Origin of the sequence: Noviherbaspirillum aerium (assembly GCF_008929045.1) — a bacterium.
GTDB lineage: Bacteria > Pseudomonadota > Gammaproteobacteria > Burkholderiales > Burkholderiaceae_D > Noviherbaspirillum > Noviherbaspirillum aerium.
The window spans coordinates 1-57031 of record NZ_VFAH01000015.1 but is presented as its reverse complement, the minus strand read 5'-3'; the positions used below and the strand labels follow the sequence as shown (position 1 = coordinate 57031).

Sequence of the window (57031 nt, the reverse complement as noted above, 5' to 3'; positions counted from 1 at the left end):
GGAGACGGACGCGGTCGGAGCCGACGCGGGCGCCCTGCCTTTGCCGTTAGGAAGCAGGGGATGAGATATCCCGGCTATGGGCGATATTCGGCGGGATTTAGCAGGACGCAGCATAACCACTTTTTATTGCGTAACCTGCAACTACGCCGGATTTTCAACCACTGCTTGCCGGCGGTTTGGATAATGCAGTAAAGTTGCTTGCGATAAACTGAAATGCAACTCCCTGCTCATATGGAACCTGCTCCAATACCCGCCAACGAGCAACAGCGTCTCGAAGCGCTGCACGCATTACTGCTTCTTGACACGCCGCCCGAAGAGCGCTTTGACCGTATTGTCGAATTTGCCGCGGCCGAGTTTGATGTTCCGGTGGTACTCTTGTCTCTCATTGATGAAAACCGGCAGTGGTTCAAATCCAAGATTGGAGTCGGCCTTTGCGAAACGCCGCGGGAGATTTCATTTTGCGGGCATGCGATTCACTGTGACAAAGTGCTTGTGGTGCCGGATGCGCGGGTTGACGAACGTTTTGTGGATAACCCGCTGGTTCTGGACGACCCCTTTATCCGCTTCTATGCCGGGGCGCCGTTGATCTTGCCGGAGGGGCAGGCGATCGGCACTCTCTGCCTGATCGATACCAAGGTACGACATCTCGACTCGACGGATCTGTCGATTCTTTCCGCACTGCGCGATCTCGTCGTTACCGAAATCCTCTCGCCGGGAAAGATGCCAGAGGTCATGCCATGAATGCACCGGCCATTGCAGGACGCAGAGAGCATTCCGTACCTGCTCGATCAGCGTCGGCCTCCGCACTTCCGCACTCCATGCTGCTGGTGGAAAAGGACCCTCTGCTTCGGCGCACCGTCGCGCTCACCGCGCGTACCTTGGGAATTGCGCACATCCACGAAGCCGCCAGCCAGGCGGCGGCCTGCCGCATGCTTGGCGAACGCACGTACCATGGCGCGGTCATCGCGCTGGACTTCGGCGAGCGCCGATATGCGCAATACGATTTCAGTCTCCTCGATGACATACGTGAGAGCAGCGAGCCATCATGCCGAGACATGCCGCTTGCGGTTTTGGTCGAACATTGCGATGCCGTTCTCTTGCAGGAGCTGCGGCATCGAAAAGTGACCAGGGTCATCCTCAAGCCGTTTCGCGCCCGTATATTGCTCGATACCTTTTCCGAATTCATTTCTCAGCGCCAGGCAGTTGCAATGCGCCACGCCTGATCATTTGCGGGAACGCCTCCGGTACCGGTTCCTGAAGGAAGCGCTGACAGGCTGGACGCGTGTTACGTGCCCGGCGTCTGCGTCGGACCGACAACTCCGACCGCAGTCGATGCGGGTATCTTGATCGAGCCGTCGGGGCGTTCATAGGTGCCGATCAGGCAACCGCTGGCGATCGCATGTTCCTCGATCGCCCTGAGTGCCGCTTCGCGCCCTGGTGTTCCGGGGAGAACGGCTTCGGAATCGAGCGCAAACACCTGAAATGCATAGCGATGTACGCCGTGTCCCGGAGGCGGATCCGGCGGCAGCCATCCGGTGCGCAGATAGGAATTGCGTCCGATGTCACCGTCAAGTCCGTCGTCGCCCAATGCGCCTTCCCCAATATTGCCGTCTTTCGGAGGGAGCGAAGCCACGATGGCATGCACCAGCGGATGTGGCGTAGGTGCATCCGCATCTTCCACCATGAGGAGGAGCGAGCCCGTTCCGTCGGGCACGCCGGTCCATTCCAGAGGTGGCGAGGTGCCGACGCCGTCGGCCGTGTACTGTTCGGGTATGGCCTCGTGATCGCCAAAAGCAAGGCTGCTGACAGAAATGGCTGCCGTTCCGTTTCGCAGATCGATCAGGTTAAAGGCTATGCTGTCCAGACCTGCTCGTCGATCCTGCAGCGCCTGTCCTATCACGCTCGGCAATTTTTCAAGCATTCTTTTCCTCCTGAAGATTGAACGGCTTCGGTATTGATAACCGCCTGGTATGGTCAGTCATCGCGGAGTTGTCCCCGGTGTGCAGGACCCAGGCACGAAGTTTGTCGAGTGCAAGCAATCGATTCAATGTCTCTGATTTGTCAGGCAGTGCTTAGTCATGTTTGACCTGCAATCCAGACATTCGCAATGAGTCGATCTGGTACTGATGTTTCGATGGAGTCGTACGGTATCAACCTGTTCCCGAACCTAAGTTGAAAAAACGTTGCACCAAAGCGTTGCCCGATTTTCGTGCAAGGGATCAAGTGCATGGTGCGGTCGATCTGTCATGTGTCGTGCGGCAAACACAAATGAATGGATTAACCCCGCTTGAGCATGCAGGCAAAGCCATGAGTGAGGATAGGATGACGGGCGGCGGAAAGCTGCCGGAAGGTGAACGAGGCTGCCGGTGAAACGCCGGATTCTTTCGAACCCGGCGGATGTGCGGAGAACAGCGTAATGACTCAAGCTCGCGGCAACGGTCTTGAGTTCTTGATATAGACCATTCGTGCTTTGGCGCGCCGATCGCCGAGAATCTGCCGAAGTTCATTGATGCTAGCCCCGGTACATTCAGACATCCACAGCAGCAGCGAGGCCGCGATCGGAATACGGCGGCTGCGAATCTTGCTGATTACCGAATAGGCGACCTGGAGTTTGCGTGACAGAGCTTTGTCGCTGTTGACCCCCAGACGCGCAAGCAAGGTATCCAGCAAACGGTTGGGGTCATAGTCGAGAGAGTTTGGTGAAAGAGTCTGTGTATTCATTGCAGTGAACAAAGAAATTTTTTCGAACTGGCGATCGGTAGAAACATGACATCTGCGCCTACAAAGATTCAACTCGAGCATCGGTGGCTGCATACACCAATACTGATTACGTGTATTGATATCCATGCTCCATGGGCTCCATCCTCGGATGAAAGCTGGGGAAATATTATTTCGCCTCGCCTACCAGGTTAAGCAGTGCGCGCGATGAAACATGAATGCCTACTGCGCACTTCAAGTGCTTTATAAAATAGCAAGCATTTTTCGGGCCAGCAGTTGGGGTTTCTATAACAATTACATCCATTGGAAATAGTTTTCTCGCCCGATGCAGAAATAAGCTACGCGAGACGAAGCCGAGAATTTATTGGTACAAGCATTCATTATTGTTGCCAAGGCTCACGATACCGCGTAGGCATGTGCGTTTTAGACCCGAGTTGCTTGCCGCGTAACCACAAAGCCAGCCTTGCAGTGCAGAACGACACCAACGCTATCGCTGAAACCGTCAATACCAGCATACCGCCAATCATGATCAAAAGGGCAAGGGCAATAAAAGCCGCGACACCCGCACCCACAAGCTTGAGCAGCCACCATTTGCCAAGCAAAGCTTGAAGAAAAAGTGCCGGGGAGGGGCGTGTCCCCTGTGAGGCATTTCCTTGGGAGCCGTGATGATAGCCGTTGCTCTCCTGACGGGATTGAGGGGAGTCAATAAGCTCCCATTCAGGCTTTTCGGACATGGCGTACTCCATTGAAGGAATTGGAAAGTCCTTATGCTACGCGCACTCCAATCATTGCAGAAGCGATGTAAAGGGACGTTTTTCTTCGGTAAATTCGAAGCATTGAATAAATGCAAGTTGACAAGCGTGTTGCAAAAGTAAAGAAATCCGCTCGGCTTGGGACGCTTGTTCTGCATGCTGATGCAAGCTCCATTTGTAGAGCAGGCATTCAGCCGAGTTGATTCATGCGCTCAATTGGCGACCAGGGGCTGGCGTCCAGCGGCTTGGGATGACAGTGAACGTTTTATCTGCTTCCATTCGTAAGGCAGGGGTGCATATTGCCGATGAGGCAATGCAGCGATCAGACTACGCAAGCGTTCCTGCCGCTCGGCGGACGCGGGGTGCGTGGCAAGGATAGCTGGCGCCATGCTGTTCTCCTTGCGTGCGAGTTCGCCAAAAAAATCCGCCATGTGATGCGGTGCGATGCCGGCATCGAACAGGCGACGCAGTCCTTCGCGGTCCGCATCCGTTTCCGCGTCGCGGGAAAACTTAAGTTCGGTCAGCTTGCCGGCGACACTGCCCAGCGCCGTACCTGACCAGTCACCGATGGCTAGCGAAAGCAGGATGCTGAAACCCGCCGTCTTCATCAGATTCTTCAGGCTGTGCCGCTGCTCGACATGCGCAACCTCATGTGCAATCACTCCCGCGAGCTCTTCGGCATTTGCCGTCTGTGCGATCAGGCCGGAGTAAACCACGATTACACCGCCGGGTGCGGCAAAGGCATTGATTTCCTTGCGGTCGGCAATGAACCAGCGGTATCGATACTGCGATCCTGTAGTCAGCCTGGCGCCGATGGACTGGACTGCTTCATGCACCGGGCCGCTTTCGATGAGCTTCATCTGGGCACGCGTCTGCGCAAGGACAAGGTCGCCGATGCGCGCTTCATGGCGCGCGGGAATTTTTTCCGCCGCCCAATCGGCCAGGCGCCCGAGATTGAAAAGAAAGGCAATCAGCAGCAATAACGGCAGGGAAATAACAGCGCCGTAGAACAGGAACGCCGCACCGAAGCGGCGTCCCATCTTGCGCTGGCTGCCCGCGGCTTCGGCAAATGCCGCACGCAGCGGCGCGGGTGCTCCTGAAACCAATTTGGCGCGATCGTCTTGCGCCTCTACGAAGAAAGTATAGTTTCCATCCACTGTCTTCCACGACAATCTGGTCTGATGCAGGTTGAAGCCTGCGGCTTCGATTTGCAGGCTTGCGCTGTCAGTACGATATATCGTGTGTCCCGCCTGCACAGCCAGGGTGGATCCCTCCCACCATGCCCGCGCGCTGGCACCGGCACCGGCAATCCCGGTGCCGAACAGCCGGCCATGGAACGACGCTGCCGCGTTCAATCGTCATCGCCTCCCAGCAACCCGCCCAGCCCGCCGACCGCGCCTGCGCCGAGGAGGGAGCTGCTGCCCGACGAAGCTGCCGCAGGGGTTGCCATCATGAGGCGGTTGGCAAGGCGCGACAGCGGCAAGGACTGCAGCCATATCTTGCCCGGGCCGCGCAGGGTGGCGAAGAACAAGCCTTCGCCGCCGAAGATGGCGGACTTGATCTTGCCGACGAACTTGATGTCGAAGTCCACCTGCGGCTGGAACGCCACCACGCAGCCGGTATCGACACGCAGTACTTCGCCCGGCGCCAGGGTTTTCTCGACCAGCGTGCCGCCGGCGTGGACGAAGGCCCAGCCATCGCCTTCCAGCTTCTGCATGATGAATCCCTCGCCACCGAACAGGCCTGCGCCGAGGCGGCGCTGCAGAGCTATACCCAAGGACACGCCCTTGGCCGCGCAGAGGAAGGAATCCTTCTGGCAGACCAGGGAGCCGCCGATCTCGGCGAGGTGGATGGGAATGATCTTGCCCGGATAGGGCGCGGCGAATGCCACGCGCGCCTTGCTGCCGCCTTCATTGTGAAACACCGTGGTGAACAGCGATTCGCCGGTCAACAGGCGCTTGCCGGCGCCAAGCAGCTTGCCGAACAATCCGCCTTGCTGCGAGCCGTCGCCGAATACCGTGTCCATTTCCACGCCATCCTGCATGAACATCATCATGCCGGCTTCGCCGACCGCCGCCTCGCCCGGATCGAGTTCGACTTCGACATACTGCATGTCCGAACCGAAGATTTCATAATCAATTTCATCCATTGCCATTGCCTTCTCGCTTTCACAGATAGATTGGATTGGTGTCGGGCGAATGCGGCAGCGCCCCGCGGCATTATAGTCGGCGCCGATTCGCGAGGTCACCTGTTCAGGTATAGGCCAGCAGGCGACCGCAGGCAATGACGGCGATCCAGAGTGCCATCGACAGCGCGGCATGGAAGCGAGCCAGCGAAGGTGCGCTTGCCTGGGTATTCCATCCATCAACGGTTTGATAGACGCCGGTATGAAAGATGGCCGCATTGATGCCCGCCGCCAGGATCAGTAGCAGCTTCAGCTGAAAGACCCGATTGCTGATGAAATCTCCCGGATGCGCGGAAAACATCATCAGCCCTGCCGGCACCACGAGAAACAGGCCTAAGACCGACCAGCGCAGGAGATGCCTTGCCATTGCCGTGACCGGCAGGTTTTTCGACAACCCCAGCAGGCGCAGGTCGAACATGAACACCGCTCCGACAAGGAAGACAAAACCGACGATGTGGAAAATTTCCACGATGGGATACATCCACAGGCTGGACCGCATCCCGCTTCCGAGCGCGGTGGCTTCCAGCCAGCCGAAACTGCCTCCCATGGGCTGCATCAGCGCAGCTCCGTGGTCTTGTCGCCAACGGTAATGCGCTCGGCCCTCAGCTCCTCGGGCTTGTTGCGGTTGGGGTAGCCATAGACGGTCGCCTTGCCGCCAACATTGAGCATCTCTTTTTGCAAACCCCGGTTTTCCATGCGTGTCGGCGGAGCCAGGACCACGTTCCATGTCTTGTCGGCGGTCTTGAGCTGCACATAGCCATGCGGATGGGAATAGCCCGACTCCTGAATCGTCCCCGAGAGCTGCAGGGGCTTGTCGGCATCGTATTCACTCCAGCCATGGTGGGCAAGGGCACCAGTGGCGACAAACATTACGGCAACGGCGAGATATCTCATGGTTATGTCCTCATGGTTGATGGCGGCGAACGCTGCGGGTTGCAGTCATGCAAAATGCGGTGACGCGAATCTCGAATATACCGCGTCGGGCAGGAGCCGATAGCACGGTTGAACGATGTCGAGGCCGTTCCCGTTTGACATGAATCAAGCGCACTTCGAACGCAGCACCTACTTTGAAAACACCAGGCGGCGGCGGGTTTCCACTGGTTGGGCGACATGATCCAGCGGCAAGACATGGGTTTGCTTGATGCGTTTCAGGGCAATATTCGACTTGACGTTGACCACGCTTGGCAGGCGCAGCAGGCGCTTCATCATGAATTCGGAAAACGATGCCAGATCCGGCGTCACCACCCGCAGCACATAGTCGGCTTCACCGCTGACCGACAGGCATTCCAGCACTTCCGGCATGTCGGCGACCGCGCGCTCGAAGGCATCGCCCTGCGCTTCGCCATGCCGCCCGAGCGTGACCGAGGTAAAGGCGGTCACGCCGAGGCCAACCACGTCAAGATCGAGAATGGCGGCGTAATGGCTGATGACTTTGGAGTCTTCCAGGCGCTGAATGCGGCGGCTGACCTGGGAAGTGGACAGGTGAATTTTTTCGCCAAGCATGCTGTTGGTGAGCTTGCCGTCGCGTTGCAACTCGGCAAGCAGCTCCAAATCATGCCGGTCTACCGATACCAGCGACATATTTTCCCTCTTAATGGTGGATTTGTGAACAAAGTGTGCATGTTAGAGCCAATATACAGCAAAGTATGCGCACATATTGCATCTGTGGCGCACTAAAATCCTTGAATGACGAATTGACCATGAAGTGGTCAAAGATCACAGAACAGATGGATGCGACGACTTCGTTCAGTCCAACCTCCGCAAGCGGCGAAAGCATGCATTCTTTCCTAGCGATTCTTACTTAACCGGGAACACAACATGTCCGATATCTTTGAAAATCCGATGGGCCTCATGGGCTTTGAATTTGTCGAGTTCGCATCGCCGACACCCGGTGTGATCGAGCCGATCTTCGAAGCGCTGGGCTTTACCAAGGTGGCCACCCACCGTTCCAAGGATGTCCATCTGTACCGTCAGGGCGGCATCAATTTCATCGTCAACAACGAGCCCAAAAGCATCGCCTCCTACTTTGCCGCCGAGCATGGCCCGTCCGCCTGCGGCATGGCTTTCCGCGTGCGCGATGCACACAAGGCCTACAACCTGGCGCTCGAACTCGGCGCGCAGCCGGTCGAGATTCCGACCGGCCCGATGGAACTGCGCCTGCCGGCGATCAAGGGCATCGGCGGCGCGCCGCTGTACCTGATCGACCGTTTCGAAGACGGCAAGTCGATCTATGACATCGACTTCGAATTCATTGAAGGCGTGGACCGCAACCCGAAGGGCGCGGGCCTGAAGATCATCGACCACCTGACCCATAACGTCTACCGCGGACGCATGAGCTTCTGGGCCGGCTTCTACGAGAAGCTGTTCAATTTCCGTGAAATCCGCTATTTCGACATCAGCGGCGAATACACCGGCCTGACATCAAAGGCCATGACCGCTCCCGACGGCATGATCCGCATTCCGCTTAACGAGGAATCGAAGAAGGGCGGCGGCCAGATCGAGGAATTCCTGATGCAGTTCAACGGCGAGGGCATTCAGCACATTGCCCTGCTGACCGACGATCTGCGCGAAACGATCGACCAGCTGAAAATGGCCGGCGTGCCCTTCGTGCCAGCGCCGCCCGAAACTTATTACGAAATGCTGGACGAACGCCTGCCCGGCCACGACGAGGAGATCACCTCCCTGAAAACACGCGGCATCCTGGTCGACGGCAACACCAAGAGCGGCGACAAGCGTCTGCTGCTGCAGATCTTTTCGCAAGCCGTCTTCGGTCCGGTGTTCTTCGAGTTCATCCAGCGCAAGGGTGACGACGGTTTCGGCGAAGGCAACTTCAAGGCGCTGTTCGAATCGATGGAACGCGACCAGATCCGCCGCGGCGTGCTGCAGACAGCCTGATCCGGACGGATTTCGGCCCTGATCCGGTGTCCGCCATGCCGACCCAATGCAACAGAGGTCGACATGGCGGACATATTGTTCTGGTGCGTCGATGCATTGCCAGGGAATGCGCCGGCTTCTGAAAACCGGCGGAGTCCGTGGTATACAGGCATATTCCATCCGGCCATCCTGCGCCGTCTTCATCCAATTTTCCTAGCGAGGCAATAGTGTTCCAGCACGTTGATGTCTATCCCGGCGATCCGATCCTGACCCTGAATGAAAGCTTCGCGGGCGATCCGCGGCCGAACAAGGTCAATCTCAGCATTGGCGTCTACCTGGACGATGCGCGCCGCCTGCCAGTCATGGGGGCGGTGCTGGAAGCGGAAACCGCGATCCTCAAGCAAATCGGCACGCGTCCCTATCTGCCGATGGAAGGCGCGCCGAGTTACCGCAAGGCTGCCCAGGCACTGTTATTCGGCGAGGAAAGCCAGGCCGTGGCGGAGAATCGCATCGCCACCGTGCAGACCATCGGCGGCTCCGGCGCGCTCAAGGTTGGTGCCGATTTCCTGAAGGCGTATTTCGGCAACGCCCAGGTCTGGATCTGCGATCCGAGCTGGGACAATCACCGCAGCATTTTCTCCGGTGCCGGCTTCAACGTGCTTTCGTATCCGTACTACAGCCCGGCGACCCAGGGCGTCGACTTCGAAGCAATGAAAAACGCGTTGCGCGAAGTGCCCGAAGGAGACATCGTGCTGCTGCATGCCTGCTGCCACAATCCTACCGGCGCCGACCTGACCGAACAGCAATGGCGGGAATTGGCGCCGATCTTCCGTGAGCGCCGCCTGCTTGCCTTCTTCGATATCGCCTACCAGGGCTTCGGCGAAGGCATCGACGAAGACGCGTTCGCAATCCGGCACTTCACTTCCGAAGGGCTGGTCTCGCTGGTGGCGAGTTCCTTCTCGAAGAATTTCTCGCTGTATGGCGAACGCTGCGGTTCGCTCAACGTGGTATGTCCCGACAGCGTCCAGGCGGAAAACGTGCTCGGCCAGCTCAAGGCGGCGGTGCGCCGCAACTATTCCAGCCCGCCGACGCATGGCGCCCGCATTGTCGCCATGGTGCTGCAAGACATGCGCGGCCTGTGGGAGGATGAACTCGGCGCCATGCGCAGCCGCATCTTGGCGATGCGATCCGGCCTGTACAGCGAACTGCATGCATTGCGTCCTGAACACAGCTTCGATTATCTGCTCAAGCAGAAGGGCATGTTCAGCTATACCGGGCTGTCGCAGGAACAGGTGCGGCGCCTGCGCGAAGAATTCGGCGTGTATCTCATCGGCTCGGGACGGATGTGCATGGCGGCATTGACGCAGGACACGATTTCACCGGTGGCCGAAGCGATCGCCAAGGTCCTGGAATAAAAGATAAGGAAGCAGGAGAAAGACATGGAGAAATTTGATGGCGCCGCGCGTGCGGGCGCGCTCGCAGGCTTGCCGGCATGGAAATATGATGCGGGGCGCGATGCGATCAGCCGCGAATATGTGTTTGCCGACTTTACCGAGGCATTCGCCTTCATGACCCAGATCGCGATCGTCGCCGAAAAGAACAATCACCATCCCGAGTGGTTCAACGTGTACAACAAAGTGGCGATCACGCTGACCACGCATGATGCGAATGGATTGACGCAGCGGGATATCGACCTCGCCGCTTATGCGGATGCGGCCTTTGCGCGTTTTAACGCCCGCTGACCGCGCGTTGACCGGAAGAGAACAGCAAGAGGAGCTTTGCATGACTTCAGTGACTTCAAATAAGCGGACCGTGTTGATTACCGGCGCGGGCGGCAACCTTGGCCGCGCGGTGGCCGAGGCGTTTGCATCGCAAGGCGCGAACCTGGTTCTGGTCGACCTCGACCGGGCGCGGCTCGAGCAGGCCCACGGCGCGGATCATCCGCAGCGGCTCCTGGCGCCAGCCAATCTGCTCGACAGGGAGCAGGTGGCCAGCGCGGTTGCGGCCGCGGTCGAACGTTTCGAAAGCATCGACGTGCTGTGCAATGTCGCCGGCGGTTTCCGCATGGGATCACCCGTGCATGACACGTCGGATCAGGATTGGAACTTCCTGCTCGACATCAATGCGCGCAGCATGCTCAATACCGTGCGCGCGGTGGTCCCGCTCATGCTCAAGGCGGGCGGCGGCAAGGTGGTCAATGTGGCCGCCAACTCGGCGCAAAAGGGCGTGGCGCAAATGGGCGCGTATTGCGCCAGCAAGGATGTGGTGATCCGCCTGACCGAATCCATGGCGGCGGAACTCCGCGACAGCAATATCAATGTCAATTGCGTGATGCCGAGCATCATCGATACGCCCGAAAACCGGGCGGCGATGCCGGACGCGGATGCCTCGCGCTGGGTGGCGCCGGATGCGCTGGCCGAGGTGATTGCCTTCCTGGCGTCCGACGCCGCGCGGGCGGTACATGGGGCGGCGCTGCCGGTGGTAGGCCGGAGCTGAGACGGCGTCTGCTTGCCGTGCCATCGCCGGGGCCAGGTAACGATCTCTGTTGATGAATCCGGTTGTCCCGGCCCTTCAAGACGGCTCTGTTATCGCGTTCAAGGCTGCGGCGCGATAATGACGTAGCCGTCGTCCGGATAGACCGGAACCAGCACGGTGCCATCCGGCCGGACAACAGCCGGGGGCAGGCCTTGCGGCGGTGGCTGACCGCCATCACGGGCCTGTTCGATGATCCGCTGCATTTCATCGAACTGCATGTCGGGCACGTCCTCCGGGACCGGTTCGTGTAACGGTGGCTGCGCAACTGGCGGCGGAGCGGCAGGCCTCGGCTTCGTTGCACGTACCGGCGATTCCGCCTTGGGCTTGTCCCAGCCTAACCAGTCCGACACCTTCGCCCAGAGCGTGGCGAAGAATGGCTCCGGCGCAGTCGGGAAGCGGGCGCCATTGTCGATCAGGCGCGCCTGCAAGGCCTGGCGGAAAGTGTCGCCCACCATCGGCAGGGCCGTCTGCGCACCCTGGCCCCAGTAGCTGCTGCGCATGGCGAGCCGCGCATCGTTGAAGCCAACCCACGCGCCGGCGACCAGGCGCGGATGCATCAGGATGAACCAGCCGTCGGTATTGTTCTGCGTGGTGCCGGTCTTGCCGGCGACATCGGCATGGACACCGTACTGGCTGCGGATGGCGCGCCCCGTGCCCTGGGTGATGACGCCGCGCAGCATGTCGGTCAGGTCTTCAGCGGTATTGGCCGACATGGCGCGTTCCGGTTCACTGGTGAAGGTTTCGAGCACCTTGCCCTGCCTGTCGAGAATGCGGCTTACCAGTATCGGCTTGCGCAGTTCGCCGCCGCTGGCGATGGTTCCGTAGGCCGTGGCCATTTCGAGCAGGGAAACCGGGCTGGTGCCGAGCGAGAGTGCGGGAACTTCATCGAGCTTGCTCTGGCTGACGCCCAGCCTGCGCGCAAACGCCGCAACTTTCGCCGGACCGATTCCCTGCATGACCTGCGCCGTGATGGTGTTTTTTGAATAGGCCAGGCCCTCGCGCAACGTCATTTCCCTGCCGCTGATGCCGGATGCATTGGTCGGCCGCCAGACGCTGCCGTTCTTCAATTCGATTTCCACTTCGCGGTCGACGAAACGCCGGGCGGGAGACATGCCTTTCTCCAGCGCCGCGCCATAGACGAAGGGCTTGAAGGTGGACCCCGGCTGCCGCCTTGCCTGGGCCACATGGTCAAACTGATCGACGGCATAGTCGCGGCTGCCGACCCAGGCCTTCACATGCCCGGTGGATGGATCCAGGGCGACAAAGCCGGTTTCAAGACGGGTTTTCTCGGCGCGCAGCGCATTCATGAAAGCCGCATCCTTCTTCAGTTGCATCAGAGCCTGGTCCGGCGCCGTGCCGGACGCGGTCAGGCTGCGATAGGCGTTGGATTCGCGGATGAAGGCATCCACCAGCGCGCCCTGGGTACGCCACCAGTGAGCCCAGGGCTGCACCTGGCGCCGCATCGCGCGGTAGGCGGGAGCATGCGTCGACATCAGCGCCGGCGAGGAGAAGCCCCATTCGACATCGGCCACCGCCTGCAGGGCCTCCATGCGCCGCTCGATGGCTTGGCCGGCGAACTGCTGCAGCCGCGAGTCTATCGTGGAGACCACCACGAGTCCGTCGGAATACAGGTTGTAGTCATTGCGGTCGGCCCAGTCGACCAGCCACTTGCGGACATGGGCCGCCAGGTGCGGCGCCCGGCCGACCGGCTCCGGCTGGCGCTCGAAATCGAGCCGCATCGGCCGGTTCTTCAGGCTGTCGAATTCGGCGCCGGAAAGCGCGCCGCGCTTGAGCATCTGCGCCAGCACGACATTGCGCCGCTTGACCGCGCGTTCACGGTTGAGTACCGGATTGTAGTAGCTCGTTCCCTTGAGCATGCCGATCAGCGTGGCGCTTTCCAGCACGTTCAGCTTCGCTGCCGGCTTGTCGAAATAAGTGCGCGCGCCCATCTCGATGCCGAACGCGTTGTACAGGAACGGCATCGTATTGAGATAGGTAAGCAGGATCTCGTCTTTCGAGTAGGCATACTCGATCTTGAGCGCGGTGATCAGTTCCTTGAGCTTGCGGTTGATGGTGCGCCTGCGGCCGATCTCTTCCGGATACAGATTGCGCGCCAGCTGCTGCGTCAGTGTCGAACCGCCTTCCGGATCGCCCTGCAGGGTGCGCAGGATGCCGGCCGCCGTGCGCTTGAGATCGACGCCGAAATGCTGGTAGAAGCGATGGTCTTCCGTGGCGATGAGCGCCTTGATCACGTGCGGGGAGATCTCGTCCAGTTCCACCCATTGCCTGTTCAGGCGTTTGAAGACGGCCAGTTCCTTGCCGTCCTCCGACATCAGCACGCTCGGCGACTCCGCCTTGGCCTTGCGCAGGTCGGCGATGCTGGGCGTGAACGGGATCAGCAGGATTGCATACGCAAACAATGACGCCAGGCCGAGTACCGCGCTTGCCGCCGCGGCCTTCATTAGAGCGGCAAATCTTGCGCTCCATCCCTGCCCGGAATCGATGACAATCTTGAAATAGCCGATGTAACGATGGTACAGCCGCATCAGGCGGGCGCGAAGCAGGCTTTCCTGCGGCTTGATTTCTGCTTCCAAAATGACTTCCTGTCTTGTCTCTGGGCTTGCGGTGTTTCCTTGAAGCCAGCGTCTTGCCTTGCTCCGGAATGTGCTTGGCCGAAGCGTGATTATACGAAGTCATTCCTTATCGCAACAGGATTATGGACATGAGGGAACGATTTCGGCCCGACCTGCCTTGTCGAGGCTGAGGCTGAGGCTGAGGCGGATTGCCGTACCTCGTTCGCATCCCGGTATTTGCATCTGTATCCGCACAGGAGCTTATCTTGCCGAAACGGAAAGTTCGCTGGTTGCTGCGGACAGAACCAGGGACGCCATGCCCTCCGCGATTTCCCGCTCGCCCATGATGGTGTGTGTTGCGCCATGCTTTTCGAGATGCAGCATTTCGGCGCTGGAATGCGCGCGCGCGACCACTTCAATTTGCGGACTGAGCTTGCGCGCATGTTCGATGATCTGCCCGGCCTCAAGCACCTGTGGAATGGCAATCAGCAGCCAGCGCGCGTCCGCGCCGTTCGCCGCTTCCAGCATGCCCGGCGCCGCGGCGTTGCCGTACAGCGCCGGAATGCCGTCTGCCCGCAGTGCCTTCACCACCTCGGGCTGGTCCTCAATGACGATGAAAGGGCGTCCCTGTTCCGTCAATACGCTTGCGATCAGATGCCCGACCCGGCCGAAACCCACCAGGATCACGTGGTCGCGCAGGGGTGGCCACGGATTTTCTTCCACGCCGGCCGGGGAGGGAAGGCTGCCCGGGACGTAGCCCTCGCGCCGCTTCAGCTGCGGAGTCATGCGGTCCAGTATGCCAAAGAGCAATGGATTGAGCAGGATGGAAAGAATCGCTCCCGCCAAAATGAGGTCGCGGCCGGTCTTGGACAGCAATCCGAGCGACATGCCCAGCGTGGCAAGGATGAAGGAAAACTCGCCGATCTGCGCCAGGCTCACCGAAATGGTCAGCGCGGTTCGCAAGGGATGGCCGAAGATGCGCACGATCGCCGCGGCGGCAAGCGATTTGCCGATCACGATCACGAACACGGTGGCGAGCACCAGCAGCGGTTCGCGAATCAGGATGGAAGGATCGAACAGCATGCCGACTGAAACAAAGAACAGTACGGCGAAGGCGTCTCGCAGCGGCAGGGATTCTTCGGCGGCGCGGTGACTGAGTTCCGATTCGCTCAGGATCATGCCGGCGAAGAATGCGCCCAGCGCAAATGACACGCCGAAGCCATAGGCCGAGCCAAGTGCGAAACCGAGCGCAATGGCCAGCACGCCAAGACGGAACAGCTCGCGATTGCCCGTGCTGGCGATGCGCTCCAGCACCCACGGTATGAGGCGTCGGCCGACGATCAGCATGACGGCGACGAAGGCGACCACCTTGCCGAGCGTGAGTGCAAGCGTGGTCAGCAATTGCGTGGTTGTCAGCGCCTCACCCTTGCCGCCGAGCAGGCCGCTGAATGCGGGAATCAGCACTAGGGCCAGCACCATCGCAATATCTTCAACGATCAGCCAGCCTACCGCGATCTGTCCGCGCCGGGTTTCGAGCAGCCGCCGTTCCTGCAATGCCGTCAACAGCACCACGGTGCTGGCAACCGACAGGGCCAGCCCGAAGATGAGGCCCTCGCCGAGAGGCCAGCCTATGCCCCAGGCCAGGCCGATCCCCATCAGGGTGGCGAGCACGATCTGGGCTACGGCGCCAGGAATGGCAATGCCCTTCACCGCCAGCAGGTCGTCCAGAGAAAAATGCAAGCCCACGCCGAACATCAGCAGAATCACGCCGATTTCCGCCAATTCCCCCGCGAGGTCCATGTCGCCAACGAAACCCGGCGTGAACGGACCGATGGCGATACCCGCCACCAGATAGCCGACCAGCGGAGGAAGGCGCAGGCGATTGGCAAGTGCGCCAAAAATGAAGGCGAGCACGATGCCGGCGACAATGGTGGAAATAAGCGGGGTGTGATGTGGCATGGGGCAGCCGTTTCCTTTCAATGCAGGGGAAGAGGTTCGGGAGATGACGGACTGTCTGCGCTGCGCTTGCGGGCAGGTAGTGCAGGCGGCCGGAGGCTTGCCGGCGGACCGGCGACGTGCGTACGCAGTCCGAAATCGGTTTGGATCAAGTCCAGCCGCAATCTCAGTCGCAACCGGGGCTTATTCTAATGGCAAAAGCCGGTCGGCTCCTGTCCGGCATGGGATGCTCGCGCTCCCATGCCTTGCTGTCCATGCAAGAGATGAGAGGCCCGACCTACAAATGATGCAAAAATTCACGTTCGCGCCAAAATGCGGCGGAAACCGGGGAGGGAAGCGCAAACCGTGTCCGGCAAGTGCGTCGCCGGCACGGAAGAGCCGCTGTGGAGTTTCAAGCTCCCGTCGCTGCCGGGGAAGCGGAGGGCGGGTTGCCGGTTTCCACCTGTTCGGATGGCGCTCCGGGCGCCGGATAGGCGATGTCGAATGCTTCGTCGAATGTCTTGTAGGTCATGCCGTTGGCGGTAAACCCGCCCTGCGACTCGGGGCGAGCTTCAAGCTGCGCCTTCATGCGCAGATGACGCTCCGCCGCAGGTTGCAGCACGCGGACCATGTTTTCCAATTCCGCAATACGCTGGATGCAGGATTGAATTTCCGAAGCCGCTCCCGCAGCTTCGGCCTGGCTGCGGCGCGCCTGCTCGGCAAGTCCGGCATTGCTTGTTCGTAATTCCGCGATTGTCTGCGCCGCTTTTGCGACCAGCGCAACCAGATCATCGAGCGCAGCGCCGTGCTTGACGGCCTGCTGTTGTGTGTCTTCCATTCGTCAGTCCAGATAATTGCTACATGGAACGTTTAGGTGCAGGGGTGGCATTTCAGTTCCTCTGACTTCTCCGTTCCGATACGGTTTGCGATTATTGCAGGTTCCGGCGCGACCGGGCGTTTGATTCGCGATGGGCCGGATTTTCACCAAAGCCGCGTATTTTGACAGGAAGGGAAGCAATTTTCTAATCCTTGTTGTGCGCAGCCGCGCAGCAGGCGATTGGCGAGGAGAAAACGGACATCGGCCGGACACCGGCACGCGTGCAAGACAGGTGCCCTTTCGGAACAGGCACATCCGCCACGGCATACCGGGTGGCGGCGACGAAAGCCTGGTTTTTTCTTCAGGAATGCCGGTTTGATACTTGCCTCGATGATTAATGAACCGGCGCGAATATTTTTAAATATGTCATTTGCATCCGCCGTGCCGGAGATGAATGACCCGGCCGTCTTGGATAATTTCATAATGCCGGGCGTAATACCTGCTCGATTCGCAAGGTTGATGTCTCGATTGCGTCCGTGTCGACGGCATGCTGTTGGTCGCTACACCAGCAAATTAAAAGTTCTACATCTAACAATTCGCATTAAACATCCGCACTTAATTAAAAATTAAGATTAACCATGTCGCGTTTTAAGAACAAACGTCCTCGCATTGATATAAGTCCAATCAGGCACCTTGCGGAAATAACAATCTAATACCGTGCCGGAAGTGTCCCGCACAAGATGCGCCGCATTTCTGCCTGCGGCAATCACCTTACCGATGAATTGACAAGGAGCGGAGCATGAGTGGAAACGTAGGTCTTGTACTGGCCGCCCTGCGGTCTTCAATATGCAGATGCATGGAAAGCGTCCTTGGCGGGTGCGTGTGGGCAACCGCGAACGCGGCATGGGTTCAAGCCTGTCCGGGACATGGTCGAGCGCCACGGCGCGACAGACTTCCCCGGGCCCTTTCGGTGTTGATGCTGACGGCTGTTTTATTTTCGCCGGCACAGGCTCAGGAATGCCGATGGGACGGCACTTCGCCCTTTTGCAGCGGCGAATGCGGTGCCAATGAAACGGAAGTCACCAGGCTGGGCGGGATTCCCGATTTCTGGGTGCCTCCGTTCGTCAACCAGAATCCGCCGTTCGGCGCGAACTGCCTGACAGGCACCAAGGCATTGTGCTGCAAGACGCGCGGACGTAGCTGCCGCTGGGACGGCACCGCGCCGTTCTGCGATGGGGAATGCCGTTCCGACGAAGTGCAGTCGACGCCTCCGCCGGGTTCGTCCAGCGGCAGCGGCTGCTGGACCGGTTCCAAGGTCTATTGCTGCAACAAGACCGCCAGTACCGGGCAGGGTCTTACCGAGCGCAACTGCTCCTATGGCCCCGGGACATGCATACAAGGTTTTGTATGGAGAGAAGCAGCACCCGGAGACCGCGTTTGCGTGACGCCCGAGACCCGTGAACAGACCCGCGGCGACAACGCCCAGGCCGCCCGGCGCCGCAATCCGGACGGTGGTCCGTACGGTCCGGATACCTGCCTGCCCGGATACGTCTGGCGGGACGCCTTCCCGGGCGATCATGTCTGCGTGACGCCGCAGATGCGGCAACAGGCCGCCCAGGATAACCGCTGGGCGGCGATACGCAACGCCTGTCCCTAACGCCAGTCCCCGAGCGATTGTCGGCGGGCATCCCGGTGAACCACGGACCGGGGCCGCCCTCTAATCCTGCAGATGTCTTTATCCACCTGTTTAATACGGCGAACCCAACCATGAAATCCCTGGCTACTCTCACTGCAAGCGTCCTCGTACTGGCCGCGACCGCTTCCCTTTCCGTAACCGCAAGCGCCGCCGACAATTCGGCCGCCTCATCCGATGCGAAGAACAAGGCTACGCAATCGACGCAGAAAAAATCTTCGCAGCAATCTCATGATTCGCATTCCAAGACCAGCATGGACAAGGCTCGCCCCGCGACGTCGGGAGACGGAAGCAGCGGCGGCGAGACCGGCGGGCCGGCCGCTACCGGCGGGCATACCGGCTCGACGACCAATAAATCCAACAGCCCCGGAAAGTAAGGGCCGGGGCAAGCATCAAGCCCTGCTACTTCGCGCCAAGATACGAAGCCAGTTGCGCCGCGCATAGTTCCACGGCGACATTGGCTTCGTCGATCACCCGTTCCATTGTGATGAAACCATGAATCTGCCGCTCGAAGCAGATGTGGGCCGCGCGATTGCCGGCTTCGCTCAGGCGCTGGGAATACATCAGGCCCTCGTCGCGCAGCGGATCATAGCCTGCGGTCAATACGAATGCGGGCGGCAGACGGGCGAGGTCCGTATGCAGCAGGGGAGAGGCACGCCAGTCGAGGTCGTGCGCGGAGTCATCGATGTAATGATCGTGGAAATAGTTGATCGTGTCCCGCGTCAGCAGAAAGCCCTGGCCATTGCTGGTGTGCGAAGGGGCGGTGCGCCGCATGTCTGTGGCGGGATAGATGAGGAGCTGGAAGGCGATCGGCAGGTCGCCGGCATCACGGGCCGCGATGGCCACCACGGCGGCCAGATTGCCCCCCGCGCTGTCGCCGCCGACTGCAAGCCGCGAAGCATCAAGGCCGAGCATGGGCGCCTGCTGGCGTACCCAGTAAGTCGCCGCGATGCTGTCCTCGACGGCGGCGGGAAAACGATGCTCGGGTCCGAGCCGGTAATCCACCGAAACGACCGCGCAGCGGGATGCGTTGGCAAGATGCCGGCAAAGCGAATCATGGGTGTCCCGATCGCCGATAACCCAGCCGCCGCCATGAAAATACACCAGCACCGGCAAGGGCCCCGGAGCTGCCGCGAGAGGAATATACAGGCGTAGCGGTATCGCTCCGTTCGGGCCGGTCGCCTGCAGGTCCCGCACTTCGCCAACCTGCGCGGGATCTGGCTGGGTAAAGAAGCGCCGCTCGAGGTAGAACCTGCGGGCATCCGCGACGCTGAGCGTATGCGTCGGCGGTACGCCGCGTTGTTCAATCAGTTCCAGCAATGCCTTGGCCTGCGGATGCAGCATGTCGTCTCCTTGTCTTGTCGTGTCTTGTCGGTTGAGGAAAAGCAAGGACGCCTCTGCGGGCGTCTTGGAAGGGCAAGTATAAAAGCTTTGCGCGCAGCCGGCTTTTATCGCTCCTCAGGCATGCATGGAGCGGGCTTGCATAAGCCGCGGCGCCACCTGGTGCGGATACAGCTTGTCGAGTACCTCAAGGCTCATCCTTTCGAGCGCGACGGCCAGTGCGTCGCCCGCCTGCGCCGGCGTATCCTGGGAGCGGGCTGCGCGCCAGGCATCGGTCAGTGAACGCTCGCTGCCAGCTACGGCGGCTTCGACTTCGCTGGTCCAGAAGGATGGGGCTTCATCCTCGGTGAAATTGCCCCGCCCGCGGCCGAAATGCGCAACGGCGAGGTAGCGCAGCAGCGCGCCGATCACCAGGGTGCGCATGAAATCGTCGGAGAACTGTACCTTGGGCTCGTTGCGGTCGGTCGTCGTATTGAAGGTCCAGGCGGCGCCGGTAAAGGTCAGCGCGCCGACCAGTGCGCCAACCAGCGCGCCAGCGCCGAATGTCATGCCGCCGGCCATCAGATCCGCCGAGACACCGGTGGTGGCCCCGGAGATGAGTGCGCCGAGCAGCCCCGCCTGGCGGGTGTCCACCGGCGCGCGCACCACCACGTTCTTGCTGACGCGCTCATTGATGGTGGTTGCCGCGCCGGCATCGAGCCGGTGCAGCCTGAGCAATTCGATGGTAGCGGCATGGGTGCCGTCATTAAGGCGCTTCATCAGCGCATTCATGGCCTTGTTCACCCGCAGATTCTCGCGCTGCTTGCCCATCCCGATCATCTTGAGGAGGGAACCGAAACTGGAATTCCCTGCCATGTCGACCGCCTCGCTGTCGCGCGCGGCCGCAAGAAGCTGCTCGGCGAGAACCTTCATCGCGGCGCGCAGGCGTTGTTCGTTGGACGTTTCCCATGCCTGCAGAATGAGCTGATACGTCGGCCCGCGCTCCGCAGGAAGCAGTTCACCGACCGCTTCGTAAAACACCCGCTCATGCACCCAGCAGCGAGCGAAAGCGTCGAGCGCCAGCACCTTCCGCACGACCGGATATTCGGCAAGATAGTCCTTCCAGCGTTTCTGCTCGGTCTCCTCCTCGGCAAACGGACGCGGTCGCCCCATCTGGTTCAGCAGGACGATCACCGGCTTGCCCAGCCACTGCAGGATTTTCATTTCCGGTGCGAGATAGCCGGTGTCGCGCGGGTCTTCCGATGAGTTCACGAGGTAGAGCACGATGTCGGCTTCGTCGCGGGCGGTGCGCATGGCTTGCTGGCTGAGCCAGAACGGACGGTCCCGGTAGCGGTCGATGATCTCGCGCAGGAACCAGCCGATAGGATTGTCGGCCATGCTCAACCGCTTGAGGAGCCGCACCGAGTCGCCGAAACCCGGCGTGTCCCACAGCCTGAGCTCCTGTCCGTCCGGCGCCGCAAGCAGCGTGTGCGCCTCCGACAGCGCGGTGACATGCGGCGCATCTCGCACCTCCCCGATATCGAGGCCGACCAGGGTCCTGGCGAGCGTCGTCTTGCCGGCGTTGGTATGGGAAATGAGGGCAAGCTGGATGCGGTCGGATGCGTCGTTCATTGGGCGCGGCCAGAGGTGGCGTGGGTGGCATGGGTTGCAAGGGTGGCGAGGCCGCGCTCCATTTCGGCCGAGCGCGACTCGGGATCGAGAAGATTGATGACTATGGCCTGCACCTTGTGCATTTCGCAGAACTGCAGCCAGAGCGCGGTGCGTTCCCGGATTCTTTGCTCGCCGCCGGCCTGGCCGCCGATCCGTTCCAGGTAGGATGACTCGTCGATGAGCGCGAAGAAGGGCGTGGAAGCGCCCGGTCCCCCGCGCGCCAGCTGTTCGAGGAAGGCGCCGTGGTTTTCCTTTTCCGGCGTCGCATTCATGTTGAACAGGGCGGCGGTCAGCGCGATATCCTTGTCGCCGGCGGTGTCCTGCGGCAGTTCGCCATAGGTGGTGGAGGGCCTGAGCATCACCCGGCTCTGCTCGCCGATCAGCATCCGGGCAATGGAGGAGAGATTGCGGTCGCGCGCTTCATCGACGGTGAAGCTGTAAGGAAAGATCCGCAATATCGACGCCTGGCTGCGGCCGAGGTGAGCGGTAAGCCTGCGGAAATAGGGCTGGCCGATATCAAGGGGAAAACGGCGCGCCAGCCTGCGCGCCTTCCAGCCGGCTGCCAGCGCGAGCAGGAGGCGGGGCAATACGACGAACAGCAGCAGCGTCGCCGCATACAGATGCACCCAGCGCGCGCCGTCCGCCGGGGAAGCCGATTGCGGCGTCTCCAGCGCCCTTACATCCGGCAAACTGAAGCCTTCGATTCCCAACAGCATCGTCGCCGGGGCGAACAGGTAGCTCAGGATCGCATGCACCTGCGATGCGTCGAGAAAGGTGCTTTCCCAACCGGCCCGGTATTCGGTCAGCAGTCCGCGCACATACAGCGACAGGATTGCCCCCGCGGCGAGGCAGGCAGCGGCCAGATGCATGATGCGCTTGAAGCGGGCAGTGCTCAGCGGCATGCTCAGCCTGCTCCATTCCTCCCCGAAGCGGGACAATGCCGTTGCCAGCGGCTGCGGAAGCTTGCGCGGCGCGGCGAGCCTTCCGGTGGCAAAACCCGGCAGCCAGCCGCGGGAGGCTTGCCGCCGGCGTGTCAACGGCCAGAGCAGCAGGCCGAGATAGACGAGCAGGTTCCATCCCAGGATGATCAGCAGCGGCGGCGAGAGGAGGTCGACGCGGTGAGGGTCGGCGATCCGGTCCGCGAGAAAGCCCGCGAGAAGGGCGATCACCGGCAGGCCGATGCCGAGCAGCCGCCATGCGCCGGGGAGCCTGGTAAAGCGCGCAAAGGCCGCATGTCGATCGGCGACTTTCTTCAAAACCTGTTCGGCCCGCTTTGCCAGGAACAGTTCGGCCTGTGCGTCCGGGGTGCGGCTGGCATTCTTGTCCGCCAGTTCCCATTGGGTAAGCTCATTGGCGCTGCGGCTGGCATATGTCCGGTCTTCGTCGGAAAGAACGCGGCGCTCCTGGTCCGCGTTTTCTATCGCAGACATCAGCACCACATCCCTGGCCATCCGTTCGTTCATGTCGCTCCTTCTTGTATCGCTCTCATGTGCTGAAAGGCGCTGAAATGCGCTGAAATTCATTTCCGGCTTATTGTTGCAGACCGAAAAAATTCGCAGTGGTTGCGTCGAAAGCATGCAAGCTTGAGGCAGGCCGATGCGAACGCCGGCCCCGCCCGCAGGCTACAATGCCGGCGCCCGAACGCCAAGCGCATGTTACTTCCTGCCGGATACTTCTGCCATCCCTACAGCAAGGTTCGATTTACAGATGCGTGAATATGCCAGCAGCCTGCGCGGCCAGGTGCGCGTCATGGCCAACATTTCGGCCGTCATCCAGGTCCTGCCCTTCGAGATCCGCTGTTTGTTGTCCGACCATGAGCAGGTCCAAGTTCAGGACCAGGTCGAGGTCCAGTTCCACCTGCAGGAAGACATCAGCACCGGCATCATCAAGGCGGTCGCCTAGAACGCCGCCGACATCGGCATCTATGGGGTCGTGCCGCATGGGCAGGATCATATGCCTTGGGGCTGCATCGGGACGGCATGCGGATGCGCTGCTGCCAACATCCGCGCCAAGGACATGGTGCACATGCAGAAAGCCGAACAGTGGCAACTGCGTCAATGCGCGACTTACAATCACCAGCAGGTCGATGGCATGAAACCAAAGCAAGTCCTGATGTCCGGCGCATGCCTGACAGCGCTGCAAGGCCCGGCGGCCGCCAGAGGCGAATATGCGCCCGGCGCCGGACGGCCATACGCTGCCCTCGCGGTAAGCAGGCGGTGGGCATAACGGCGCGGCAAAACGGTGTCGCTGGCGGTCCGGCGTGTTTGACAGGGTATGAACGTCGATGACGACGGGTCGGCATTGCCGCCTGCAGGTGCGTCGGCTTTTGCGAGAGCGGGCTTCCTGCGCAGCCCGCCCCCGCCTTCGTGGCGATCGGGTTCCCATCCGATATCGTCGGCGTACAGCGCCATCAGACCTGGAATGTCGCCGCTGCGAAATCTTTCATAAGCCTGCTTGACCAGTTCGGCATTGCCTCTCTCGCGCATGATGGCCTCCTGTTCGGATCGCGTTGGCATCCGGGTGTGGCATAGGTCGGCAAATCAAACATGCAGCGGGAGAGCGGCAGGCTGCCGAACCGATCCACATCATTCGGCGTCCCGATCAGCCTTCAGCACGACATTCAAATACTTTCAGTGCAATGAAAATAAGCGGGAACCAGACTGCCCGTGACGCTACACATAGAGGCACATCGTTGTGCAGCATTCAACTAGCTAATTATTTAAAGGAGCATGTTATGGGTATCCAATCAGTTGCGCCATCAGGGGCTGACGCCTACCGCAAGGTAGATGACGACGACAAAAAGGGAGGCTGCGGCAAGCCGGCGTCTTCGCCGGACAGCAAAGACGGCAATCCGGATCCTTTCGACGAGGAGATAAAAAAGCTTCCCGACGGTTGGTTGAAAGATGAACTTAATTTCCTTAAAAATAGTGCTGGCGGAGTCTAAACGACTCTCGATTCATGCCTGCCTGTCCGGCATGCCATCATTGGTGGCGGTGAATGATGGCGTTCCTGCTGCTTGCCGCCGCCCGCGCCCTGATTGCTGCCGGCCTGGGTATGGCTCTCGGCAGCATGGCTGGTCTGGTTTCGGGATTCCAGGTCGTCACACTCTCGTCTGACTAGGCCGCCATTCGATCCGATCGAGGATTTCGCGCAGGGCGCCAACCTGACCGTGGCACCGCAACACATCGCGGTGCGTCCTGAGCGGCCTGTGAAGTCGTTCACCGTTCTGGTGGCGACCTTCACCACGGCACCGCCGCTGCTGGCCCATATCAAGGCCGCCAAGATGCGCGCGCTTGCGGTCACCGGCGGTGCGGCCTTGCCGAGCCTGCCCGCTGTGCCGACCATTTCGAAGATCAAGGGTTTCGAGAAGCTGGATGCATCGTCCTGGTTCGTGGTCTATGCGCGGCCGGCACTTCCAAGCCGATGATCGACAAGTTGACGACCGCAATCGCAAAGATCATGAAGACCGACGAGTTCAGGCGCAAGGCGGAAGAGCGGGGCGCTTATGCGGTCTATATGAATTCGCGGCAGCGCGGCAAGTTCACCGGCAACGAACTGCAAAGCCGGGCACGTTCGCCAAGGCGGCAAACATCTCGGCTGAATATTCCACTCGTCAAGCTGCGTTGTCGGTCGGCGCAATGTCGTCTGCGAGAATATTGGCAAAAATGAATCCGCCGCTGCAGACCATCACGCAGACCTTGAGAGTAAAGACGGTTCTCTCCATCCTGTTCATGTCGGCCCATGTCCTGTTGGAGGAAGCGGGGATAGGTGCTGAAGTCGTGTCTGGCATGCTGGTCTCCTGATGTGATCTGATGTGGAGGCTTCAGCATGCGCTCCGATTCTGACCGGGTGCTGAGAACAGCCTGACGGCATCCTGACAAGCGTAAGGCCGGGCAGTCTGTTTTTGCTTGATGTCCGGTCGAGATAAAGGAACGGCGGCCCGCATGTGACCGCCGTTCCCTTTTCAAGCATGCAACGCAGTTCAATCCACCTTGGCTCCGGAATCCTTGACCACCTTCGCCCATTTCTTTGTTTCAGCCTGGATATGCGCCAGGAACTGTTCCGGCGTATTGCCCACCGGTTCCGCTCCCTGCGCAATCAGCTTTTCCTTGACCGCTGGCGAAGCGAGCGACTTGCTGATTTCCTGCTGCAGCTGAGTCACGATTTCCTTCGGCGTGCCTGCCGGTGCGAGGATGCCGAACCATGAGCTTGCGTCATAGCCGGTGAGCGCGCCGCCGGTCGAGGCGATGGTCGGCACCTGGGGCAGCGCCGCCGAGGGCTTGCTGCTGGTGACGCCAAGTGCGACAAGCTTGCCCGATTTGATATGGCCCATGGCGGAAGGCAGGTTGTCGAACATCAGATCGGCCTGGCCGCCGATCAGATCGGCGATGGCGGGCGAGGAGCCTCGGTAAGGAATGTGCACCATGAAGGTCTTGGTCATGGTCTTGAACAGTTCGCCCGCCAGGTGGATGGACGTGCCGTTGCCGGCGGACGCCATGTTCAGCTTGCCGGGATGCGCCTTGGCATAGTCGACGAAACTTTTTACATCGGTAATTTTGTTCTTTTCCGCAAATGCGGTATTCAAGACCAGCACATTCGGCACTGCCGCCACCAGCGTAACGGGCGCGAAATCCTTGATGGGGTCATAGGGCAGCTTCGGATACAGGGACTGGTTGATGCCATGGGTACCGACGGTGCCCATGAGCAGCGTGTATCCGTCGGGCGCGGCGCGGGAAACGATTTGCGTGCCGATGTTGCCTCCGGCGCCGGGGCGGTTGTCGATGATGACCTGCTGGCCGAGCGACTTGGTCAGCTCGGCTCCCACGGCCCGCGCCAGGATGTCGGTCGCGCCCCCGGGCGCGAAAGGAACCACGATGGTGATCGGCTTGGTCGGATAGTTCTGCGCATGCGCAGCGGACATGCCGGCGAAAGACAGCGCGCCGGCTGCGCCAATGCCTGTGAGGGCGGTGCCCAGGAGACGGCAGAGGCGACGGCGCTTGGTATTCATGTTCATGCTTGCTTCAACTTTCAGTATCTGAATTGAGAACGGTAGTGTAGACCGAAACCATGACAAGTCATTCCTGCAGCATCAAGGCCCGGCGTTTTCTGCCCCTATTTCTTTACCAGCGGACAAGTCGATGCGGACAGCGGCTGGAATGCCTTGTCCGCGGGAATGACCGAGACTTGCTTGTAGTAATCCCAGGGATATTTGGATTCGGATTTTTTCTTGACCTCGAACAGATACATGTCATGCATCATGCGCCCATCCTCGCGGATGCGGCCATTCTTGGCAAAGAAGTCGTTGATCGGCATCTGCTTCATGCGCGCCATGACGGCGCCGGTCTCGTCGCTGCCGGCCGCCTGCACCGCCTTCAGGTAATGCATGACCGAGGAGTACAGCCCGGCCTGGCTCATGTTCGGCATCTTCTTCATCTTCTCGAAGAATCGGCGCGACCACTTCCTGGTTTCCTCGTCGCGGTCCCAGTAGAACGCCGTCGTCAGCAGCATGCCCTGCGCGGCGTCGAGGCCGAGGGTATGCACGTCATTGATGTAGACCAGCAGTCCGGCCAGCCGCTGCTTGCCGCCGGCGGTCAGCTGGAATTCATGTGCTCCCTTGACCGCATTGATGGTGTCGCCGCCGGCATTGGCCAGGCCGACCACCTTCGCGCCCGAGGATTGCGCGCGCAGCAGGAAGGATGAAAAATCGGAGGCGTTGAGCGGATGCCGCACCGCGCCCAGCACCTTGCCGCCGCTGGCATTGATGACGTCGGTCGCATCCTTTTCCAGCGTGGAGCCGAAGGTGTAATCCGCGGTCAGGAAGAACCAGCTGTCGCCGCCGTTGCCGACCACCGCACGCGCCGTCGAATTGGCCAGCGCATAGGTATCGTAGGCATAGTGGACGGTGACCGGCGTGCAGGCGTCGTTGGTCAGCCGCACCGACCCCGGGCCGCTGAAGACGGCGATGCGGTTCTTTTCCTTGGCGATCGGCGCCACCGCCAGTGCCGGACCCGAAGCCGCAACGTCGAGGATGGCATCGACCTTGTCGCGGTCGAACCATTCCCGCGCCTTGTTGGCGGCGATGTCGGCCTTGTTCTGATGATCGGCGTAGACCAGTTGCACCGGCTTGCCGAGCACCTTCCCGCCGAAGTCATCGATGGCCATCTGGGCAGCAGTCACGCTGCCGGTGCCGGTGATGTCAGCGTACAGGCTGGTCATGTCGAGCAGCAGGCCGATGCGCACCGCGTCGTCGGAGATGGCGGCTTGCTGCGTGGATTGCTGGGCTTGAGCCGATGCCGACCAGGCGGAAGTGGCCAGTGCAACGAGTGAAGCGATCAGTGTTGTCTTCATGCTTGTCTCCTTGTCGATTCTTGATTTCTGACTATGGCGCCGCGGGGAGGAGCCTTATTTCTTCCCGTCGCGGGAACATGGGGCCTCATACCGTGGCGATCGGTGTCACCGGCGAGCCCACCGCGCCGGGCAGGCGCAGGGGCGGCGCGGTCAGCATGAAACGGCTGCGCCGGTGAGCATGCAGCCAGTCTGCCAGATCGCGCAGGTACCACAGTTCGCCAAGAGGAATGCCAAGCTTGAACAGGCAGTGATGATGCAGCGGCAGGATGGATTTGCGGCCTTGCATGTCGGTTGCGGGGTAGGCTTCCACCGCATAGTTGTCGGCGCACAGCGCTGCGATGCCTGACTCGGTGATCCATTCCAGCAGACGGGTGTCGCGCCCATTCAGCACGCTGCAGGTATGGTGCAGGACCTTGGGATCGGGATTGCCGGCCATGCGCATTACTGCTTCGGCGAATCCGGTACGCAGAACGAGTACGTCACCGGCCTCGACCTGGACGCCGTCGGCCTGCATGACGGCTTGCAGTTCGTCGTAACCGACCAGCTTGCGCTCGTCGCCGAAGTGCCGCGCGAGGTCCACCAGCACGCCGCGCCCCTGCATGCCGTGCGCTGCCATGTTCTCGATGCCGAGGGCTTCCGCGTGCGACAGGTGCGGGCCGTCGCAGCCGCAGGCGCTTTCCTCGCCCTGCGGACCGTAGGACAACGGCCCCATGATGTCTTCGCCGGCCCGAAAACCGTTGTAGTAGACGATTTCTTCCGTGCCGTCGCCGTCGGCATCGAAACAGGCGCCGACATGCGCCAACGAATCCCATTGCGTCGAATACTGCAGCGTAATGCGCACCTGGTCGTCGGAAATGACATCGACACTGTCCTGATCGACACGCACCATCGGGAAATTCAGCACCGGCTTGCCGTCGTCGCGGTACGTGGGCTCAAGGCGGGGCGGGTGGCGCCGCGGATTGAGAGAGTTTCCGCCTGGCAGGTCCAGCGGCAGGGAAAGGCAGAAGCTGCGCCCCTCGCGCACTTCTGCCGCGCCTTTGAGCACTTGTTCGCGTCCGATGAGATTGACGCGGCCAAGCTGATCATCGGGTCCGAAATCACCCCAGTTCGAGCCGGGTGGACGGTTCTTCCAGCGCATGTTGTTGTCTCCTTGTTCGTCTTGCTTCTTGTTGTTGACCGGCGGGGCCGGTGATTTCTTTTGGCGGGACGTTTGCCGCTAAAAGCTATCGGAACAAGGAAGGGGAGTCAACATTTTTGGAACAATGTTTTGCTATGCAAAACAGGTGGCTGTCCCAACTTGTGCTAGACGTCCGGGACGCCGGCTTCGTGCACCGGTGACGGCGATGCCGCCAGTGCTTCGATGCCCTTGGACAGGCTCGAAACACTCGGATTTTCAACGAACATGCAGCGCGTGCCGGTGCGCTTGCAATGTTCCTTTACCCGCCAGTAGGCATTGTGGCTGATGCAGCCGGTCTGGCATATCACGAGGTCGGCTGCGGCGAGGCTGTAGTCAAGCTGCTTGAGATTGTCCTGCCTGCCGCCGTCGTGATGGGCGAACTGGCCGCCGACATGTTCGATGAGGCGTCGATAGGCGGCAATGTTGCCGTCCCGCCCGCCGACGCACAGCACCGTCTTCCGGTCGAGAGAGGTGCACGCCTTGTTGACCGCCTGCAGGTCGGACACGCCGTTGTCGGTGGACACGGCTTGCTTCACCGCTTGCCGTTCGTTGGGCGACGGCGCAGGCGCGGCAATGCTCGGAGCGGCAGCCCGGAACAAGGCATTCTGGCGCTCCAGTATGGCGATTCTCTCCTGCAGGCGCGCATTCTGATCGCGAAGCTGCAGCCGAAGCGGCAATCCGGGAGCGGATTGCCTTATTTCATCAAGTTCAGCCTGCAGGCTGGCGATCGCCGTATCCTTGGCGATGCATTCGGCCCGGGTGCGCATCAGCGCCGTTTCAAGCCATTCCAGCTTTTCTGCCTTTTCTGCCTGGGCGCGCTTGGCCTTGTCCTGCACCCGCTGCAATTCTTCGCCCAGCCCGGCGTTTTCCTTCTTCAGCATGGCGAGACGGGTGCGCGTGTCGCGCATTTCCGCGCCCGCCTGGTGCTGCAGCATATGAATATCCCGGCACATCTGTTCCTCCAGCACCGGATTGCACTGCCCGTGGGTCAACCCGGCCCAGAAAGCACCGGCGACATCGCCGGACTGCAGCGCCTGCGACCAATGTTGCTCAAGCTCCACCGCCGACTTCAGATTGCGGAACTGCCGGATCATCACGGCATGACGCTGGTCGAGTTCCCGCTGCAGAGCGTTGGACACGGGGTTGCGGCTGCTGCAGGCGGAAACCGCTCCGGTATGGGCTTCATAATCATTGAGCATGCTGCGGCTATCCGTGAATTTGGCAAGCAGCTTGCGCAGCGCGCCCAGCGACAGGCACACGCCGATCACCGGGCAGTGGCAGTGGGAACACAGATCCCACAGGCGGCGGCGGGCAGAGCCGACCGCCTTGTCATGGCTTGACGCTGCAATGTTGGAATAGGGAGGGGTTAGAGGCGTAGGTGTCGAAGCATTGCACATAGACGGGCTCCATGCTGAACAATGGGCGCGACGGCGGTTGCGGCTGATCGCAAGGTAAATGAAAGTTAATTATAAATGAGAATTATTCTCATTTGTTCGCCGATGAGGCCAACCCGGCATTATTTTTTTATGGTGGCTCTATACGAGTAAAATACTTTTGCCGTGTGGCACTCAACCAGCCAAGCAAGCTCGGGAATGTCGATTGGCTGGCACCGTCAAAGCCATTCCAGTCACTGTTCGAGCCTTCCACAGTTTTCATTTTCCTTTATGAAACATAACCATTCCATCCTGCCGCAGGCTACCGGCAGCCTGCTTTGCCTGCTTGGCCTGCTGGTGCTGGGAGGATGGATGTCCGGAAACGTGAACATGACCAGGATCGTGCCGCAGAGCCCTTCCATGGCGATCAACACGGCCATCATGTTCCTGCTTTCCGGCAGCTGTCTGCTCTTGGCAAGGCGCACCGGGCTCCTGCTTTTGCTATACCGCGCATGCGCGCTTGGAATCGTCCTGCTGGCGGCCACCATCTTTAGTCAGTATGTATTCGGAACCCATCTCGGCATTGATTTGCCGGCCGTGCATGCCGCCCTCGGCGACGGACATGATGCCCCCGGCCGCACCGCGCCCAATGCCTGCATCGCCTTCATTCTGTCCGGGATTGCCTTCCTGCGTTACACCCTTGGTCACGCGACAGCCAGGAACTGGCGGCTTGAACGGGCATGCGCCGCATTGACGGCGCTGATCGGCCTGGCGGCGCTGCTGGGGTATCTGCTTAACCTCGATGCCATGTACCACTGGGCGTCCTATAACCGCATGGCCACCATGACAGCGGTTGGCATCGCTGTTCTCGGCATGGGACTATGGAGCCTTTGCCAAGACCGCAGCACGCTGCCGGCAGAAACACCGGAAGCACGGGCCAGGCGGATCACCACCCTGGCTGCAAGCTTGCTGACAGTCTTCGCCGCAGCCGCCGGCCTGGCCGGGTTTGCGATCCTTCGCCACGGTTTCGAGGAATCCTCCAGCGACAATCTCCTGGCCAGCGCCAAGACCACCGGGTTCAGCATCACATCCTCTCTGGACCATGTGACGCTGCTGTCCGGCGCCATCGCCAACCGGCCTTCCTTGCGGCAGGTGCTGCTTGCGCGGGAGCGATCTGCGCTGGCGATTCCCGATGCCGAAGCGCATGGAGCGCTTGCCAAAAGCTATGCAGATTTTGGCTTCAGTTCCCTGCGGGTCTTCGATGCGCGTGGCGAGCAGCTGTTTGCATCAGGGCCGAGCATGGGAAACAACTCGCCGATCGAAATACCGCTCGGTCCTGCGGGCAGCCTGCTCTGGGATGAGAGCCTGCTGCTCAGGCTCCGGCACGATGTGGTGCATGACGGCCGTCATATCGGTCAAGTCGTGACGGAACGCCATCTTCACGGTATTACCGCGCTGATCTTCGAGGCGCAGAACAGTGGCCAGACTACCGATGTCGTATTGTGCGGGCGCTCCGCAGACGCGCTGTCCTGCTTTCCCAGCCGGTTCGAGCGTGAGCCGGCGCATTACCGCGACGGCGCGGAAAACGAACGTGCCTTTCCCGCGATGCGCGCGCTGGACGGGCAAACCGGCGTGATCAGGGCAAAGCGTGGGCGCGGCGCCACCGTGCAGGCCGGCTATGCTCCGCTAAGCAAGCATGGGCTCGCGCTGGTCGTCAGAAAGGAAGTCGGCGAACTCTATGCGCCGCTGCGCGAGCGCCTCAACTGGCTGCTGGGGCTGCTCGCAATCTTCATCGCCGTCGGCACCTTCCTGATGCGCCGCTGGGTACAGCCGCTTGTTGAGCATATCTTGTCGGAGCAGCGCAGGATGAAAGCCATCCTCGACAACTCGAATGATGCGTTCATCGCCATCGGTTCCGACGGGCGCGTGTCGGACTGGAATCTACAGGCTGAAAAGCTGCTCGGCTGGAGCGCGGCGGAGGCCATCGGCAATGATCTGACCACGATGATCGTCCCGCCGGAGAAGCGCATGCTGCATGACAGCGGCATCCTGCACTTTGCGTCGTCAGGTACGGGACCAGTGGTCAATCGGCGTATCGAAATGCGCGTGCTCGACAGGCGGGGGCGGATGATACCGGTCGAAGTTTCGATCGCTCCATTCCAGAACCGTGGAGCTTTCGGCGCAAGTGCTTTCCTGCGCGACCAGAGCGAACAGAAAGAAGCGGAACGCAAGGCCACCGAACGCACTCAGGAATTGGAAGCGGCAAAGGCTGCTCTGGCGCAGTCCCAGAAACTGGAGGCGGTCGGCAAGCTGACCGGCGGTGTCGCCCATGATTTCAACAACGTGCTGCAAGTCATCAAGGGCAGCTTGCAGTTGCTTGATGGCCAACGCGAGCACGGCAGCAAGGCGGCGCGGCGTATCACGGTCGCAATGAGCGCGGTCGACCGAGGCGCAAAGCTTGCCGCCCAGCTGCTCGCATTCGCCAGGAAGCAGCCACTGCAGCCGAGGGCGGTACACCCTGGCCGCGTACTGCACGGGATGGAGGAACTGCTCCGGCGAGCGCTCGGCGAAGCGATCAACCTTCGCCTGCATGCCCCGGACGGATTGTGGAACATCATGGTCGATCCCCATCAGTTCGAAAACGTGATCCTCAATCTGGTCATCAACGCGCGCGACGCCATGAAGGGCAGCGGCACGCTGACGATCCATGCATCCAATGCCGCGCCTGACGAACAGCGCATCCTGCAGGAACACGAGCTGAACGCCGGGCAATATGTTGTTCTCGAGATCCGCGATACCGGGGAGGGAATGACTCCGGAAACCATGGAGCGCGCATTCGAACCCTTCTTCACGACCAAGCCCGAGGGAGAAGGCACTGGGCTTGGCCTGAGCATGGCCTATGGCTTCGTCAAGCAAAGCGGGGGACATATTGCCCTGCATAGCGAAGTCGGCGTCGGCACCGCCGTGAAGATCTATTTGCCCCGCTCATTCGAACAGGAGAGCGCGGCATCCCCTTCGTTCGACGTTGCCGTTGACGGAGGCACAGAAACCATTCTGGTCGTCGAGGACGATCCCGCGGTTCGGACCACTGTCGTCGACATGCTCGACTCCCTGGGTTATCGCGTGCTCACCGCCGGTGACGCGTCGGCGGCGCTGGAAGTTCTGCAGACGGAGAAGTCGATCGCGCTATTGTTCACCGATGTGGTGATGCCAGGAAAGCTGCGCAGCCCCGAACTCGCACGGCAGGCGCAATTGCTGAATCCTGCAATCAAGGTACTGTTCACATCAGGCTATACGCAGGATGCGATCGTCCATGGCGGGCGGCTCGATCCTGGCGTACAGCTGCTGAGCAAGCCCTACGGCCGTAATGAACTTGCGCGCAAGCTCCGGGAGTTGCTGCCGGCTGAAGCGGCCAGACCGGCTCCGGCCGATAGGGTAAGCATGCCGGCCGATGCTACGGACCTCCTTGATAGCGGCACGCCGTCGGCGCTTCGGATTGCATTGGTCGAAGACAATGAGGACTTCCGGATGATAGCCACCGAAATGCTGGAAATCCTTGGCCACCACGTCTCCAGTTTCGGCAGCGGCGAAGAGGCGCTTGCAGCACTTCATGACGGCAAGTTCAATGTTTTACTGACGGATGTGTCCTTGCCAGGCATGAGCGGTATCGAACTGGCGAAAGCAGCGCTGGCCATGCAGTCTTCCTTGCGCGTCGTATTCATCTCCGGACATGCAAACCTGCATCCCGAGGATATCGGCATGACTTGCGACGTTCTGGCAAAACCGTTCACCATGCAGCAACTCAGGCGTTCGCTGGATGCCATGGCGGCCGAGATTCGCTAGATTTCGAAGTGCTGAACTCAGCTGGCCTCAACGAGATAGCGGCGCACCACCGGGGCGGTATCGCCGGTATGGAACGCCAGCTTGCGTTCGCGCAGCGCCACATCCGATGCAGTGACACGGTCGAAGCGGCGCAGGTGTTCCGTCCATGATTCGTCGACGATCTGTTCGACGTAGCGCCCGGGATCGGAAATGTCATGCAACAGGTCCCACTTCAGGGCGCCCTGCCGCAGGCGGCTGCGCCGGCTTTCCAGCATCAGCGCGCGAAATTCCTGCTCATGCCGCGGATCGATGAGGTATTCGATAGTGACCACGACATGGTTGCGCTGCGGCGGCATGTCAAAGACGGGAGCCTTCAATTCGCGCGAGGGGGTCAGATCTTCTTCCATGCCGCGGTCCACGGCCAGGCGTTCGGCGGCGAGCATGGCGAGCGTCCCCGTTGCCGCCGCGATCGCAAGACTGATCTGGACGGTCTGCAATGTCGCAACCTGTCCCCACACCGCGGCGCCGGCGGCGCTCGCACCCATGATTGCCATCTGGTACATTGACATGCCGCGCGCCCGTACCCAGTCCGGCAATCCGAGCTGGGCGGACACGCTGAGGGAATTGGCCGTTGTGATCCATGCCGTGCCGGCGAAGAACATCGCGATGACGGCAACATAGACATTAGGCGCAAAGGCTACCGCGAGGGTGGCAACCGATTGCAGCAAGGTGCCGCGCACCACCAGCACGTCGCGTGACATCCGCCTGCGCATCCGGGGCAGGAACATGGCCGCGGTGATCGCGCCCGAGCCCATGGAAGCGAGCAGCAGGGTGAAGGTGCCGGCATCTCCGCCTTCAAGGCCGCGCGCCACCAGGGGAAGCAAGGCGAGCAGCGCGGTCGAATGAAAGAAGAACAAGGAGATGCGCAGCAATACCGCCTTCAGGCGCGTCGACTGGCGCACGAACTGCACCCCGACGCGCATCGCGCTCAGCAGCCGCTCCCGGCCCAGCGGATTCGGCGGACGTTCATAACGCCAGCGCATGATCACGAAGCCGCAGGCAAGCGAAAGGGCGGCGTTGAGGATGAACACGTAGGCGCTTCCCGCGCTTGCAATCAATGCGCCCGCAATCAATGGGCCGACGATGCGGGAGGCATTCATTGCCACGCCGTTGAGTGCCAGGGCGAGCGGCAATTCGGTTCGCGGCACCAGTTCGGGAACGATGGCGGCAAACACCGGCCAGCGCATCGCCAGGCCGACGCCGTTGGCGAACGTCAGCAGGAGCAGCAGCCAGGGAGTCATCTGCCCCGTCAGGACCATGACGGAAAGGAGCACGGAGACAGCAGCGACCCAGAACTGGGTGATGATGAAATAGCGCCGGCGGTCGAGAATGTCGGCAAATGCCCCGCTCGGCAGTCCCAGCAGGAAGACAGGCAGGGTCGAGGCTGTCTGCACCAGCGCCACCCAGATCGGCGCGGCTGTGAGCGAGGTCATCATCCATGCGGATGCCACATCATTCATCCACATGCAGATATTGGCGGTCAGCCACACGCTCCAGAGCATGCGGAATACCGGGCGCTTCAGCGGAAGGAAGGGCGAGAGGGAATCGGTTGCGGCGCTCGGCGGCGGGGCTTGTTCGGAAGATGGATCGGCGGGAGGCGGGGATTGCATGTGGGAATATTCGTGGCGGGACAGTTGTGCTCAGCCCAAGTATTCCATATTTCGCGAATCGGACATGTCCTTGCCTCAACCGGTCTCGATAAACAGGTATTTGCCGCACCGGCCGGCATCGCGATTGAAGGCAGGCCCCGCGCAAGATCCAGCATGCGGCATGCGGCCACTCAAGTGCGTCGCGGGCGGCGAACTTTGGAATGCATCATGCCGGCACGATACGATAGGGAATCACGCGGTCCTGTTCGGCGGGATCATTACGCGCAACGATGGCACGCGCGGGTTCGGTTGCGCTGAGATTGATCGCCTCATGCGGCACCGAGGGCGGTATAAAAAGAAAGTCTCCTGCTTCGCTGATCACGGAATGTTCAAGCCTGTCGCCGTAGCGGGTCTCGACCCGTCCCTCCAGCACATAAATTCCTGTCTCGTAGCCGTCATGCAGATGCGGTTCCGCCCGCGCGCCCGGCGGAATCGCCACCATGTGCATGGACAAGCCTCGAGCTCCAGCGGTGGCGCCTGAAATGCCGATGAAGTAGGGCAGGCGCTGGCGCGTCATGGTCTCCCGGTCGGGGCGCACGGCGACGACGTTCTGCTTGCTGTCGTGATGACTCATGAAGTGATCTCCTTTCCGGCATTCTTGTAGGACGGGTCAAAAATCCGTTGAAGCCAATGCGGCGAAAATCGTTCGACCTGGTATCGGTGCGGTTCCCGTTCGTATTGGACCAACAGATTTCCGACTCGCTCCACCAGGTCCGTAGTATTGGTCGAAAGTCTTGTCAGCTACGCTTGCATCGAGTGTCATTTTTCCGCCATGCCGCAGTCAAGACGAGCAGTTGAAAATCAGGAAATTGCCATAAAGCCAAGCTTGGTGCCAAGGGCCACTGCGTTCATCCTTTTGCCGATGCAGGCAAGTGTGAATTTCGCGACAAGTTCGCACAAAATTCTTTCCTCATGGAATTCAAATCGTCGCCTCTTCGATAAAATACCGCCATGCAGAAAGCTCCCGCAACGGGAAGTAAGCTGTCGAAGTCGTATGGGAATCAAAGAAGCCATGGCTATTACGAATATACATAACGCGGCCTCTTTTCAGGAGGAAGTTCTCGCTTCACTCAAGGAACTGGATCGCCTCAATCAACGCAAGACATCCACACTCGCAACGCTTGCCAGACATTTCTCCCAGCTAGTGAACGAAAAGTTGGTACCGGGCGCAATGGTCGACCTCAGGGATTTTCACGGGGGCGCCTACAAGGCCAAGGTCATCAACGGCATGCACGTGCAGAACACGCCGTTTTTCCGCATTGACCATGCACCTGTCATTACCGTCGATGACAGACCGCTCAATTCATCCTGGACCGTCATCGCGACGCCGCTGCGTCCGGCCGACATGAAACCCTACTTCAGCGCGGTCACTCTGCAGGGCTACGTCTTCCAGGGGCGCGCAGAGATCGATTTCAACGCGCCGGACAACGACAATATCCTTCATCATCTCGATGCCTGGGAACGCGCCCAGCGGTCCAGGGCATCCTGAGTCAACCCGCGTCAACCCGAGTCCAGCTCAATCATCCAAGTCAATTCGAACAGGGTAGGCCAGGATCGGCTTGGACTGGCTCGGCGAGGCCATCCGCAAAAGGTTTGCGCATGCCGGCATGCAGGATTCGGTTGCTTCGTCTCGCGCAAGCCTGGCAATTCAAGCGGGGTCGCCACGTCCGGCATGTGTCGGTCAGCCCTGTGTCCCGCATCGCCACGGTGAGGCACAATTTCATCCGCTAAAACCAGGCTGCCGGCGGTTTGTCCGCATTGGCGCGGAGCCGAAACGACGTGGCATGCGCCCAGCAAGCCGCTCGACGCACATGGGTGAATCCTTGACCTTGGGCTGCTCGATCGAAGCACCGGCAGCCTAGAGCTCCTAGGAATCATCAGAAATTTTTGTGCAGGCAAGTCGTTGAATCCTATTCATTTCATCGTTCTGAAATATGGACGTCATGGCGCTGTCATCTGACCCAACTATGATGCAGCGGTCTTTTCTCACTGACAATAGGACCCAAGCCAATGAATAAGCCAAACGACCTCGCACGCCTTCCTGTCGACCATGACGATATCAGCTCGAATGATTCTTCGAACGAGCATTTCAATACGGTATTGAATGCCCGTTTGAGCCGCCGGGCTCTGCTGCGCGGCGGCGCCGCTTCCGCTGCCGGCGCGCTTCTTGGCAGCATCGGCCTCAGTGCGTGCGGTGGTTCAAGCGATGGTTCCGTTGCCACGGCTCCCGTAACGCCGACAACTCCTGCGCCGACCGAGAAGCTGCTCGGCTTCCAGGCAGTTTCCAAGAGCCTTGCCGATGCGGTTGTCGTTCCCGCCGGCTATACCGCCACCGTCTTGTACGCTTTGGGCGACCCGCTGACAGCCGCCACGCCGGCATACAAGAACGACGGCACCGACACCGATTTCGAGAACCGCGCCGGTGACCATCACGATGGCATGGAATACTTCGCCCTCTCCGCCGACGGCAAGCCATCGGTATCGGCGAATGACCGCGGCCTCCTGGCAATCAACCACGAAGCCACCACCGACGAGAAACTGGCTTCTTTCTTCCTGCATGCCAACGGCGGCACCACCACGCTCCCGCGCCCTGCTGCGGAAGTCGACAAGGAGGTCGCCATTCACGGCCTGGCTGTGGTCGAAGTCCGCAAGAACGGCGCAAAATGGGAGTATGCGAAGGATTCCGCATTCAACCGTCGCGTCACGCCCCTGACCGATATCGAGATCAGCGGACCCGCGCGCGGCAATGCGCTGATGGTAACCAAGTATTCCCCCAACGGCACAAGGACGCGCGGCACGCTGAACAACTGCGGCACCGGCAAGACTCCCTGGAATACTTTCCTGACCGGCGAGGAAAACTGGTCCGGTTACTTCACGCGCAGCAGCACTGATGACACGGCCCGTGGCAATGACAAGAGCGTGGCATCGCTGAAGCGCTATGGCCGCAATCAGGGCGATGCCTCACGCCATGGCTGGGAAACCGCCGGCAACGAAGACAAGTATGCGCGCTGGAACATCAGCAAGACCGGCACTTCCGCCGATGGCAGCGACGACTATCGCAATGAAATGAACGGAATGGGCTACATCGTCGAGATGGACGCCTACGACAAGACCAGGCTGGCGAAAAAGCGCACTGCGCTGGGCCGCTATGCCCACGAAAGTGCGGCGTTCGGCAAACCTGTCGCGGGCCAGCCTTTGGCCGTCTACATGGGAGACGACTCGCGCAACGAGTATATCTACAAGTTCGTCTCCGCCGCCGCGTGGTCGGCAGCGGATGCGTCGGCGGCGGACCGCATCAGCGTGGGTGACAAGTACCTCGACACCGGCAAGCTGTACGTCGCGAAGTTCAATGCCGACGGCACAGGGCAGTGGATCGAACTGTCAATCTCCAACCCCGCCATCAGCGGATATGCAACATACAAGTTTGCCGACCAGGCCGATGTCGTTGTCAATGCGCGCCTTGCCGCCGATGCCGTGGGTGCCACCAAGATGGATCGTCCGGAATGGTGTTCCGTCAATCCGGCGAACGGCGAGATTTATTTTGCCCTGACCAACAACAGCAACCGCCGCGTGGAGCCCTCGGGTTCCAGCCAGGCCGCTCCCGATGCAGCCAATCCGCGTGTCTATACGGACATGAAGGGCAGCACTGCGCAGCAGGGCAATCCCAACGGCCATATCCTGAGGATCAAGGAAGGCGCCGCCGGTTCGGCCGCGACCTCCTTCCAGTGGGACGTTTATCTGTTCGGCGCCGAAGCGAAGGCTGCCGCGGGCAACGTCAATCTGTCCTCGCTGACTGAAGACCAGGACTTTTCCAGCCCGGACGGGATTGCATTCAGCCAGGCTACCGGCATCTGCTGGTTCCAGACGGATGACGGTGCTTACACCGATGTCACCAACTGCATGATGGTGGCGGGCATTCCAGGACAGGTCGGTGACGGCAAGAAGGTGACGCTGACTTATCCCCGAGCCAATGGCACCAACCTGACCGTGGATACGTATGTTGGCAAGGCGGCGACCGCGGACACGCTCAAGCGCTTCCTGGTCGGCCCAGTGGCTTGCGAAATCACGGGTCTGGCGGAGACGCCGGACGGCAAGGCATTGTTTGTCAATATCCAGCATCCGGGTGAGAACACCGCCTCGGCCAATATCGCAGATCCGGCGAAGTACACAAGCCAATGGCCTTCCAATGCCGGTTATGGCTCGGGAAAGCGCCCTCGTTCAGCAACGATAGTCATCACCAAGAATGACGGCGGACGCATCGGCACCTGATATTCGGGATGCATAGCTGTTAGCAGTTAAATCGGTTGAGTTGGGTTAAATCGGGCAGAGGCGAGCCCGATCCGACTCAACTCGATTCATACCAATTCAACATCACAACCTGATCTGCCTGAACCGACGCCACAGGCTTCGGAACGCTCACTGCTACGCTGCGCTGGCAACACAATTATTCCGAATCCCGCTCCTGCCATACCGGTCGATCAACAAGCAGATTCAATCCCGCTCGTATGCGTTATCTCAAGCATTGATCTGCATGAAATGCTCCTGTCATCTGTCGCACGAATAATCTGCTCGTTATCATTAACGCCAGGAAGACGACATGAAACATGCATGGAATGCGGCATTGATCACGGGTGTACTTACCTTGATCCCTTTGTCAGCCCAGAGCGCCGATATCGGCGTAAAGCAGGCGCATCTTCCCGATAAGCTGGTCGTCGGCCATCGCGGTGCGAGCGCATTGCGCCCGGAGCATACGCTGGCTGCCTATGAGAAGGCAATCGATGACGGTGCCGACCTGATCGAGCCTGATCTCGTCAGCACGAAGGATGGCGTCCTGGTGGCGCGTCATGAAAACGAGATTTCCGGTACGACCGATGTCTCCGTCAAGCCCGAGTTTGCGATTCGCAAGACCACCAAGACAATCGACAACATCCCTATTACGGGATGGTTTACTGAAGACTTTACGCTGGCGGAGCTGAAAACCCTGCGCGCGAAGGAACGCATTCCCGCAAACCGTCCGGGGAACACCGCCTATGACGGCCTGTACGAAATTCCGACACTGCAGGAGGTCATCGATCTGGCGCAACGCAAGTCGAAGGAAAAAGGCCGCACCATCGGCATCTATGCTGAAACAAAGCATCCCAGCTATTTTCAATCCATCGGCTTGCCGATGGAACGACGCCTTGTCGACAGCCTGCACGCCAATGGTTACCGCGGCAAGAAAGCCGCCGTCTTTATTCAATCCTTCGAAGTGGCTAACCTGAAGGAGATTCGCCAGATGACGGACCTGCCCATCGTGCAGCTTCTGTCCGCCAGGGGAAAACCGGAAGACTTCCGCCTAGCCGGCGACAACCGGACTTATGCCGATATTGCTAGTGTGTCGGGGCTGCATGAAGTGGCGACATATGCGGACGGCATCGGACCCGAGAAAAACATGGTCATTCCACGCGATGCCAGCAACAGGCTGGGCACGCCGACAGACCTTGTAAAGAACGCCCATGCCGCCAGGCTGCTCGTTCACCCCTATACCTTCCGCCCTGAAAATCCGTTCCTGCCCGTTGAGCTTCGCCTGGGCGATCCGGCCTCGCCGTCGCAGCGCGGCAATCTGGCAGCGGAGCTGGAAGCTTTTCTCAAGAGCGGCATTGACGGCTTCTTCACCGATGATCCAGCCATTGGCAGAGCGGCGCTAGACGCTTTCCCGAAGGGAAGAGGAAAATAAAACCAGGAATTGGCCGTCTGGTCCCTTGGCCAGTTGGCTTCTCAAGGGACGTTCCCAGACCGCCGCAAAGCCGTCATTGCGGCGGATGAACTTCTGGAGAAGGATCGTAAATTGAAGTTCATTAGAAAACGTGTTGGGCAATTCCGCCCAATGAAGTGTTTGTCATCCTGATCCGACAAAACCAAATTCCCGGGGCCACAATTGACGAACGCGGGTGCGGCGCCTGTTTTCATGTGATTATCCCGGCCCGCCATTCGTCTACCGATCCACAGGTATCTCTGGTCTAATTTGCGATCCACCGGTGGCAGCAGCGCAAACAAGCATGATCGGGCACGGCGCCGCCTATCGGTTCGATGGCGCATCCTGCCAGGACGATGTCCTCCTGTAACGCGGACTTTCGCATCTCCGCATCAGGATCACCCCAGACTAGAGGAACGCCTGCCAACTCTTTGCATGAAGGACAGGGAAGAGGTGTCACGACTCGCATCATCAAGCGTCAGATTTCAAATCTTTCACACAATCGCAATGCAATACACTTTGCCGGGAAAGTATTGTCCACTCAACTGGACTGTCCCACCTCGAAGCTCGTCACTTCCCGGATCAGCCAATCATACCTCGTTTGATCGAATTTCTTTTGCAGATTCCATGCGAGACCGCGCAGGTTGCTCGGCAAGTAAAAAGCCATGGTAATTTGTTTCAGTAACTGCATATGCTGCTCATGCATTACTTTCTCCCTAACGAAAACCTGCGAAAACCTGTGAACTCATCATTGAGGAGAGTGACTCGCAGACAGCGGTCCCTTGACCCTGTTGCTGGCGATAACGTCGAACCCGGCTTGGGAAATGACGAATCTGCCAACGTCTGCCATTAGAACGTCGACAAAAACAGAACGTACACAAGCAAAGCGCTACCTGTCAGGAACCAGGTGCTCCGTCTTTTGACGGCGTGATCTTTAAGTCCGAAGATGGGTCGCCTGGAAGTGCTGATGCGGTTCATTCTTGCCTGCTGTATTGCGTTGAGGGTGGATAACGACAAGCCTTCACTTTCGCGTTGACTGGCGGAAATGTCAAAGCAAATCCACGGATAGTTGAATAGTCGGATGTTTCTGTTGTGTGTTGGCACCGCAAGGTCATTGGTGCCTGGGTTTTGAATGCTTTCCGCCTGTGTCAAGGCGCCATGCGGGTTCCACCACGGCACAATAGCCCGCGCAAGTCCTTATTGATAACCCTCACGGAAAGTGTTGGGTTTCATCCCATAAACGTGGGAATTGTTTCGAGTTCCGAGAATCGATACACTCTCGAACACCGCTATAAAATGTATAGCGGTGTGATGGTGCTTCATATGAGCGTATTCGTCCTTCCTGCTGGTTGGAATACGTTTCTGCAACATAGTGGCCACCCGGTTTCCGTTCAGGAGCGACAGTTGGTAAACGTCTTCAAAGAGGCAGTAATGAGCAAAAGCGGCGCATTGAAAGGATTGTGGTTTTCATTCGAGATCAAAGCCGAGGAATATGTTGCCTTTGTCTCTACCGAGGCATTACTGGTTCATTTTCAAGCCAGCAGTACGGACAAGCGTGACCTGAGCCGTGCCTACCGAAGGCATCAGAAATTGATCAATGCAGTCGCAATCGATCGGTTTCACAATAACGCACCGCGGCCGGTGAAACTGAACATTGGCGACTTTTACTGTCCTAACCCGGTTTTCCGGTCTTCGCTTCGGGAAGAAGCGATAGCAGCAACTTGATGGAATACAGGATGACGAGCGTGCCTAGCAGATCGCCGATCACCATCACGGCAAATCCCCCTGCGTGTACCGCGTCGCCGCGGAGAAGCAGCCAAAGATGATGCAGCAGGGGATTGGCAAGCGAGTATGCCACTGCAAGCAGTAACAGTCGCTTTGGACTCAGGTTGATGAGCGAGGGCTTGAGGGCAAAAAAATGCTGCGCGAGCTTATACACTAGATAAGGCGCTGCCGCGGAAGCGATTCCTCCGGCAAAAGATCTGAGCGGATCATCCGGGAAAAAATAAAAGACGCAGGTGATCCACGATGCAATCAGCACGCCAATGGCACCTGCTCCTCCGAAAGCAAGCGTACAGAGCAAGCGCATGCCGGCGGGAAGATAAATCCAGTTCATGCCACGGACGGCCTCAAACTGCGCACTGTTGAACAAGGTTTCGTTGGCAACGAACACTGCCAGGAAAAGAATCGCAGAAATTGCAATCAGTGAGATGTTAAGCCGAAGCGCGGACATGGATACTTGATAATTTGTCGTAAACTAGAAACCCGGTGAGGCCACATCCCGCCGCATGATTTCTATGGTGCCACATTAACATCTTTTACTGCAAGCGATGAAAAAAAGTACCCGTCCCGCCGATATTTATCTTCGTTTTCTGAAGTTGGCTGAAGCTATTCGTGGGTTACCTTCGCTGCCGCCGCTTGATCCGCTGGAAGAGCGGATATTGGCATTCATTGCGCGCATTGATCCTGCCGAGGAACGCCTTTCAGTAAGGGACATGATGGCATTAGAAGAGTTCGGCTCTCCGGCTACCGTGCATAACCGCCTCAAGTCAATGCGGGAGAAAGGCTGGATCATGTTGTCAGATACCGAAGATACACGCCGCAAACAAATTGAGCTGACTCAGGCAGCAATGCTCCATTTCGATAAGCTCTCCAAATGTTTGATAAAAGCAGCAAAAGGGGAATAGCGGTTTCATCCTTACCAGGTTCAATACCGGCGGTTTTGTGACGCAGGGATGCATGTGCGAGCTCTAGCCGCCAGGATCATTCAACTTGGTTCGATATCATGCTTGACGTCGAAGCTCAACAAGGCAACAGCCCATAGACCTGAAGACAGACGCGACGGCAAAGCCGGCCTGTTCATTGGGCAAAGCCTAAAGCGGATGCGTCCGGAACGCGGTCCAAAGCCATCATGGCGAAGCGTTCTGGCAAGGGCAGGGCGCACACATCAACCGGGCTTTGGTAAATCCTGGGCCTGCCGCAGAGGCGACGGCAAACTCAGCATACTGATAGTTACTGATAGTGCAAGTTGACAACTTGCTGCTTGAATACTGGACGAGAACCACGCTGCTACGGGGTCTCGAATGCGCGAAGGCCTCGGCCTTACCGTGCTTTTCCCTTGTCCCAGCATGATTTCGCCACATTTGTCCTTAGCAAATGCCCAACTGGCGCTACGAGAGCGCTTTTGTCCTGCCATACATCTCTGGTGGCAGCAGCAAACTTTCTGGTTCGCAAAATGAAAGTGAGCAAAGCCCACCTCCAGAACCAATCGATCGGAACCTAGTCAATAAGGCACTGGTTGGACGCACAGACCCATCTTATGGAACATCATGAACAACAATCTCGAGCCTGCTCTACAATCAATCGACCAGGCTGCCGTGGCGGATGCGCTTGCGTCTGCCTTGACGGCTGTCGTTTCCGGCGCATCCGCACCGGAAGCCGCCGTTGCGGGATTGCGCAAGGCAAGAGATGAATCGGTCCCGCCAGAGAAAAGGGCTGCCGTAGCTGCCTTGCAGGCGTACGGTGCCGAATGCGCGGCTGATGTACTGACTGCGGGACTGGAACAGGATGCGAGCGAACGCGCCGCGCGCCTGCGTGAAGGACTGGAGACGGACTCGGGCGGTGATGATCTCTCGTTGCTACGAGCAAGTGCCGACGCGGGTGCCGCGTTCAAGTCCAGGCTGGCCTTGCGGATTGCATCGAGATGCGCGGAAATGGCGGCGGCTGAAATTGAGCGCGACAAGCAAGGTCACTTCACCATCCTCAATGAGCAGGACGCAGCCATATTCCAATCGCGACGTGAAGCCCATCGGACCATGCGCACCGAGGCGGCGCGCGACTTTCTCGCGTCATTGCCAAGCCGATTTCCTTCTTTTGGCGCAAGCCTGTTTGCCGATATCAGACGACAGGTGGAACGTGAGGTCGCGGAGCGGCACGCGCGGCCCGACATACATGAGGCCGTGGCTTCGTTGTTCGACGCCGCCATGAACTCGATGCCGGAGTCAATGCGTGACGCAGTGAAGCGCGCGGAGCAATCAGGGCAATCCAGGTAATAACCGGTACCGCGCCTTTTGGCCGGGTCCGCCACAGGCGCGGTGATGCATGGCCACACACTTTATTCCCATACGTCCACGAACCAGCTGCCTGAGTATTCTCTCATGCAACATATGGATTATTGTTGGAATTTACCTTATGTAAAATGCGAAGCCTGCAATGAAAATGTGCATCATCGAATTGTCGTAAGCGGACGACATATGTAAGGTGACAACAAAGTGAGTGATAAATAGACAACTAAATCCGAAGACAGAAAGATGGCTGTTTGTAGCACATTGGTGCTAGGCCATTATCCACCAGCTACAGAGACATGCTGCACACAATATGGAGTGAGCTAGGTGCCGGGGCCTATAAGTCTTCTTAAATCTCCTCCATCAGGCGTGGAGCGAGCACCCTAGCCTTTTTACATGCCTTCAAGGCGCTCATCATGGGGGACAAACCGGCATACCACACGTCAGCAGTTGCGCCATCTCTTGGTATCCTCGTGCCTGCGCCAGAGCGAGCGGCGTGTTGCCCGCATTGTCGGTCAGCGTCCGATCCGCCCCGGCATCCAACAAGAGGCGAACGACTTCAGTATGATTGCGGCCGCCGTCCCCGAGAACAACCGCTTCCATCAACGCTGTCCAATGCAGGTTGTTCACATGGTTGAGCGGCGCACCAGAAGCGATGAGCTGCTTCACCACGCCGACATGGCCGAGATGCGCCGCTGCAATCAGCGCCGTGCCATCATAAGGACTGGTGACATTTTTCGCACTGGCACCCAGTTTCAGGAGTAATGCGAGGGTGCCGTTGTCATCTGCTACTGCGGCGATCGTTACTGGATCATAACGCTGGTGTTCCATGGCGTTGAGATCGGCACCTGCTTCTGCCAGTAAGCGGATTGCGTTATGGTGGCGCGCGTAGGTGGCGACGTGCAGCGGCGTACGCTGTTGTGCGTCGCGAATTTCCAGATCGGTCTTTTTCAGCAGTAGAGCTTTCAGCTGGGCGACGTCGCCGCCATGCGCCGCTGCGAGCAAACCAGTATAGGCTGCCGCTTGCCATGCCGACGGCGCAACTTGCGCGGCAATCGGCAGGGCCACAAGCGCAGCCATACCAGCTGCAAATAAAGATGAAAAAATTCGTTTCTTCATTGCCGTCGCTCCTTTCAATTACCTTAACAAATCCTTCTGCTTGTCGAGCTCGGCGATGGCGCATTGCTCGACAAGCAGACCGCCCGGAGCACCGTCAATGCCGACTGCGCCAATCACGTCATTTCCAACATTGACCGGGCACGCCGTCGCAAAGCAGCAATAGCCTAGGATTTCAACCAGATTGGCCGCAGGTGGGTCCTTCTGCGCATTTTCTATCATTGCCAGCGTCGCATTTTGGCTGATGTCGAGGTATAGGCTTTTGCCCGGCCAGCTGCGAGCGTATGCGGGCCGGCGTTGTTGGCACGCTGCACTGCCCTGACCGAACCGGCGCGATCCACCACTGTTACGGCGACCGGATAGCCTTTTCCCTGGCAGGACGCAACGCCAGCTGCCGCAATCTGGTTAGCAAGATCTAGCGACCACTTCTGTTCAGTACGGACGGCTTGTGCCTATGGTGCAGCAGCAACGAAGACCGAAGCAAGCGCAACAGCGGAAAGCAGTTTTTCAGGTCGATTTTCCTTCTCATTGAATGAGCAACGTAGACGTTTCGTCGTTGAGCGAAACTGTAGCGAATGAACGCGCTGCTGGATATGCGGACGGCTACGCGCCGTTATCCGTAAAATTACGGATGCTTGTTGGTTTTACTTTTACGAAAAATCGTTTCCATTAGGGCTTGCTATACAACAACAAGATGATTGATGAGAATCGCAGGAGGATCAGTTTCATCGCATCAGTCATTGATGAGGAGGCTGCTGCCATGGCAATATCATCCATCCATCAATGGGCCTGTTCGATCTGTCCGTTTGGGAGACAGCATTCTGACCGAGCCTATTATTCATCACATCAATGTCCTCGTGAGCCGGGTAACCGAGCCAGAGCGGCGCTGGTTCGCTGCTGTTAAGGCATTACATATTGGACATGGTGGTAAGGAGTTACTGCCATGGATTACGGGCATGAGTCCACCAACGATTCCGCATGGATGCACCGAACTTAAGTCTGATCTGCCTCATTTACCCGCTGCTCACCTGCATGCGGCAGGCGGTGGCCGGCCCTCCGCTGAAGACCACGATCCTGGTCTTGAGGAGGCACTGCTTGAACCGCTTGAGTCTGAAACGGCTGGGGGTCCCATGTAGCGCCGCGCTAAAGCCAAGCGCAGCTCGCTGAGGCATTTACGCCAGGCTCTTACGGCACAAGGACATCCGACAAGCCGCATGGCGGTGGCGAGATTGCAGCACAAATCGGATTACTCCTAAGACTAATGCGCGGCTTGCGAAAGCCAGGGGAGCATTGCCCCACGAAAGCAACGAACAGTTCGAACACATAGGTGAGCAGCGCACCCAGTTTAATGTCACAGGAAATTCCATCATCAGCGTAGATACCAAAAATATTACGGGCTGAACCTAAATCAGGATTGCCTTCCTATTCCCGTTCTGCTTGACCGGGTAGCGCTGTTGAAACATTGGCTTTAGTGTAGTCTGATAACGTGTTTCGTCCTTTATTCATCGCTTACGGGCAACATTGCAGGACATTGGCAGCCGCTTGTCGAGATACCGTCCTATTATGCGTGGTGTCCCTGCGAACCGATGCCTTAACACTGACAAGGGGCTTGCCATGAACGAAAACTTCGACGCCATCGTAATCGGTACCGGGCAGGCTGGCCCTTCGCTTGCGGTCCGGCTCGCGCAATCGGGAAAGAAGACCGCGATCATCGAACGCAAACTCTACGGAGGCACCTGCGTCAACGTCGGCTGCACGCCGACCAAGACCTTGGTCGCGAGCGCTCGAGCCGCGTATATGGCACGACATGCCGCAGACTATGGCGTGCTGGTCGAAGGCATACCACGCGTTGACATGGCCCGCGTCAAGGCACGGATGGACGCAGTGGTCCGGCAGTCCAGTGACGGCGTCCGCAAGTGGCTGCATACCACGCCGGGACTGACGGTGATCGAAGGCCACGCTCGCTTCATCGATAACCATGCGATAGCAGTAAACGGTACCACGCTAGAAGCGCCGCAGATCTTCATCAATGTGGGCGGCCGGGCAGCGGTCCCGGACATTCCCGGCTTGGCGCAGACGTCGTACCTCACCAGCTCCACAATTCTGGAACTGGATGAACTGCCTAAGCATCTGCTCATCATCGGTGGCAGCTATATCGGACTTGAGTTTGCGCAGATCTACCGGCGTTTCGGAAGCATGGTCACGGTATTGGAAGTCGGTCCGCGGCTCATCAGCCGCGAAGACGAAGAGGTATCGCTCGCGGTGCAACAGATCCTCGAGGGCGAAGGCATCCGCTTCCACTTCAACGCAGGCAAGATGCGCGTTAACCAGAATGGAACGTCTATCGCCTTGCAGGCGGAATCCGACGGCAAGCCGGTGGAGACAAGTGGCTCACACATACTGATAGGCGCCGGCCGGGTCCCGAACACCGGTGACCTTGGCCTGGAGAACACCGGCGTCGCAACCGACAAGCGCGGATACATCACGGTGGATGACCGGCTTGCGACCAATGTAGCCGGCATCTATGCATTGGGTGACGTCAATGGACGTGGTGCGTTCACCCATACCGCCTACAACGACTATGAAATCCTGGCCGCCAATCTACTCGACAACGATCCGCGCAAGCTGAGCGATCGCATTCCAGTCTACGCTTTATATACCGATCCGCCATTGGCGCGCATAGGCATGGGCGAATCCGAAGCACGCGCTTCCAGCAAACGTATTCTGAAAGGCAGAATGATGATGTCGCGTGTCGCACGAGCGCGGGAGCGTAGTGAGACGCAGGGCTTCATGCAAGTGCTAGTGGATGCAGACACGAAAAAGATTCTCGGCGCTACCCTGCTTGGCATCGAAGCTGATGAAGTCATCCATTTGCTGCTGGATGTGATGTATACCGGAGCACCCTACACTGTCATCCAGCGCGCGATGCATATCCATCCGACGGTATCCGAACTGATCCCGACCTTACTTGGGGACCTGAGGCCGCTGGACGAAGGGCGTTGACGGCATTGCAAAGGAGCACGCTAGCTTCCTGCCCCTCGGGCTTCAGTGGAACGCTGACCGGTTCTGGCACGGCGACCCATCTCGGTGCCGTCACGATTAGCGCCACGCACTGCGCAATGCCCACGCGCGGCGGGTCTGTGGCGATCAGCCAAGGCGTGATCACGCTCACTGCCGCCAACGGAAATATCCTGACCGCCGACTTCATGGGTACGATCTCCCCGTTTCCAAGTGACTTGCAAACAAATACATTCGTAGGCAGCTTCCTGATTACCGGCGGCACCGGACGGTTTGCAGATGCTGAAGGCGACGGCTTATTGTCCGGCGCCCTTTCTGGCAGCCTACGGACCCGCGTCTTTACGGGAACTATAACCGCTGAAGGCCGGATTGGTTACTAGCGTCGCCTCGCGCTATAGGTTTCGCATGAAGTTGCCCTAGCCTAGGGCGATTGAGCTAGTTTCACGTCATCCACATCATCATTCCTGATTGAACCAGTGAAGGGCTTTTTGTCCGGGTTTGGCCGCCTCCTGCCTAAGCTATTCTCGAGGATAATGACGGCTTCACCGTTGTTTGCTTTCAGTTCTTTGTCCAAAATCGTCGAGGCCAAACTAGCCCACTACAATGTTGCCTTCGTTCTACGGGAGGCGGTATTCCCTTGTTGCCCGAGCCCCGTCCTCAGCTAGAAATAACAACCTTCGTTGCACCGATTGAACAGCTTCGGGCTAGTTTGAGCAAGTCGAACCGACATTCGACCCTTCCCAAGGCGACCTCGAGCTTGGATCAAAGATATTGGTCAGGTTATGGGTACGCCCTCGCCCGCATTCAGCGGTTACCGTGCACGTTCTAGAATACTGACATAGTTGGCGACGGCTGCACCGCCCATATTAAATACGCCAGCCAGCGACGCATCCGGAATCTGCATATCGCCTGCAGTACCATGAAGCTGCATCGCGGAGACGACATGCATAGATACGCCGGTGGCGCCGACAGGATGCCCTTTGGCTTTCAACCCGCCGGATGGATTGACTGGCAGACGGCCATCACGCATCACAAAACCTTCATCCAGCAGACGGGCTCCATGCCCCGGGTCTGCCAGACCCATCGCTTCATAGCTCAGCAATTCCGCAATGGTGAAGCAGTCATGCACTTCGGCAAACGAGAGGTTGTCGACCGAGCAATGAGCAGCCTTTAGGGATTGTGACCATGCATGGCGTGGCCCTTCGAAGGCACTGGGATTCCTTCGCGACATAGGCAAGAAGTCGTTGATCTGTGTACGCGCACGAAATGCGATTGCCTTGTTCAGGGCACGTGCGGTTTGCGCATCAGCCAATATCAGGGCGGCAGCGCCGTCGGACACCAGGGAGCAGTCGGTTTTGCGTAAAGGCGCTGCGATGATCGGATTCTTGTCCGATACCGTATTGCAGAATTCAAATCCGAGGTCCTTGCGTAACTGCGCATACGGATTGGCGACCGCATTTGCATGATTCTTCGCGGCGATTCTGGCCAACGTCGAAGAGTGATCACCATACTGTCCAAAATAATCACTAGCCACTTTTGCGAAAATGCCAGGAAAAGTCAGCCCTTGCTCCGCTTCTTCTTTGACATAGCTGGCGCGCGCCAGCACTTCGGTAACTTCAGCGCCGCTGACTGCAGTCATTTTCTCCGCACCGACAACGAGTGCGATGCGGGCACGCCCTGCTTCAATGGCGTCAAGTGCAGAATAGATCGCCGCCGAGCCGGAAGCGCAGGCGTTCTCTACACGTGTTGCGGGTTTGAAGCGCAACCCGTCATCTGCCTGCAGCACCATGGACGAGCAAAAGATATCGGGCACGAAGCCGCCATTCAGATTACCCAACCAGATACCGTCAATGTCCTGAGCTGCAATTCCCGCATCGGCGATTGCTTCGCGCGCCACGGTGGTGATGAGTGTTTCAAGATCGATGTTGTCGAGCTTTCCGAATTTCGTATGGGCCCAGCCAACGATGCATGGTTTCATGATTTCCCCTTCTTAAGTTCAGATTCGCGTACTGGCAGCGCAGGCACTCAGACGTATGCAGGTTATGCGGTCTTTGTGTGGAAAGATATGGCTGCATCCGTAGCAGTTGCATAAACGGCTTTAGGAATAACTGCGCTGATCATGCCTTTGCCGCCCCTCGCGGCATGACAGCCTCGCGGATAGGCAGATGGATCAGTGCGGCCCCCACGGCCAGGACGACGTCGATATACCATAGCCAGTCATAGCTTCCACTGGCTTCAAACACTTTGCCGCCTAGCCAGGCACCGAGAAAGCCCCCGACTTGATGCGACAGCATGACGATGCCAAACAGGGTTGCCATGTTGCCGATCCCGAATAGCTTAGCCACCAACCCCGCCGTTGGCGGAACCGTTGACAGGAAGGTCAGGCCCATCACTGCGGAAAACAGGAGCACGACGGTGCCCGTCTTAGGTGCCAGTAGAAAGGCAAGAATTGCCAGCGCGCGCGCCGCATACACGAGCGACAGCAGCGACTTCATGCGCCAGCGTCCGACGGCCCACCCCATGCCAATGCTGCCGACGATATTGAACAGGCCAATCATTGCCAGCGCCCATGCGCCGTACTGCACCGGCAGGCCGCAGCTGGCGATCACTCCAGGAAGATGGGTAGCAAGGAAGGCGACATGAAAGCCGCAAACCAAGAACCCGCCCGCCAGCATTAGATAGCTGGGCGTGCGCAGCGCCTTCCTGATCGCTTCGCGCGTACCGAGCGACTGTTGCTGCGGCCCGGCTGCCTGCGGTGCACCGCGCAGCAGATAGGCGGCAGGCAGCGCGAGGAGCACTAGCCCTCCCAGTACCTGCATTGCGTTGATCCAGCCGGTTGCAGCGATTAACGCTCCCGCGACGGGTGCCATCACAAACTGGCCGAACGATCCTCCGGCGTTGATGACACCCGTCGCCAGGCCGCGCTTTTCCGGTGCGATCATCCGGCTCGCGGTCGCCATCAGCACCGCCGGTCCGGCCAATCCGGCGCCACCTGCAGCCAGTACCCCGACGGCGAAAATAAGGCCAGTTGTGCTTTGCATCCATGGCGTGATGATGGTGCCTAACGCAACTAGCAGAATACCAGCCATCAGGACCCGGCCTGAACCGACGCGGTCGGCGAAGGCACCGGCGAATGGCTGGGTCAGTCCCCACCACAATTGTCCGAAGGCGAACGCGAGGCTGATACTGCCAACTCCCAACCCGGTCGCGGTGTTAAGGGGGCTGAGAAACAATCCCATGGTCTGGCGCGTCCCCATAGTCAGCATGAAGGTGCCCGCAGCTGCCAGCAGCACCAGCCAGAATGCGGTTTGGCGCGCTGCGCCTGCGGATGCGTTAGTCATCGGCAGTCACCTTTTCGGCTGCACTTTTGTGGATTGGTATGGTGGAAGCGAGATGTGCGACAGCCGCTGCGATCGCTTCGGTATGCGCAATGATTCTGCGGTGCCCTACCCCCGGGATGGCCACGAGCCGTGCGCCACGCCAGATCTCGGTAAGAGCGCATGATTCAGCGTACGGCACTTCGTGGTCAGCGGGGTCGTGAAGCAGAAGTGCGGGATGCCGGAGTCCGTCAACCAACGCGCCAAGCTCCATGGAAGCGATCGGCTGCCCAATATGCGCTTCGGTAAGCCTGTGAAGCTGATCGGTTCCCACAGCGTCCAGGCCTGCCGCTTGTGCAAAGCGATGGATGACACGCTCTAACGACGCAGGTCCTGCAATGTGGACACTGCTGCACACCCGCATACCGTTATGAAAGGCATACAGGGCTGCTGGCGATCCGACGGAATGGGCTACCACACCGCTGAACGGTCCATAGGCGCCTGCAATCTCCAGCAATGCCTTTCCGTGATGAACGACACTTGACAGTGTTCCGGGAGAGTCCCCGTGTGCCGGTCCGTCAAATCCCCAAACCTGGAATCCTGCACGGCACAGCGGCGCCACCCATTGCCCAAGATGACTCGCCCGACTCTCCCAACCATGTACCAGCAGTATCCGCGGCCCGGCAGTTCCCCATGACCAGCCAGCAAGCGCACCTTCGCCGGCTGGAAACGATTGCGGCGTACCTGACCGCAGCAACTGCGCTTCTGCTTCGGTCAGTTCAATACGGCGCGGCTCTGACAGGCCGCGGAAAACGTCCAGAGCATTCATGTTTCCCTCCTGCGCTTTATATTACGACTATAATATAAAGCGACGCAAGTGCTTTTTGGGTGTCTGCCAGGCCGATATTCCTATTTATATTGCGGGTATCATCTTATTCCCGAACTTGTCTGTTTCACGGCGGACCCATATGACCAGATCGTGAGCGCAAAAATGAGATATTCGAAGGAACACAAAGCAGAAACTCATGCCCGCATCGTGCAGAAGGCGAGCGAGCGTTTTCGGGCTGAGGGGATAGATGCAGTTGGCATAGCGAGTCTGATGCAAAGCCTTGGCATGACTGTGGGCGGCTTTTATGCCCATTTTGAATCTAAAGACGATCTGATAGCACAAGCGTGCCGTACGGGATTCTCTGAGACGACTGCCAAGTTCAAGGCCTATATTGAATCTAAACCTCCCGGACGTCGGTTTGCCGCACTCGTCGACGCTTATTTGTCTCCCCAGCACCGCGACGGAGTTGAAACCGGTTGCTTTGCTGCCGCTGCCGGAGCAGAAGTGGCCCGGCATCCAGTTGAAACACGTCTCGCGCTGTCCGAACAAATCGAGGCGTGGATCACTGTAATCGCTGCAGCCATGGAGGCCGACAAACTGGACGGTGAACTGCGCGGTATTGCAGGCACCCTCATCGGATGCCTGATCTTGTCGCGTACAATGCCGGACCATGCAATATCGGACGCCTTTCTCGAGTCGGGACGCAAGGCCGTAATGGCAAATGTACGTCCGTGCACTAAGCGAGAACTTAGTGATCCAGGCGCTTAAGGCGAGGCGCCTTTACAGATACCATCTGGTTTGGTCGACGCTGCTGCTGTAGCGTCCAGCCGTGGTTCTTTTTGCGTCGATAAAGCTTATGTAAAATGTAATTTGTATCCTAGGCTATGGCAGAAGCAATCGCTAACAAGAACGGTTTTATCCACTTTTATCTGATTCCAAATAGAAGTGGATAAAACACCATAAATGACTGCCGCATATCCGGAGTGACGAGATGTTGAACGCCTAATGTTTGCCCGCAAAGCGCTGCCGTACCAACCAACATGAAAAGTATGGCTTACGAAAGAATGCACCGGTTTAAGTCACTGAATCCAAAATAGGAAAATAGCAGCGACCGCACTAATTTGCATGGAAAGTCTGATCACCCCATATGGGGTCCCCTCGTTTTTGGTGCATTCTACGACGGTAGGCGGATCTAGCGTTTATGCGGGTTTGCGGGAGGTATTTTGCAAATAATCCAATAGAATCAATAACTTGCTGTTTACCCCCCCTTTTCGTTTTCGATACTGCATCTAAGCTGCCTAACTTCGGTATGCTGCTGTTGGCGGATCTCAGGTTCCGATAGCAGCAACTGCTGTGCTGGTCGGCAGAATCCGTTGCTCGTATTCTGCTAAAGGGAAATCGAACGTCCCCCGAAGATTAATGCCTTCCAGTGCTGTCGGCGCAATCCTTCGCAAATCGTCTGGAACTAACGCCTCGCCCGTCCTCGCTTCTATCTGGTCGATGGCTTGCTGCATATGCCGGGTGTTCCAGGCCATCACTGCGTTTGTCAATAACGATAAGCTTGACGAGACAGCGTTAAGTGCCTCCGGACGCTTGGCAAGGTCGGTCGGGATCTTCCCAATATGAATAGCGCGCTGTACGACATGGACAGCTTCTCCGCGATTGAGAGCATGTTGCAGTTCCCTCCTGAACGATGCATTGGTGTGTTAGTCAATCAGGAAGATGGTACGCAATAACCGCCCCAGCGCGACGCCGGCAGCGTATACCGGCTCGCTGCGAGCTTCACTACCAAAGCGTTGTAATGCCTGAACTGCTGTGCAGCGTCCATTTTGAATGGATGCCGCAACCCGTACAAATTCGTCGTAGTTGTCCCGGATGACGTCCAGATCAATGTTGCTGGTCGCAATGGGGACAATACTTGAAGGGACAGCAAGGCCTTTCGGCACGCACAGCCGGCGTTCACGCAGATGAGCCAGGCGCGGACATAGGTCAAACTGTAGCGCCTTGGCGATCGCCATGGCGAAATCCGTATAGCCATGCGTATCTACAGCTAACTGCGCGACATCGCTGGTACCGCTCTGCCGCACTACCCCTTCAAGTGCCGCACCAGCCTGGCGCTCCTTCAACAGGATCGGTTGATCGTAGAAAACGCCCCACCGGTCCCGTACGTAATTATAGACCCCGATCGACGGTGTCCGCCTACGGGGATCCGCGCGTGCCTGCCATACCGAGCGAGAGGTCTCCAGGCCCATCATGTCGGCGGATGCCAGATCGCCACGCCCCCAGTGCGCCGCGACCGGATGGCGGTGCATGTAAGCGAGAACAGCGTCTGATGCATCCCGCAGCAGCCGTTCGTCGGCAATCTTGTCCATCATCTGCCGAATTGCTTGAGATGACAATTCCGGGATCATACGCGACACATCGGCGGCTGAAAGTGAAGTGCCATGGGCGAGAATAGCAGCGTATGTCAGCAGCAATTCCGAGCGGGACTGCGGTTCACGGCCAAGCAGGATCCAGGAAAATCGAACGTGGCTATCTATGTCAAGCAGAATACGTGGCAGCTGCGCAGTAGGACGACCTTCGAATATGGCTCGCCGCAAGGTCGCACGTGCACGTCTTCGGTGTCAGGAGTGAGCCGTTCCAGATGAACGCCATCATTGTCGATGGTCACCTCCCCTGCCCGGCTGGCTGCGTCCAGGCGCTTCATGCCCTGATTTAACTGTTTTACGATCTGATCCAGATAGACTTGCGGATCCTGTGGTAAAGCAAGGTGTCCATACAAATGGTTACGTTTGGCCTGCCATTCCATCGATGGGATCAGTAAGGTGGTTCTGCTGCGGAAGGAAAAACTGTGATTGATGTAGACGGAACCGTTACGCAACGCTACGCGCAGCCCGAACAGCGTTGCCCATTCAAAGGCACGTAGTGCATTGACCCGATCCTGTCCATGAATGAGGTCATGCCATGGTCTACCCAAGATGATTTGCACTTCCTGTGGCAACCCATTGCTAACATCGTCCTTGTCGTATAACTGGCGAAGTACCGCAAGCGCATCAAGCAGCCGGTGCGGCGTCTCGCTGGCAAATGGCAATGCGACGAGCTTGCGCAGCACCTTTCTGGCCTGCGTACTCTTCGTCATCAGCTGCAGACGCACAAGCTTACGTCGGCTTGATGCCCGACGTGGCAGCGCTTTGTCCGCGAGTTGCTGCAGCGCGGTGCGTAGATCGTCGGCCGCCAACTCCGGACTAGCGGCCAGTTCCTTGATTGCCTGCACGAGTTCGGAAAGCGTCTTTGCATCATCCTGACGACCGTTGTCAATTTCTGCCGTCGTAAATTACTGAGATGGACCCGACACCTTCCCTTCGGGGAAACTACATGTTCGATCAACCGTTCTTCACCGGAGGTCCATCATGAAGGTTACCGTTCTCGGAATTGATCTGGCCAAGCGAGT

At 59.0% G+C, this 57031-nt stretch carries 53 protein-coding genes and 2 pseudogenes (1 of these 55 cut by a window edge); 25 read left to right on the top strand and 30 right to left on the bottom strand.

Annotation, left to right across the window (positions count from 1 at the left end; translation table 11 throughout):
* The 3 genes from FH061_RS19815 to FH061_RS19805 form a co-directional block, all read left to right on the top strand.
* Window positions 1-64: the 3' end of an AI-2E family transporter gene (locus FH061_RS19815; RefSeq protein ID WP_225984744.1), read on the top strand. Its footprint begins 2318 nt before the window's first position; the window shows 64 of its 2382 coding nt (coding positions 2319-2382); its start codon lies off the left edge, out of view; it ends in the stop codon at window positions 62-64.
* Between the two features lie 149 nt (window positions 65-213).
* Window positions 214-741, top strand: coding sequence for a GAF domain-containing protein (locus FH061_RS19810; RefSeq protein ID WP_404822485.1), 528 nt, complete (start codon window positions 214-216; stop codon window positions 739-741).
* Window positions 738-1223 carry a response regulator gene (locus FH061_RS19805; protein ID WP_225984743.1) on the top strand — a complete coding sequence of 162 codons (486 nt, stop codon included), beginning with the start codon at window positions 738-740 and terminating at the stop codon, window positions 1221-1223. The genes FH061_RS19810 and FH061_RS19805 overlap by 4 nt, the downstream gene beginning before the upstream one ends.
* Before the next feature lie 62 nt (window positions 1224-1285).
* Here the strand turns inward: FH061_RS19805 and FH061_RS19800 are convergent, their stop codons facing one another.
* From FH061_RS19800 to FH061_RS19765, 8 genes are all read right to left on the bottom strand, one after another.
* Window positions 1286-1921: a YbhB/YbcL family Raf kinase inhibitor-like protein gene (locus FH061_RS19800; protein ID WP_151637565.1), complete on the bottom strand. Its 636-nt coding sequence runs from the start codon at window positions 1919-1921 to the stop codon at window positions 1286-1288.
* Window positions 1922-2421: 500 nt separating this feature from the next.
* Window positions 2422-2847 carry a hypothetical protein gene (locus tag FH061_RS19795; protein WP_225984742.1) on the bottom strand — a complete coding sequence of 142 codons (426 nt, stop codon included), beginning with the start codon at window positions 2845-2847 and terminating at the stop codon, window positions 2422-2424.
* A gap of 251 nt (window positions 2848-3098) precedes the next feature.
* Window positions 3099-3452 (bottom strand): hypothetical protein, encoded by a 354-nt coding sequence (locus tag FH061_RS19790; protein ID WP_151637564.1) that lies wholly within the window; start codon window positions 3450-3452, stop codon window positions 3099-3101.
* A gap of 230 nt (window positions 3453-3682) precedes the next feature.
* Window positions 3683-4825, bottom strand: a complete 1143-nt coding sequence (locus FH061_RS19785; protein ID WP_151637563.1) for a M48 family metallopeptidase — start codon at window positions 4823-4825, stop codon at window positions 3683-3685.
* Window positions 4822-5625: a TIGR00266 family protein gene (locus FH061_RS19780; RefSeq protein ID WP_151637562.1), complete on the bottom strand. Its 804-nt coding sequence runs from the start codon at window positions 5623-5625 to the stop codon at window positions 4822-4824. The genes FH061_RS19785 and FH061_RS19780 overlap by 4 nt, the downstream gene beginning before the upstream one ends.
* A gap of 97 nt (window positions 5626-5722) precedes the next feature.
* A complete protein-coding gene (locus FH061_RS19775) occupies window positions 5723-6211 on the bottom strand; it encodes a DUF6644 family protein (RefSeq protein WP_151637561.1) in 489 nt (162 codons plus the stop codon).
* On the bottom strand, window positions 6211-6549 hold the full coding sequence (locus tag FH061_RS19770) for a DUF6152 family protein (protein WP_151637560.1): 339 nt from the start codon (window positions 6547-6549) through the stop codon (window positions 6211-6213). The genes FH061_RS19775 and FH061_RS19770 overlap by 1 nt, the downstream gene beginning before the upstream one ends.
* A 168-nt stretch (window positions 6550-6717) precedes the next feature.
* A complete protein-coding gene (locus FH061_RS19765; protein ID WP_151637559.1) occupies window positions 6718-7236 on the bottom strand; it encodes an Lrp/AsnC family transcriptional regulator in 519 nt (172 codons plus the stop codon).
* A 237-nt stretch (window positions 7237-7473) separates the two neighbouring features.
* Here FH061_RS19765 and hppD point away from each other — a divergent pair, with 237 nt between their 5' ends.
* The 4 genes from hppD to FH061_RS19745 all read left to right on the top strand — a co-directional run bounded on the left by hppD (window position 7474) and on the right by FH061_RS19745 (window position 11025).
* The gene (gene hppD, locus FH061_RS19760; RefSeq protein ID WP_151637558.1) at window positions 7474-8550 is read left to right on the top strand and encodes a 4-hydroxyphenylpyruvate dioxygenase; all 1077 of its coding nucleotides are present in this window, start codon (window positions 7474-7476) and stop codon (window positions 8548-8550) included.
* 206 nt (window positions 8551-8756) lie between these two features.
* The gene (locus FH061_RS19755; protein ID WP_151637557.1) at window positions 8757-9944 is read left to right on the top strand and encodes an amino acid aminotransferase; all 1188 of its coding nucleotides are present in this window, start codon (window positions 8757-8759) and stop codon (window positions 9942-9944) included.
* A gap of 24 nt (window positions 9945-9968) precedes the next feature.
* Window positions 9969-10271, top strand: coding sequence for a 4a-hydroxytetrahydrobiopterin dehydratase (locus FH061_RS19750; protein WP_151637556.1), 303 nt, complete (start codon window positions 9969-9971; stop codon window positions 10269-10271).
* A 40-nt stretch (window positions 10272-10311) separates the two neighbouring features.
* The gene (locus tag FH061_RS19745) at window positions 10312-11025 is read left to right on the top strand and encodes an SDR family oxidoreductase (protein ID WP_151637555.1); all 714 of its coding nucleotides are present in this window, start codon (window positions 10312-10314) and stop codon (window positions 11023-11025) included.
* 98 nt (window positions 11026-11123) lie between these two features.
* Here the strand turns inward: FH061_RS19745 and FH061_RS19740 are convergent, their stop codons facing one another.
* The 4 genes from FH061_RS19740 to FH061_RS19725 form a co-directional block, all read right to left on the bottom strand.
* On the bottom strand, window positions 11124-13610 hold the full coding sequence (locus tag FH061_RS19740; protein ID WP_151637626.1) for a penicillin-binding protein 1A: 2487 nt from the start codon (window positions 13608-13610) through the stop codon (window positions 11124-11126).
* 288 nt (window positions 13611-13898) lie between these two features.
* Window positions 13899-15596 carry a YbaL family putative K(+) efflux transporter gene (gene ybaL / locus FH061_RS19735; protein WP_151637554.1) on the bottom strand — a complete coding sequence of 566 codons (1698 nt, stop codon included), beginning with the start codon at window positions 15594-15596 and terminating at the stop codon, window positions 13899-13901.
* Between the two features lie 388 nt (window positions 15597-15984).
* Window positions 15985-16410: a hypothetical protein gene (locus tag FH061_RS19730; protein WP_151637553.1), complete on the bottom strand. Its 426-nt coding sequence runs from the start codon at window positions 16408-16410 to the stop codon at window positions 15985-15987.
* A gap of 143 nt (window positions 16411-16553) precedes the next feature.
* Window positions 16554-16871: a hypothetical protein gene (locus tag FH061_RS19725; protein ID WP_151637552.1), complete on the bottom strand. Its 318-nt coding sequence runs from the start codon at window positions 16869-16871 to the stop codon at window positions 16554-16556.
* 494 nt (window positions 16872-17365) lie between these two features.
* Here FH061_RS19725 and FH061_RS19720 point away from each other — a divergent pair, with 494 nt between their 5' ends.
* On the top strand, window positions 17366-18046 hold the full coding sequence (locus tag FH061_RS19720; protein ID WP_225984741.1) for a hypothetical protein: 681 nt from the start codon (window positions 17366-17368) through the stop codon (window positions 18044-18046).
* Between the two features lie 110 nt (window positions 18047-18156).
* Window positions 18157-18459, top strand: a complete 303-nt coding sequence (locus FH061_RS19715) for a hypothetical protein (RefSeq protein WP_151637551.1) — start codon at window positions 18157-18159, stop codon at window positions 18457-18459.
* A gap of 25 nt (window positions 18460-18484) precedes the next feature.
* Here the strand turns inward: FH061_RS19715 and FH061_RS19710 are convergent, their stop codons facing one another.
* The 3 genes from FH061_RS19710 to FH061_RS19700 all read right to left on the bottom strand — a co-directional run bounded on the left by FH061_RS19710 (window position 18485) and on the right by FH061_RS19700 (window position 22536).
* Window positions 18485-19426 carry an alpha/beta hydrolase gene (locus tag FH061_RS19710; protein WP_151637550.1) on the bottom strand — a complete coding sequence of 314 codons (942 nt, stop codon included), beginning with the start codon at window positions 19424-19426 and terminating at the stop codon, window positions 18485-18487.
* A 114-nt stretch (window positions 19427-19540) separates the two neighbouring features.
* Complete coding sequence (locus FH061_RS19705) at window positions 19541-21034, bottom strand: DUF3482 domain-containing protein (RefSeq protein ID WP_151637549.1); 1494 nt, start codon at window positions 21032-21034, stop codon at window positions 19541-19543.
* A complete protein-coding gene (locus FH061_RS19700) occupies window positions 21031-22536 on the bottom strand; it encodes a DUF2868 domain-containing protein (protein ID WP_151637548.1) in 1506 nt (501 codons plus the stop codon). Before FH061_RS19700 ends, FH061_RS19705 begins: the two co-directional genes overlap by 4 nt.
* Window positions 22537-22780: 244 nt before the next feature.
* Between FH061_RS19700 and FH061_RS30585 the strand changes: the two genes are divergently transcribed.
* Window positions 22781-22975 carry a type 2 periplasmic-binding domain-containing protein gene (locus tag FH061_RS30585; RefSeq protein ID WP_192805152.1) on the top strand — a complete coding sequence of 65 codons (195 nt, stop codon included), beginning with the start codon at window positions 22781-22783 and terminating at the stop codon, window positions 22973-22975.
* A gap of 170 nt (window positions 22976-23145) precedes the next feature.
* Here FH061_RS30585 and FH061_RS19690 read toward each other — a convergent pair whose 3' ends face one another.
* Window positions 23146-23559 carry a nuclear transport factor 2 family protein gene (locus tag FH061_RS19690; RefSeq protein WP_151637546.1) on the bottom strand — a complete coding sequence of 138 codons (414 nt, stop codon included), beginning with the start codon at window positions 23557-23559 and terminating at the stop codon, window positions 23146-23148.
* A gap of 248 nt (window positions 23560-23807) precedes the next feature.
* Between FH061_RS19690 and FH061_RS19685 the strand changes: the two genes are divergently transcribed.
* The 5 genes from FH061_RS19685 to FH061_RS30580 are packed head-to-tail and all read left to right on the top strand — an operon-like array spanning window position 23808 to window position 24876.
* Window positions 23808-24017 (top strand): hypothetical protein, encoded by a 210-nt coding sequence (locus tag FH061_RS19685; RefSeq protein WP_151637545.1) that lies wholly within the window; start codon window positions 23808-23810, stop codon window positions 24015-24017.
* 53 nt (window positions 24018-24070) lie between these two features.
* A complete protein-coding gene (locus FH061_RS31500; RefSeq protein WP_264158747.1) occupies window positions 24071-24193 on the top strand; it encodes a hypothetical protein in 123 nt (40 codons plus the stop codon).
* A gap of 49 nt (window positions 24194-24242) precedes the next feature.
* The gene (locus FH061_RS19680) at window positions 24243-24500 is read left to right on the top strand and encodes a type 2 periplasmic-binding domain-containing protein (RefSeq protein WP_151637544.1); all 258 of its coding nucleotides are present in this window, start codon (window positions 24243-24245) and stop codon (window positions 24498-24500) included.
* A gap of 32 nt (window positions 24501-24532) precedes the next feature.
* Window positions 24533-24742, top strand: a complete 210-nt coding sequence (locus FH061_RS19675) for a hypothetical protein (RefSeq protein ID WP_151637543.1) — start codon at window positions 24533-24535, stop codon at window positions 24740-24742.
* Window positions 24739-24876 carry a hypothetical protein gene (locus FH061_RS30580; protein ID WP_192805151.1) on the top strand — a complete coding sequence of 46 codons (138 nt, stop codon included), beginning with the start codon at window positions 24739-24741 and terminating at the stop codon, window positions 24874-24876. Before FH061_RS19675 ends, FH061_RS30580 begins: the two co-directional genes overlap by 4 nt.
* A gap of 179 nt (window positions 24877-25055) precedes the next feature.
* Here FH061_RS30580 and FH061_RS19670 read toward each other — a convergent pair whose 3' ends face one another.
* The 4 genes from FH061_RS19670 to FH061_RS19655 all read right to left on the bottom strand — a co-directional run bounded on the left by FH061_RS19670 (window position 25056) and on the right by FH061_RS19655 (window position 29995).
* Entirely contained in the window at window positions 25056-26081 is a 1026-nt protein-coding gene (locus tag FH061_RS19670) for a Bug family tripartite tricarboxylate transporter substrate binding protein (protein WP_192805156.1), read from the bottom strand.
* Window positions 26082-26185: 104 nt separating this feature from the next.
* On the bottom strand, window positions 26186-27421 hold the full coding sequence (locus FH061_RS19665; RefSeq protein WP_151637541.1) for an ABC transporter substrate-binding protein: 1236 nt from the start codon (window positions 27419-27421) through the stop codon (window positions 26186-26188).
* Between the two features lie 85 nt (window positions 27422-27506).
* The gene (locus FH061_RS19660; protein ID WP_151637540.1) at window positions 27507-28559 is read right to left on the bottom strand and encodes a cyclase family protein; all 1053 of its coding nucleotides are present in this window, start codon (window positions 28557-28559) and stop codon (window positions 27507-27509) included.
* Window positions 28560-28723: 164 nt separating this feature from the next.
* On the bottom strand, window positions 28724-29995 hold the full coding sequence (locus FH061_RS19655) for a DUF2325 domain-containing protein (RefSeq protein ID WP_151637539.1): 1272 nt from the start codon (window positions 29993-29995) through the stop codon (window positions 28724-28726).
* Window positions 29996-30262: 267 nt separating this feature from the next.
* Here FH061_RS19655 and FH061_RS19650 point away from each other — a divergent pair, with 267 nt between their 5' ends.
* Window positions 30263-33814, top strand: a complete 3552-nt coding sequence (locus tag FH061_RS19650; RefSeq protein ID WP_192805150.1) for a response regulator — start codon at window positions 30263-30265, stop codon at window positions 33812-33814.
* 17 nt (window positions 33815-33831) lie between these two features.
* On the opposite strand, the gene FH061_RS19645 is transcribed toward FH061_RS19650, so the two are convergent.
* Both FH061_RS19645 and FH061_RS19640 read right to left on the bottom strand, forming a co-directional pair.
* A complete protein-coding gene (locus FH061_RS19645; protein ID WP_151637537.1) occupies window positions 33832-35463 on the bottom strand; it encodes an MFS transporter in 1632 nt (543 codons plus the stop codon).
* Between the two features lie 205 nt (window positions 35464-35668).
* Entirely contained in the window at window positions 35669-36076 is a 408-nt protein-coding gene (locus FH061_RS19640) for a cupin domain-containing protein (RefSeq protein ID WP_151637536.1), read from the bottom strand.
* Between the two features lie 420 nt (window positions 36077-36496).
* Here FH061_RS19640 and FH061_RS30575 point away from each other — a divergent pair, with 420 nt between their 5' ends.
* From FH061_RS30575 to FH061_RS19625, 3 genes are all read left to right on the top strand, one after another.
* Window positions 36497-36991, top strand: a complete 495-nt coding sequence (locus FH061_RS30575) for a hypothetical protein (protein ID WP_192805149.1) — start codon at window positions 36497-36499, stop codon at window positions 36989-36991.
* A 521-nt stretch (window positions 36992-37512) separates the two neighbouring features.
* Entirely contained in the window at window positions 37513-39771 is a 2259-nt protein-coding gene (locus FH061_RS19630; RefSeq protein ID WP_151637534.1) for a PhoX family protein, read from the top strand.
* A gap of 328 nt (window positions 39772-40099) precedes the next feature.
* Window positions 40100-41218, top strand: coding sequence for a glycerophosphodiester phosphodiesterase (locus FH061_RS19625; RefSeq protein WP_151637533.1), 1119 nt, complete (start codon window positions 40100-40102; stop codon window positions 41216-41218).
* Between the two features lie 559 nt (window positions 41219-41777).
* Here FH061_RS19625 and FH061_RS30570 read toward each other — a convergent pair.
* Window positions 41778-41942, bottom strand: coding sequence for a hypothetical protein (locus tag FH061_RS30570; RefSeq protein WP_192805148.1), 165 nt, complete (start codon window positions 41940-41942; stop codon window positions 41778-41780).
* Between the two features lie 617 nt (window positions 41943-42559).
* Here FH061_RS30570 and FH061_RS19620 point away from each other — a divergent pair.
* A complete protein-coding gene (locus FH061_RS19620) occupies window positions 42560-42961 on the top strand; it encodes a DUF1488 family protein (RefSeq protein ID WP_192805147.1) in 402 nt (133 codons plus the stop codon).
* Here FH061_RS19620 and FH061_RS19615 read toward each other — a convergent pair.
* Complete coding sequence (locus FH061_RS19615; protein WP_151637531.1) at window positions 42909-43469, bottom strand: hypothetical protein; 561 nt, start codon at window positions 43467-43469, stop codon at window positions 42909-42911. The genes FH061_RS19620 and FH061_RS19615 overlap by 53 nt on opposite strands.
* A gap of 97 nt (window positions 43470-43566) precedes the next feature.
* Here FH061_RS19615 and FH061_RS19610 point away from each other — a divergent pair, with 97 nt between their 5' ends.
* Complete coding sequence (locus FH061_RS19610; protein WP_151637530.1) at window positions 43567-43923, top strand: MarR family transcriptional regulator; 357 nt, start codon at window positions 43567-43569, stop codon at window positions 43921-43923.
* Window positions 43924-44565: 642 nt separating this feature from the next.
* A complete protein-coding gene (locus FH061_RS19605) occupies window positions 44566-45288 on the top strand; it encodes a hypothetical protein (protein WP_151637529.1) in 723 nt (240 codons plus the stop codon).
* A 426-nt stretch (window positions 45289-45714) separates the two neighbouring features.
* Here FH061_RS19605 and FH061_RS19600 read toward each other — a convergent pair whose 3' ends face one another.
* Both FH061_RS19600 and FH061_RS19595 read right to left on the bottom strand, forming a co-directional pair.
* Window positions 45715-46419, bottom strand: coding sequence for an ankyrin repeat domain-containing protein (locus FH061_RS19600; RefSeq protein ID WP_151637528.1), 705 nt, complete (start codon window positions 46417-46419; stop codon window positions 45715-45717).
* Between the two features lie 18 nt (window positions 46420-46437).
* Window positions 46438-46868, bottom strand: a pseudogene (locus tag FH061_RS19595) (GlcG/HbpS family heme-binding protein); the annotation flags it as partial.
* A gap of 1162 nt (window positions 46869-48030) precedes the next feature.
* Between FH061_RS19595 and FH061_RS19590 the strand changes: the two are divergent.
* The gene (locus FH061_RS19590; protein ID WP_151637625.1) at window positions 48031-49419 is read left to right on the top strand and encodes an FAD-containing oxidoreductase; all 1389 of its coding nucleotides are present in this window, start codon (window positions 48031-48033) and stop codon (window positions 49417-49419) included.
* Complete coding sequence (locus tag FH061_RS19585) at window positions 49416-49814, top strand: hypothetical protein (protein WP_151637527.1); 399 nt, start codon at window positions 49416-49418, stop codon at window positions 49812-49814. Before FH061_RS19590 ends, FH061_RS19585 begins: the two co-directional genes overlap by 4 nt.
* Window positions 49815-50245: 431 nt before the next feature.
* Here the strand turns inward: FH061_RS19585 and FH061_RS19580 are convergent, their stop codons facing one another.
* From FH061_RS19580 to FH061_RS19570, 3 genes are all read right to left on the bottom strand, one after another.
* Window positions 50246-51412 carry an acetyl-CoA acetyltransferase gene (locus FH061_RS19580; protein ID WP_151637526.1) on the bottom strand — a complete coding sequence of 389 codons (1167 nt, stop codon included), beginning with the start codon at window positions 51410-51412 and terminating at the stop codon, window positions 50246-50248.
* Between the two features lie 139 nt (window positions 51413-51551).
* A complete protein-coding gene (locus tag FH061_RS19575; RefSeq protein WP_151637525.1) occupies window positions 51552-52775 on the bottom strand; it encodes an MFS transporter in 1224 nt (407 codons plus the stop codon).
* Entirely contained in the window at window positions 52768-53580 is an 813-nt protein-coding gene (locus tag FH061_RS19570) for an alpha/beta fold hydrolase (protein WP_151637524.1), read from the bottom strand. The genes FH061_RS19575 and FH061_RS19570 overlap by 8 nt, the downstream gene beginning before the upstream one ends.
* A 150-nt stretch (window positions 53581-53730) precedes the next feature.
* Here FH061_RS19570 and FH061_RS19565 point away from each other — a divergent pair, with 150 nt between their 5' ends.
* Window positions 53731-54348: a TetR/AcrR family transcriptional regulator gene (locus FH061_RS19565; RefSeq protein ID WP_151637523.1), complete on the top strand. Its 618-nt coding sequence runs from the start codon at window positions 53731-53733 to the stop codon at window positions 54346-54348.
* Between the two features lie 560 nt (window positions 54349-54908).
* Here FH061_RS19565 and FH061_RS31075 read toward each other — a convergent pair.
* Window positions 54909-56749, bottom strand: a pseudogene (locus FH061_RS31075) (Tn3 family transposase); the annotation flags it as partial.
* Between the last annotated feature and the right edge of the window lie 282 nt (window positions 56750-57031).

Excerpts from the sequence above, each read along its gene's own strand:
- FH061_RS19640 (WP_151637536.1), bottom strand. The coding sequence starts at position 36,076 with ATGAGTCATCACGACAGCAAGCAGAACGTCGTCGCCGTGCGCCCCGAC.
- FH061_RS30575 (WP_192805149.1), top strand. The coding sequence starts at position 36,497 with ATGGGAATCAAAGAAGCCATGGCTATTACGAATATACATAACGCGGCC.
- FH061_RS19630 (WP_151637534.1), top strand. The coding sequence starts at position 37,513 with ATGAATAAGCCAAACGACCTCGCACGCCTTCCTGTCGACCATGACGAT.
- FH061_RS19670 (WP_192805156.1), bottom strand. The coding sequence starts at position 26,081 with ATGAATACCAAGCGCCGTCGCCTCTGCCGTCTCCTGGGCACCGCCCTC.
- FH061_RS19650 (WP_192805150.1), top strand. The coding sequence starts at position 30,263 with ATGAAACATAACCATTCCATCCTGCCGCAGGCTACCGGCAGCCTGCTT.
- FH061_RS19810 (WP_404822485.1), top strand. The coding sequence starts at position 214 with ATGCAACTCCCTGCTCATATGGAACCTGCTCCAATACCCGCCAACGAG.
- FH061_RS19775 (WP_151637561.1), bottom strand. The coding sequence starts at position 6,211 with ATGCAGCCCATGGGAGGCAGTTTCGGCTGGCTGGAAGCCACCGCGCTC.
- FH061_RS19720 (WP_225984741.1), top strand. The coding sequence starts at position 17,366 with ATGCTGACGGCTGTTTTATTTTCGCCGGCACAGGCTCAGGAATGCCGA.
- FH061_RS30570 (WP_192805148.1), bottom strand. The coding sequence starts at position 41,942 with ATGCATGAGCAGCATATGCAGTTACTGAAACAAATTACCATGGCTTTT.
- FH061_RS30585 (WP_192805152.1), top strand. The coding sequence starts at position 22,781 with ATGCGTGAATATGCCAGCAGCCTGCGCGGCCAGGTGCGCGTCATGGCC.
- FH061_RS19790 (WP_151637564.1), bottom strand. The coding sequence starts at position 3,452 with ATGTCCGAAAAGCCTGAATGGGAGCTTATTGACTCCCCTCAATCCCGT.
- FH061_RS19610 (WP_151637530.1), top strand. The coding sequence starts at position 43,567 with ATGAAAAAAAGTACCCGTCCCGCCGATATTTATCTTCGTTTTCTGAAG.
- FH061_RS19690 (WP_151637546.1), bottom strand. The coding sequence starts at position 23,559 with ATGCGCGAGAGAGGCAATGCCGAACTGGTCAAGCAGGCTTATGAAAGA.
- FH061_RS19710 (WP_151637550.1), bottom strand. The coding sequence starts at position 19,426 with ATGCTGCATCCGCAGGCCAAGGCATTGCTGGAACTGATTGAACAACGC.
- FH061_RS19655 (WP_151637539.1), bottom strand. The coding sequence starts at position 29,995 with ATGTGCAATGCTTCGACACCTACGCCTCTAACCCCTCCCTATTCCAAC.
- FH061_RS19615 (WP_151637531.1), bottom strand. The coding sequence starts at position 43,469 with ATGTCCGCGCTTCGGCTTAACATCTCACTGATTGCAATTTCTGCGATT.
- FH061_RS19645 (WP_151637537.1), bottom strand. The coding sequence starts at position 35,463 with ATGCAATCCCCGCCTCCCGCCGATCCATCTTCCGAACAAGCCCCGCCG.
- FH061_RS19620 (WP_192805147.1), top strand. The coding sequence starts at position 42,560 with ATGAGCGTATTCGTCCTTCCTGCTGGTTGGAATACGTTTCTGCAACAT.
- FH061_RS19580 (WP_151637526.1), bottom strand. The coding sequence starts at position 51,412 with ATGAAACCATGCATCGTTGGCTGGGCCCATACGAAATTCGGAAAGCTC.
- FH061_RS19805 (WP_225984743.1), top strand. The coding sequence starts at position 738 with ATGAATGCACCGGCCATTGCAGGACGCAGAGAGCATTCCGTACCTGCT.
- FH061_RS19795 (WP_225984742.1), bottom strand. The coding sequence starts at position 2,847 with ATGGATATCAATACACGTAATCAGTATTGGTGTATGCAGCCACCGATG.
- FH061_RS19770 (WP_151637560.1), bottom strand. The coding sequence starts at position 6,549 with ATGAGATATCTCGCCGTTGCCGTAATGTTTGTCGCCACTGGTGCCCTT.
- FH061_RS19570 (WP_151637524.1), bottom strand. The coding sequence starts at position 53,580 with ATGAATGCTCTGGACGTTTTCCGCGGCCTGTCAGAGCCGCGCCGTATT.
- FH061_RS19675 (WP_151637543.1), top strand. The coding sequence starts at position 24,533 with ATGAAGACCGACGAGTTCAGGCGCAAGGCGGAAGAGCGGGGCGCTTAT.
- FH061_RS19765 (WP_151637559.1), bottom strand. The coding sequence starts at position 7,236 with ATGTCGCTGGTATCGGTAGACCGGCATGATTTGGAGCTGCTTGCCGAG.
- FH061_RS19685 (WP_151637545.1), top strand. The coding sequence starts at position 23,808 with ATGGGTATCCAATCAGTTGCGCCATCAGGGGCTGACGCCTACCGCAAG.
- FH061_RS19750 (WP_151637556.1), top strand. The coding sequence starts at position 9,969 with ATGGAGAAATTTGATGGCGCCGCGCGTGCGGGCGCGCTCGCAGGCTTG.
- FH061_RS19730 (WP_151637553.1), bottom strand. The coding sequence starts at position 16,410 with ATGGAAGACACACAACAGCAGGCCGTCAAGCACGGCGCTGCGCTCGAT.
- FH061_RS19625 (WP_151637533.1), top strand. The coding sequence starts at position 40,100 with ATGAAACATGCATGGAATGCGGCATTGATCACGGGTGTACTTACCTTG.
- FH061_RS19700 (WP_151637548.1), bottom strand. The coding sequence starts at position 22,536 with ATGAACGAACGGATGGCCAGGGATGTGGTGCTGATGTCTGCGATAGAA.
- ybaL (WP_151637554.1), bottom strand. The coding sequence starts at position 15,596 with ATGCCACATCACACCCCGCTTATTTCCACCATTGTCGCCGGCATCGTG.
- FH061_RS19740 (WP_151637626.1), bottom strand. The coding sequence starts at position 13,610 with ATGCGGCTGTACCATCGTTACATCGGCTATTTCAAGATTGTCATCGAT.
- FH061_RS19715 (WP_151637551.1), top strand. The coding sequence starts at position 18,157 with ATGAAATCCCTGGCTACTCTCACTGCAAGCGTCCTCGTACTGGCCGCG.
- FH061_RS19605 (WP_151637529.1), top strand. The coding sequence starts at position 44,566 with ATGAACAACAATCTCGAGCCTGCTCTACAATCAATCGACCAGGCTGCC.
- FH061_RS19800 (WP_151637565.1), bottom strand. The coding sequence starts at position 1,921 with ATGCTTGAAAAATTGCCGAGCGTGATAGGACAGGCGCTGCAGGATCGA.
- FH061_RS19575 (WP_151637525.1), bottom strand. The coding sequence starts at position 52,775 with ATGACTAACGCATCCGCAGGCGCAGCGCGCCAAACCGCATTCTGGCTG.
- FH061_RS19665 (WP_151637541.1), bottom strand. The coding sequence starts at position 27,421 with ATGAAGACAACACTGATCGCTTCACTCGTTGCACTGGCCACTTCCGCC.
- FH061_RS19590 (WP_151637625.1), top strand. The coding sequence starts at position 48,031 with ATGAACGAAAACTTCGACGCCATCGTAATCGGTACCGGGCAGGCTGGC.
- FH061_RS19780 (WP_151637562.1), bottom strand. The coding sequence starts at position 5,625 with ATGGCAATGGATGAAATTGATTATGAAATCTTCGGTTCGGACATGCAG.
- FH061_RS19705 (WP_151637549.1), bottom strand. The coding sequence starts at position 21,034 with ATGAACGACGCATCCGACCGCATCCAGCTTGCCCTCATTTCCCATACC.
- FH061_RS31500 (WP_264158747.1), top strand. The coding sequence starts at position 24,071 with ATGATGGCGTTCCTGCTGCTTGCCGCCGCCCGCGCCCTGATTGCTGCC.
- FH061_RS19600 (WP_151637528.1), bottom strand. The coding sequence starts at position 46,419 with ATGAAGAAACGAATTTTTTCATCTTTATTTGCAGCTGGTATGGCTGCG.
- FH061_RS19745 (WP_151637555.1), top strand. The coding sequence starts at position 10,312 with ATGACTTCAGTGACTTCAAATAAGCGGACCGTGTTGATTACCGGCGCG.
- FH061_RS30580 (WP_192805151.1), top strand. The coding sequence starts at position 24,739 with ATGAATCCGCCGCTGCAGACCATCACGCAGACCTTGAGAGTAAAGACG.
- hppD (WP_151637558.1), top strand. The coding sequence starts at position 7,474 with ATGTCCGATATCTTTGAAAATCCGATGGGCCTCATGGGCTTTGAATTT.
- FH061_RS19725 (WP_151637552.1), bottom strand. The coding sequence starts at position 16,871 with ATGAAATTATCCAAGACGGCCGGGTCATTCATCTCCGGCACGGCGGAT.
- FH061_RS19660 (WP_151637540.1), bottom strand. The coding sequence starts at position 28,559 with ATGCGCTGGAAGAACCGTCCACCCGGCTCGAACTGGGGTGATTTCGGA.